The following is a 57401-nucleotide window of genomic DNA, read 5'->3' on the forward strand; positions in this document are numbered from 1 at the left end:
ACCTTAGACTTTTTCTGTGTTCTAGAAAAAAGAGCTTCTTAATCGAGGTATTCGACGAGGCTTATTTCTTTGGGTGCCTTAATTTTTTTACAAAGTCTGTATCTGCTAATCAGGATACTTCAGTTCGACCTACTCAAATTGCATCGAATACTTCCTGACACTTTGCTAAAAGTGCCCTACGAGCTACTCAATCGCATCAACCGACTGTACCTACTAAAAAAGAATCCAACGCACATACAGTCGATTACCTCAGACGATTATCAACTCGACACCTGTTCGGAAGGCACCTTAGACTTTTTCTGTGTTCTAGAAAAAAGAGCTTCTTAATCGAGGTATTCGACGAGGCTTATTTCTTTGGGTGCCTTAATTTTTTTACGAAGTCTGTATCTGCTAATAAAAATACTCTCTACAGAAATCCCTAATATATTAGCGATTTCTTGATTATCAAGGCCCAATTTCTCAAGGGCTACCAGGCGTTCTTCTGCCTTGGTAAGTTTATAACCTTTACTCTTAATATTTCCGAAAAAACTCGGATGCACTTTTACAAATTTATCCTTAAAAACATACCAATCATCTTTCGTCAATATCTTGGAGCTCAACAGCTCCTGAACGGTATCCACTATATTTTTTTCCGTAACCTGTTCTTTGAGTTCTTCTAACTGATTTTTTAACGACTGCTGTTCTTTACTTCGCTCTAGTAACTGCTGTGTATAGGTGGTCAGTTCTTTGGTATTGCGATCAAGTGCTCGCTTCAGTTCTTTCTTTTTCCTGCGTTCCCACCAAAAGATTCCAACAGCTACAAGGATTACTGAAAATAGTATGGCCACAAGTGTATTTCTCTTACTACTGGCCAGCTCTTTGTCCTTTTCAAGTTCGGTAATTGCGGCTTCCTTCTTAATTAGTTCCTTTTCTTTTTCGGCAGTTTCAAACCTGGTTTGATGAAAAGCAAAAGCGTTTAACAAGGTCTGCTTATTCACAGAATCTCTTAGTTGATTGTAGTTTTTTTGGTGTTCTAAGGCCTTATTGGGATTGTTTAGCTTTTCATAAATCTCTCCCAATAATTTTTCTACTTCTATGCCATAGAGATTTTCAACCCCTGAATTCGATGAAATCCCTTTGTAATCTCCGAGTAGTGATAAAGCCTCCCTATATCGTTTTTTTTCAAGCAAGTACTTTACCTTATCTGGTTTCACACTGCTTAACAAGTACTTGTTACGAATCTTTTTTTCTACTTCCAATAATTCTCGATAAACACTATCAGCAGCTTTCATATTCTTTTCTGCCAATAGCGACCGTAGTAATACCGCCTTATATTGCATTCCTCTACTACTCACCGTAGTGATGTCTTTGTTGTATTTATTATAGGCTTCTGAAGAATCGAGATATTGCTTAGCCACCTGTAATTGCTGATCTTTCAAGGCCTCTTCTGCCAGAGATAAATAACAAAATCCCACAAAAAAATTGGCCTTTAACGCCTTGGCCTTTTCCAATTCAACGCTTGTTTTTTCATTCGCTATATCGCGTAAACCAATTCTTCGATACAACAGTAAACTCTCACCAGCCACGCTAAACATATAATTGTAATCTTTTAAAATCTCATAGAGATCTTTGGCCTTTTCGTATTTTTCTATGGCCGTAATAAAGTCACCAGAATTGGAACTTGCCTGCCCAGAAAAGAAATAGGCATCGGCTGAAAATATTGAATCTTTGGCCTCTAAAAACAGGGCGGCAGCCTTATCAAAATCTCCAATAGCATTATGGTAATCTAGCTCTGACGACTTGAGTCCTGCCCTTTTGAGCAATAGGTGTGCTTCTGAATTTTTCTTTTTAAAATGTGGCTTAAAGGCGAGCATGGCTTCGCACAACTCCTTCCCTTTTTTGATTTCTCCTACTATGATGTACTGTTGAATAATAAACCTCGACTTCGATGCCATCAGGTCGTATTCCTTTAGTTCTTTTGCCAACGCTACATATTCCTGTAACCTCGGAATCAAGTTTTTGTGATTTCCTCGAATCATCGCTCTCGTAAGTTGATCAAGAACCTTTAATTTCGCTGGCTTCCCTGAAGTTGTCTCAACAACACGCTGTAAAGAGTCTATTTCTTTTTGAGCGACGCTGTGATGGACCCAAAATATACTCAGCAACATAAATGCAATACATCTCATAAATAACAACAATACTAATTATACGATTAATTTAATGCGAGGAGTTCGGTTAGTACCTCGATATCTGATTCGGGTAAAAATATAAAAAATAACGGCACCAAAAGGGCAATGAAAATTCTGTTTCTATCTCCTTTATACATATTTATCCGCTCTGTTAAACACAACAAAGTACAACGAAGTCGTATTCAATAACACCTTTATCTCCTCGCATTAAATTTGCGCATTGCTTAATTTGAGCTATCTTCGGTTCCCAAAATCGCTAACATCCTTATAAATGGCTATCCTTTATCAGCTTCAACATCGTTTACTACCAAGCAAAAGCACCGTGATCAACACTTACAGTTTTGCTGTTTTACTGTTTCTTTGTGTGCTATCGGTACATGCACAAACGACAGAAAAAGCCTTTACTAAAGACTTAGTCATTTCAATCCAAGGTGACTCCATCGCGGCGAATGCACTAATTGCCAAGGGAACGAATTTAAAAGAAACGGTAGTATTACTGCACGGACTTCCTGGGAATGAAAAAAATCTGGATTTAGCTGAGTTCTTGCGCCAACGAGGAAAAAACGTCATTTATTTTAACTACCGAGGATCATGGGGAAGTCAAGGTCAGTTTCGTTATACACACTGCTTGGAAGACATTGCCAACGTACTTGATTATCTGAACTCTCAAACAATAGCTGAGCAACTCAGAATTAAAAGAAATGCCTTTACACTTATCGGACACAGCTTAGGAGGAGGGATTGCTGTCCTGCACGGAATGAAAGATTCCCGTGTTCAACGCATCATTGCACTATCGGCATTTAATGTTGGAGCGGTATTAAAGAACAACAATTCTGTTGCAGAACTCCAGGAATTCCAAAACTATCTGCGTGCTCAATTCATGTTAAATATCAATCCTACTGACTTTCTGAAAGAACTACTGCAACACAAACAGCAATGGGATTTATCTCGCATGACAAGCACACAACATCGTCCGGCCTTATTGTTTATCGATGAAAACAGCCGCAATACCCAATGGATACAGAACATGCAACACAGTGAACACCATATTATACCCTCTGACCACTCATTTTCAGACAAACGCCTTGCCTTAAACAAGTTTATACTTCAATGGCTTCACAAACACTAAAAACAATATAATACCTGTTATGAAAACCTACAATCGCGCAAAAACCGCTGACTTTTATTTTGAAAAAGTAGCCTCTGGGAGTTTAGAATTTTCTAAACTGAGAAAAACCCTAGAAAACGAAGATATTGAAAAGGAAGAAATTGACTTTCTCGTTCCGTATATAGACAGAAAACTCCTTAGAGTTGCCCAAGTACAGGCAGCTCACAAAATTGGAAAAAATATATTTTACAGCGGTCTAGTTCTCAGTGGTATTGGACTCGTAATCACACTGGGATCCCTCTTTGGTCTTTTTGACTCAAAGGGTATCGGAATCATTGCTTACGGTCCTATTGTCGGTGGGTTAGCCACTACTTTCATAGGAAAATCAAAAATGGACCGCAATTAAGTCTTCTCGCAAGGCGTGAAATTTAATGCTTGTCACGTCTTGCGAATAATTGATGTTACTGGAAAAATAGGATGGTTAATTCATCCTATTTTTTATCCCCCAGAAGTTGTTCTCGTACAATCTCTTGCATCTAAGGTACCATTCGAGCAATAATTCCCATCCGGAATACACCCAGAACAAGCAGCACAAGCTTCTGTTGTACAAACAGTTTCACCGATGTACATTAAATTAAAATTTCCTATTTTATTCTTTTCTTTTTTAAATTTAGAAGAGTCATTTAATAAAGCTACAGTTGATATAGAATCATCTGTATTAGTAAATCTTATGTAATACTTTCCTTCTATTTCTAAAATATCAAAGGATTTACCTTTCTTATTAAGATCATATTTAGATGAATACGCAGTAAAAGAACTGATGAGCTCATCATTCGATATTGCTAATTTAACAGAGTTGTCACTTTTGTAAGCCACTTTTGTTCCTACAAAACCTTTCGAAGAAAAATCGACAGACTTTAATTCATTAGGAATTTGTTCATTTTTATCACAGCTGATAAACATAGTACCTATCAAAACTGACGTCAATAAGATAAAAATTAGTAATCTTGAATTTTTCATAATTTAAGATTTTAATACGTTGAGAAGTAATAAATAGTAGTACCAATTCTAAGTACAGGATTTGTAAGTAATTTTAATTTATTTGCTTTAATTGATCTTTGATATGCTTATAAAACAGCAACCCTAATCCTTCTATACAATGCCATTGTAATTTCTATTCCAAAATACCTGTGAGCTATCAATTGCTGACTCAGAATTTATAATATTGTTTTATTGATTGGATAAATCAATGGTCAGATCGTTTTGTAGACGCTTAAAAGTACTAACAATGAGATCAAAAACCAAACAGCGGATAAAAAAACCACTAATTATCAAACACATACACCTCGTACTTTTAACAAAAAACAAGAACCTTATAGTAGCCCAAACGCCCCATCCACTAGAAAATCCCACGACTTGTTTATCAATAAAAACAATAGCTAAAAACGTTTTTTTAACTACCTTTCATCCTTCAAAATCGGTTCTGGTACTCCTAGACCACTAAAACAAATCGCTGTGAAAATACTCGTAAAAATCCTCAAGTGGACAGGTAAAATAATCTCGGGAACTATACTTTTTATCATGATCGTAGGCCTGTGTTATCGTTTGGCCAGTACTCCACCCATTCCACCTGGAAAACTAGTTGATGTAAAAGGCACTAACCTCCATATTCGAGCAGAAGGTCCTCGCAATACATTACCAACACTGGTTTTAGAGAGTGGTGCTGGGGGAAACACTGATATGTTCCACTGGATTGCTGAGGGAATGAAACAGCAGATGAGAGTGGTTCGTTATGACCGAGAAGGTAAAGGTTTTAGCGAAGCCTGTACCGAAAGCATGACTCCAGAAGCCTACGCCCAGCAACTGCACGACCTCCTCAAGAAAAATGGTGAAGCGCCCCCTTATATTATGGTAGGACACTCCATGGGAGGCCCGTATATCAGTATTTTTAGAGAGTTGTTTCCCGATGAAGTCAAAGGTATGATTTACATTGATGCTAGTCATCCCGAACAATGGAAACGTCTCGCTCAAAAAGAATTGGTACCAAAAGCACAGGTACCCTTACTAAAATTTGCTGCATTGCTTGCTGATATGGGAATTTCAGGAGCCTACAGCGCCATCACCACCCCTGCACCTCGCAAGGATGGACTCCCTAAACTTTGTGGACTGCGCGAACAGCTGTTAAGAAAATATTCCGGTAAAATTTACCACCGATACTTACAAGAAAATACTTTCAATTCACAGCTACTCCAAAGAGCTGCCCAAGTTCGTGATTTAGACTCTTTACCGCTACTCGTTTTTACAGCTAAAGAACAATATCGGGAGGCACAAAAAGTAAAATACCGCAATCAGGGTATCCAACCAGAACAGGAGATCGCACTGTGGTTTCAAATGCAAAGGGAGCTAAAAGAACGTTCTACCCGAGGACAACAATTTATTATGGATGCCACCCACGGAACTATCCTAACTCAAAAACATAACGCTGATTTTATCAATGACAAGCTACGTACTATGGTCGGCATGGTGAAATAAGCCGAGAAATCTAATTACGACAAGTCTACAATTCTCTTACATGAAAGAATAGATACCACCATAAATAACTATTAAAATGAAGCTAGTACATCAACCAAAATATTCGTATTTTTCAATAACTACAAACCCTAGTCTTATGGATAAACTTATAATCATCTTTTTCTTATTACTCTTCGGCAGCGGATATGCTCAAACTTCAAAAAGCATCCTAAGCAAAGAAATCTTAGAATACATTGATGAACATTACTTTTACGGTAGCAAATACTCTCCTATGATTACCACGCACAGAGTTCATCCTCGAAAAAAGCTTTCAAAAAACCCTACGCTTGAAACGCTTTATATTTTAGAATTACGCGATATTGAAAAACATACCAGTCGTAAAGCGTTGGCATTAGTCGAAGAAAAAAACTGGGATAGTATTCAGAAGCGTACCAAATACAGGAGTAAAAAAGAATTTCACTACAACGACAAACAAGAGGTAGCAAAAATTAAAGCCGGGGTTACCAAGTACCTCTTTCGTCAAACAGGTACTAATACCTATGAATGTGATTATTACGAACGAGATAAGCTGTACTCAAAACAAACCTATGAATACTTTAAAGGAGACCTACTTAAAAAATTCACCTCTCACTATGAAGACGGAAAACTTCTCTTTTCCAAAACTTACATCTACGATGCTAATGACGTTCTAAGAGAAATTGTACAAATAGATCCTAAATGGGATACTCATACCTATGCGTTAAAATTCACCTATACGAAGAACGCTGTTCTAGTGACCAAGAAGAAAAAAAATGCGGCGACCTATAAAAACTACGTCCGTCTAACTATAGACAACAACTCCTATCACATCACTCGATACAGCCTCGACAAGGACCGCATCGAAAGTGATATTATTTTTACCCTCAACAAAAACAACCTCATTCAAGAACGCAAAGAAATCTCGCGTAATTACCTCGCTGTCAAAAGCGCAAGTAAAAAAGGCATCGTGGACTACGGTAAAACTATCGATTTGCAACAATTGGTTACACTCGATAATTACTACCAATTAATTACGCAAACCCAAAGTAGTATTGACAAGGAGCAGTACAAAGATGTAGTTGACATCTACCTAAATCGCTATGACGATTTGAATTTATGGATTGACTCTCCTAAAAACCGAGGAGCTACCGGAGGATTTATCTTTCTCTACAAATTCCGCAACTAACTCATTCCCAAATTACTTTGCTATGATGACAGCATTTAGAAAAATAAAAAGACCTGAATCAACGGAGTACCCCTCCTATTCTCAACCTTATTTCGATCTTATTGAAACAAATGATGACATACTTCGGGTACTCCACGACAACTTCATTGCCCTAAAAGAACTCATCTATTCTTTAAACGAGGAACAACTTCGCTATGTATATGCCAAAGATAAATGGACGATTAAGGAAATATTAGTGCACAATATTGACGATGAACGAATTTTCACTTACCGTGCTTTGTGTTATGCTCGTAATGATCAAACAGTACTTCCTGGCTTTGAAGAAAAACAGTATACTGCGTACGCAGCTGCCAACGAGCGAAGTTTAGACAGCATCTTTGACGAGTACTGGCAAGTAAGACTCGCTTCCCTAAAACTGTTTCAATACTTACCAGAAGCCGCTTTACTGCGTAAAGGGAAGCTGCTCGATGCCAACGGAAATCCTTCGAATGAACGAACAGTGCGCGCTATGGTTTATCATATTGCTGGCCATGAGCTGAACCATATAAAAGTTATAAAAGAACGCTACCTAAAAACGCATGTTGACAACATAAACAGCCTCGACATAAACTCCAAACACACTAAAACGTAAAAACAAGCTATGAACCTAAGAATCCTATTTTTTTCACTGTTCATATATTTCAATTGCTATTCACAAAATTTAGACAATAAAAACCCTATTCGAGTAGTATTGATGAACTGCTACGAAGGCAGTGATCGGGAAGAAACAAAAATTGATTTTTCTGACTATTTCGCTGTCTATGCAAAGGAAAAGCAGGGAATAACCAATTTCAAAATAAAAAAACACCATGCCAGTAATACTGTTACCCCGAAATTTCTAATCAAAGGATTGGATTTTATAAAGGATTCAACCAATGGTCGATGGATTGATCGTAAAATGTATCCTGGAGAAACCATAATCTTCAAAGTTCCCAATGTAGCGAATGAGGAGCATAGTACCTACTATTCGATATATATAAAAGGGAAGGTCATAGAAACTAAAAACAATGTATTTCCATACTTTAAAGGAATTAAAGATTATGAATTGAGAGTCGCTTCTGAAAAAAGGAATGAGAGTTTAGTTAAAATAAATATTGGCTCTTGGTCAGCGGGTGGATTTGAAGGTGGAATTTATCTTTATTGGATTGGAGATTTGAATGGAGATAACCGACTTGATATGTTAATTGGGACTTCTGTTCATTATGCTGGTATAGAATTGATCCTCTATTTGTCAGACAAAACAGAGAAAAAACTATTTGTTAAACACAGAGTTGGGAGTTGCTCTTCTTGCTAAAAAACAACAGCTAACAAACATAAACCAGGTAAATTCAATAACTTTGAAACAAAAAAATTGAATAATTTAAGAATACAAGTAAAAAAATATAACCTATGAATTCAGCAATACTTACAGCGCTCCTAATTATAGGAGTTGGTGGTTTCCTATATTGGGCCTATTTACCAGATTATAGAAGAAATCCAACAGAATTTATTCGAACTTTTATTGGGATGCCACTTGGAATGTTTCTTGGATTACTCGGTCACTACTCCTTAAACGAAAAATTAAAAAAATGGGCCATTCAAGAGAAAAAAGAAAGGAAAACTAAATAAGAAAAAACGATAGCGATAGAAACTAGTATGAATATAAGTTTTGATCTTGACAGTACGCTTATTCCAAATGGAAAAGAATTTGAAACGGAAAAAGTAAGTCGTTTTGCTAAATTTCTTGGGATTGAAGAAATACGAAAAGGAACTGTAGCATTGATGTCGGATTTACAACTCCAAGGACATCTAATTCATATATACACAACCTCGTTTCGGTCAAAAAGAAGTATCAAACGCACTTTTAGATACCATGGAATAACGATAAATCGAATCGTAAATGAGACAGAAAACCGACGTGTTTTAAAAAATCGTGCTATTCATTCCTCCAAATTCCCGCCTGCTTTTAATTTTGACATACATATCGATGATTTAGAAGGTGTTGAACTAGAAGCCAAAAACTATAACTTTAAAATGATACGCATCAAACCTACTGACAACGATTGGGCACAGAAGATAAAAATGATCGTAGCGCTAGACGGCAAAAACCACAACGAATGCAGCTAAATCTAACTGTTCTAAAGAACCAAAACTGTTCAGTAAGGCTACCCTTTAAAATACTCAAAACAACGATACCTACAACATTATACATGAACAGACATGTCTGAAGGTCGCTTCGTCAACTACCAAATGATTTAGACAATAAAAATTAAAAGCCCCGTAAATACCATTAAACTATTTCAATTTTTTTATTTCAACTGATTTTCCACTGCAAGCCATAAAAAATATTTACTATTTTTCCGAAAAAAAAAGAAGCATCAATGAACCACTATAGCTCTGAAAAAAAACAAGAATATTCAGCACAGGAAATTTTAAAACAGCTCGATCAATGCGCTGAAAATTTTACCTTTCCAATGTTAGACAATGGATATATTTATCCTATTCACTCCAAATTGAGTGCCTACAGAGATGAAAAACGATGGGTTTTACTCATCGAGGTAATCGGATTTAGTTATCGTGGAGGAGGACACAATGGAATTACTAACTGCCTACACATTTTTGGAAACAGTATCGCTACTATCCCCGGAACAGACAATGCTAACTTTTTGTACCTAACGGATAACAGTCCAGAGAGCCTGACTTTCGACGAAGAATATATGGAAAGCCTAAACCCACAGGCCAAAACCATGCTTTTGCGCGGAGAAGAATTTCGAATTAATCACAACAGAGAATTTTATCTGAAGAAAGGAATCGAACTCGAAGAAGAAAACGAAATTTATGTTTGGGAATTTATGAGAGGCCTAGTACCTGAATACAATAAGAAACTCGAAGCTACAGACCTGGAAATAAGAGAACGCATTCCATCAGATTTACCAAAAATCATGGAACTTACCGAATGGTATCATCCAGATTGTGCTAATTCGGAACTTCCGAGTAATAACGAAACCTTTCAACAACTCGCCAAAGTATTAGAAACTGGAGAAACAGTATTTTACAACCCTACACATAAGCCAAATTCTCATTGGAAAAATTGGCCAGATGGAGGGTCATTGTAAAGCAATAGGCCTGTAACAAGGATACGCAATTTACTTTGCAAGTCCAACCCTAGTAGCCTTCGATCGATCGTGTTAACAATAATCTCTATTATAAGTTTCGCTAGAGAAAAGAATATACGACTACAGCTTGGCGAGGATGATTAGGATGATGCAAACGAATAAACTGTCCTACTTTACAACCAACACCTCAATTCGAATGAATTTGCGATAACGGAAACCTGAACAATAAAACTAAAATCCTAAATACAATCGAAGCTAAGGAGACCACCTGCCAACTAAAAGTAGTAAGGCTAGTAACGAGTTGTTGAATACTACAAATCATTCGGTATCCATACTGCTCTTGCCTAGCAATTTCAAAAAAGTTTTGTCCTTCAGAAAAACCTATAAATCTCTAAAAGTTCCATCCTTTTAAGTAACTTTACAAAAAAAAGCTAATAAACTACACTGACGTGATACCTTTTGACAAAGCACTACTAAAAATAGTCTGTGGGACAATCATTGCCCTCCTTTTCCTAATTTATTACCGACAAAACAAAAAGCGATCCGAAATTACATCCACATCTGAAAAAATGAAACCTAATTTTTATTCATTGAATGATGGAAACCAAAATGACCGGATCATATCCATCCAAATTTCACAAAAATGGCTGGATTCGATAAAATCAAACTTTGACTGGAATGAGTTTGACGAATACGATAATAGATTGTGGGAATACATGTATAAACTCTTTGATGAATCCATAGAAAAAAGCGGAATAGCAGATGAAAAGGAGTTGTGGAATACCCTAAATCGCGAACAAAAGATATTTTGGGCTTTTTTAGCATTTAACGGAGATACTGACAATGGTGGGGTTTTTCAATTTATTTTCAACCGTCCTGAGTTTATCATTTCCGTTGCTGAGACTTTTGAAGAATTAGGTATGACAACACTCACTAAAGATTACCACAACGTTCTGGACGAATTAAGTGGAAAATCTTCGAAAATCGGTGACCTAAAAACGGTCTTTAATGACGATTCAAAAAATTGGAGTAAAAGATGGAAGGCATTCTCTGAAGGGTATAAAGAGTTAAAATCAGCTCAAAAAATCGAACTTTATTACTACGACAAAGCGTTTAAAAAGAAGCTATACCAAAAAATTACTGAGCGCATCGAACGCAACATGGATAAATTTGCAACCATAGTCGAATAAAAAAAATCAACAAACGTTTCTAAAGCGAATAAGAGTAAAGTTGAGCTGTTCGTTTGCTAGCAGCTACTAATAATAACTGAAAAAAAAACAGCAATCATGTTAGACAAAATATACACCAACCTAACTAAAAAAGAACTGAAACAAGCGCTAATTATCCATTACGCTTTATGCATCACCTCAGTTGGAGTTCCAATACTACTGGTACTGCTCGGGTATTTTTTAAATGGAAAAGTTTACATCAATTACTTCCTACTCATTTTTTTACTAGTGTTTATCTGGTCGGTATTCAATATAGATTTTCTAAAAAAGAAAAATGGTAGGAGCTCCAAATAAATGCTAGATTACAATGCCAACACACCATTGCTAGTATACTGTATGTATTTTAACCTCAAATAAACAAATTGTATGCGATTGATAAGAACGAAAAATAGATTAAAAATAGCAGTCGAAAAAGAAAACGAAAAAACCTTAATTAAATGTTTAAATTTCGAAAATTTTAAAAATTTTGATCCTAGTCAATATGAATTGATTGAAAAAGCTCTTTATGGAAAATGGCATACTCAACACGAAGACCTAATAAGTGCCATTTCTTTCGGAGGTTTAAAAGACGATCGATTCGTTGAACCAATTATGGACATTGCTCTGAAAGGAGAAATTTTCAGACCCTTTGATGATGAATTAGAAGCCACTTTAAGAAAATGTGTCCACGCTTTAAAAATGATTGACTCAGAAAAATCAATAAATGCAATTAGAAGACTTAAAGAACTCAATAACGATAATGTGAAAGTCGTTTTAGAGATGTACAAAGACTAACGGAATCCTCTAAGCGTTTTGTTTACAAAAGAGCTCCCTAAAACAACACTTCAAACGAACAAATTAACACACGTTATTTGTGAAGAGTTTTCTGGAATAAAAGCTGGTATTAAATCAAATAATGATATAAAAAACAACAAAGGTTTGAAAACGAAAGCTTATAAGGCTGAGTATTTAGTTGGCTTTAGAAGAGGTTATACATAAGGGTAAAAGTATTAAAGCGAGACTAAACATCAACAAGAACCTTTGTAAGACTTTTACAGATTATAATAAACCTTTTGAATTAGATTTCTATCAAACATATCTTAACCTAGCAACAACCGTTCAAAAAAGTAGGTTCCGATATACCTATATAGCTCAATTTGAAAATTTGGTAAATATCGATCAAGAACTTGAAGAATTTGATAATACGATAAGGGTAATTGAAATATACCAAACAGAATAAAAGAAATATATCACCGATGCTATGGATAAAAAAGGATTTGAAGTAATAATAGGAAACTATATTTACCAAAATTACAAACCGCCAATGAATAAGACAGAACAACTAACTAACTAACTAACTAACTAAAGATCCTACCAAACCGTTGTATATAATTTAGAAAACCTAATGAAATTAGAAATACCATTTGACGAAAACATCTATTCAGAACAAACTACACTGTACTTTAACCAATTCTGGAATAAAAATCTGAAGAAAAATAAGGAACGAATTTATTGGGCAATTCCTTTAACAATTGTCGGAATATTCTTAGTTAAGAAAGAAAATAATTTAGGCTTCTTTTCGCTAGGAATCGGAATACACTACCTAATAAACTTTTATACTTATTATCGCCATTATAAAACGATTAAAACTAAACATTTTGAACTAACCAATTCTGAAATTGATGGACAAAAATCTGCAGGACAAAATACAATTTTGGAGTTTAATGAAGAATACTTCCGCTACAAGAATTATAAATATGACACAAAAATTAAATGGAATGCCTTCAAAAATTATCAGGTAATTGATAAAAACCTTTTTCTTGATCTCGAACTTGGATACAAACCTTCGTATATTCTGGGGGAAAAAGAAGTTGGTAAAGAAAAGTTTAATGAAATAGTTGAATTTATAAAGAAGAAAAGTAAACAATTTGGTAAAAATTAAAGATGCACTGCAGCAATACTATGAAGCATTGCTCCTTCTTGCCCGACTCCGTAAATCGAGTCGGTTGTTCTACTCGGTTTGTCTTTGCTAAACTTACCACAAACCCTTGTTCGTATTAATAACTTAACCATTGTACACAAACCAAAAAAAAATGAAAAATCAGTTAAAAATACTGCTACTGTTCTTCACTTTGATTTCTTTTAAAGGACAAACCAAAATTAATTGTGAATCGAATATTGAAACGGCTAAAATGATCCAAGAGACTCCTCCAACGACATCGCAGCATACCGAATCAATTGCTGAACAGTGGAATTATATGGTTTTTGAAAAAGGAGGCTGTCTGGGTGGTACTCAGTACATCTCTGAAAAAAAGAGAGAAATTCCGACTATGGTTTTTAGTGAAAAGGAATGGAAACAATTTGCGAAAAATGAGAAAACAGCTTTGACTGAATTTCTAATCACTAAACTTTCTGATACCGCAAAGACTAAGGTACATACTTGTCCCTTTTTTAGTACTACTCATGAAGAAATGGCGATCTATGCTCTTCAACATATCCACGGTAAAAATTGGTATGATTTTTCTGAATTCAATGATTCCAAATACAAAGTATTTAAAAGTGCTACAGAGCAACCTCAAATATGGTTACAGCATGTACTCAATAACAAAAAAAAACGATCTGCATTAGCGCAACTATATCGTGACGAATTGCAAAGATAAAAACGCTACACAACACCCCATGCCCCCGATTTCGGCGTATTCGAAATTGCTAGCGTTGTAGCGCAACCTAAAAATTAACAACTATAAACCTATCACTAACAGTCATACCAAAACGTGGCTTACAAGTAAATAAAAATGAAAACGACAACTATGAATTCAACATTTATGACAGTCAAGGAAAGTACTTGTCAACTATAGATAAAAGCGCAAAACCATAATTGATACCCGCAATTAGTGACTTAAGTGCATAACTGTGAAATATAAGAAACCCTGACTATAAAAATGAAAAAATTCGAACGCCCATATAATTCAGAGGAAATTAAACTGTTGAAAAGCAGAAAAAATTCACTTTGGGAGCACTTTGAACATTTTGGAAAAAAATGGATCGTAATTACTCTGATTTTACTAGCGCCTTTGTTACTTTATGAAAAATTCGTTGGTAAAATTTCTTCTGATACTCAATTACTGACCTCAGTACCATTGTTAGTCATTTCAATTGGAATTGTAATGTATTGGATGAGAAAAAACGGAGAAATAGGTTGGAATAAAAAAGTCGATAACGAAATAAAAAACGGAAAAGCTCAGATTCTAAAAATACAGACTGACAAAGTTTACAAACGAAAAGAATCTTTTGATTTAGGCTCTGGATTTTACCTAAAAATATCTGAAAACGAAACATTGTTTTTACAAGGTCAGTATTTGGACGAACTCGAGTACTCTCGCAAATTTCCAAATTCAGAATTTGAGGTTGTTAGTACTGCATTAACGTTGAATGAATTGATTGGTATAACACCTCTAGGAGAATATTTGAACCCTGAAAAGGAATTAAAAGCGTTCACGAAAGAACAATTTGAGAATAACGATGTTCATTATAATGGCGATTTATTGAAAATCCCGATTGAACAACTAAGGTAAAACGTATGGTAACATCGTATCAAGCTCATTGCAATTAAATTTCGTAATCGGCATTCAATACTCTTTGCTAGATTTCAGTTACAGCAGAAAATCATAACTGAATTGACACAACAACCATATACAAGCCGATTGTTACCCCCTTTAACTTTGTAGATACTAATAGTTTGCAGAAACAGAAAATTCTTTTGACTGTATAAATAGTTAGCTTTTACACATATTGAATAACAACAATTTAACGTGTCGATTTCAATCTAAATCGCACACATAACAACCTATTTTACAAGCACATAAACAAGCTTGCTATAATTTAGAAATTATGATTGAACTCATTCAAAAATACGGGAAATACAAAATAGCAATAGAACTATCATAGCATATCTATTCGAAAAAAGACAAACTAATAAGACCGGAAACTAAAAAAAGAAAACTCTCTACAAAAGAGTATTCAATGTATCAATATCTATACTAGAAATGGACTTATAAAAAGCAGATAACACCACCTAAACTGCCTTAAAACTAAAACCAGTATTTTTTAGTTACATTTGAGAAAAAGTGCCCCAATAATCATAGACCAGATGAAAGCTCCTATTTTAGAAAACAATCAATACTCTGTGCTTTTAGCAGCGTTTGACACCGGAATAGTTCTTACCACCGACTTTAAAAGATATGATGGGAACGGAGAAGTTTTTCATGTTTTTAAGACCTATGCATTGGCGAAAGAATTTATAGCTAAAAAGTTAAATGAAAACGACAACTATGAATTCAACATTTATGACAGTCAAGGAAAGTACTTGTCAACTATAGATAAAAACGGAAACAGATAAAAAGCATAAAACCATAATTGATGACCGCAATTAGTGACTTAAGTGCATAAATTACGGTACTACGAAATCATAGTAAAACATAAAATGAATAGAACTTTAAGCATAGTATTGGTTTCAATCATTATTTTGAATTCTTCTTGTTTGAGCAAAAACAAGACTAAAACACTGAAAAACAACAAGCACGAAAATAAAGCAGGCACTGTTGCTGAAAAGAATACTTCATTCAATGACTTTGATAGAACTGAACAGATACTTTTTGAGAGAAAGTCTGACAATGAGATTTGGATTTACAATTGTTTGTATTCTGGATTTACTAGCGAAACGACTTTAATAAAAGTTAATAAAGATTTAGAGATAACATCAGCTTACTACGATTACTGGACGGATGTCATTGATACGAATCCAAGTGTATTTAACGTAGTGAAATCAAAAATTGAATTTAACGAAAATCCATTTACTACGAATAGACAAATCAAGATCAATTATGAATTAACAATAAATGAAATTTCTTTTCAGACACAGAAAATAGTCAATTCTAAAACAATAGCTTCAAAATTTATGAGTAAAGAAATGACTAAAAGTGAAGAGAAAAATTTTAAACGGAAATATGGATTTATAAATGCATTTGATGCATACAACATTAAATATCTTGACCAAAAGCCTAAACTACTGTCAAGTATAGAAACTTTAAAAAGAGAGTTAAATACTAACTTTAGCATAAATAGAGCTCGAATTTTATTTACAATAGACATCAAAGGAAAAATTCTAAAAGAATCAATCAAATTAAGTCTTGGAAAAAATTTGACACGAGAAGAAAAAGATAAAATAGAACAGCTAATAATCGAAAGATTAGATTACAAGCCAGGTTACATTAATGAAAAACCTGTAAACACAGAACTATATTTAAAGATTTAAAAAGCATGTAAATTCATTGCTAGTACACTTGAGAAATTCTTTCAAAATTGCGCCGTTCGCGATTAACTGAATAAACTACTCGCATGAAACAGACAACAACCATATACAAGCTGGTTGTTACCCCCTTTAACTTTATAGATACTAATAGTTTGCAGAAACTGAAAAATTCTTTTGATGAGTTTAATAGTTAACTTTTATATGTATTGAATAACAGCTACTAAATACGTCGATTTTAATCTAAATCGGGTGTATAATGGCGTATTGTTTGTGTATATAAACAAGTTGGCGTACATTTAAGAAAACTCGATAAAATATTTGAATAAGATGAAAATTGGAGATATTATTGAATATGATAATGAATTTGGAATTATAATCGAAATTCCAAAAATAGACGACAACGGAAAATATTTATCTGGAGATTTGCCTGTGAGATGGGATACCGAAAAAGAAAACGATATTGAGAGTTGTCTTGGAAATTTAGAAGGGTTTCTAAATATTGTGGATAAGCACGAATTCAAGTTTATAAAACAAAATAAGCAATTGAAAAAGTAAGAATATTATGAGTCGCTCAAAAAAGAAAACCAAAATACACGGAATTACAACAGCGAAATCTGAAAAGGAAAATAAGTGAGACGCAAATCGAAAATTACGCAGGATTGTAAAACAAAAAGTTAACTCTGGAAAAACTGAATTACCTGAATTACGTGAAGTTTCCAATGTTTGGAGCTTTGATAAAGATGGGAAAAGATATAATCCTGAAATGACTGAAAAAGAATTACGAAAATAAAAACAACACGCCAACAATGGCTATAATTCATTGTGGTTTTGTGCCACACCCAAAAAAAAGTATAAATCAAACAGCTGGATTTCGGCGGAATAATACTGCGGATGATTCCACAACGAAATCATAGCCTAAAACGTTGTACATAATTAAAACCAACTATTCCCTTGTTGAAAAGAATTATTTACTCAATTAAACTTTGAGACATCAAATTGTACATCTAATTTTGTAGAAACAACCGAATTATGAATAAAGTATTTCTTGTCTTATTTCTCTCTTTTTCAACTTTTACAGTTGCTCAAAATATAACTGAAATAAATTCTGATTTGAAGCTATCTGATTCGCTGGCGTACAAAACGGAAATCCGAATTTATCAAGGCGGGGGAACAACAAATTACTCTTCACTTTTTAGAATGTTTAAGGACGAATCAGAGAAATGGACAGCTGAATTTTACGAGCATTACACAAAGGTTGACGCACAAGTAGAATTACGGACTGAAAAACGAACTCTAAAATCAGAAAATGATATGGAATTTATTTTTCAAAACTTAATTCGAAGTCATATCTTCAACTTGCCTAGTTTGAGTGAAATAAAATGGAAATTAGTAATTCGTGGAAACGTTGAAAAAGTAAAAAGGAAATATGGAGGAAAAGAAATTGAGGAATATGAATTGATTAACAGACAAACTGCAATTTTAGACGGAGAAGGATTTAAAGTTCAGGTTAAAGGTTGGGATAGAACGAATGCATTTGAATTTTCTAATCCAGACGAATATTTAAAACATTATCCCGAAATTGATGAACTGATTTATATGTGCGAAATTCTGAGTTTAATAAGAACGGAATTTGACATTTGGAAAAAATAACTATGCACAATAAGGTGTATTATTAATTGCTGGTAAAGGCTTACTTACAAACATTCTCGCGGATTTTCTATACAGTTTTCATTTACTAATTCACGCACTAATCACCGCAATAAACCGTATAAAAATTCGTAGTATCTAATAAAAAAATGAGCTTCAACCCTGAACTATTTGCCAAAAGTATTCAATCAAAATACATTGATAACGACACGCAATTTGGCGAGGTTTTTTGTCACGTTTTTGATAAAGACAAAAACAAAACCGACTATGAAAATTTTGCATTTGAAACTAAGAATTTTGATTTTTTTGACTCAAACAAGATAAATCAAGAAGCTCTCATTGCATTAAGAACTGACTATGCCAATTTAGCGATAATTTCATCGATCATTAAAGAAACGAAATACAATATGCATTTTATAGATTGGGAACAAGGGGAACAATATGCAACTGAATTCTTATCTCAGTTTAAAAAAGTTGAAAAAATATATACTAACGCAGGTTTTGATTATGATTACCATTCTAATCATAAGATTAATGAGAATGAGTTAACAATGAATGGCTGGTCTGGATTTAGTAACTATTACTGGTATGATTATGGCTTTATCGTAATTTCTGAAAATAAAATTGGTATCTTATGGTTTGGAGATGAGAGTTAAAAACCGCAAACAACGCGGTGTATCAGTAATTGCTTGCTCTCGCCTGCTTCTAAAAATAATTTAACGGATTTTTAGTATGGTGTGTACTAGCAATATCTGTAACTTTAAAACGCAACAACTCATAACCTCACCGTTATTTAATGTCAAAACAAAATGGAACTAGTTACCTGGAATAAGAAAAAAGAACTTAGGGAAAAGTGGTGGAATGACAGAAGGGAAAAATATAATATTGGGCTTATTCTAAGTGGAATAATTGCTTTCATTATTTATGCACTTGTAGTTGAATTTATTGTTCCTTCAAGTGAAGGTATTGAAATAACAATATTTACGATTATTTTTCAAGGAATTGGATATTTATTTATGATTGGAATTGCCAATATTTTTTACAATTTAGGAGCTATTTTTGAAAATGTAATTGAACCAAAAAATATGGAACAGTTTCGGAAATTGACTTTTAATATTGGATTTTGGTTCTCTTGCGGACTTCCGTTTCTAATTCCGTTAATTTTATTGATTACCTATATTTAAAAAGCTGAACTATAAACTGAATGAATTGAATGTATTCAAATAATAAAACAATAGCTATACTTCATTGTGGTATTGTGCCTCACTAAAATAAAAGTTTAAATCAACGGCTGATTTCGTTGTACAACATATGAAAAAGACACTCATAACATTCTTAATTTTATCCTTTTCATTTACTATAACTGCGCAAGAAAATAAACTCTTGGCTGAATTTAGAAATATTGATGCAGATCATCAGGTTTCCCACATAATCCATAACCCTATTTCGAATTTAAAAGACAATGATTTAATAGTACGTTAAAGAAGAAACTTAATTCTGAATTAAACACCATCTTTTCATGCATGAATTTGTATGCTAACAGTAAAGAATTAAACCTTAATAAAAAAGAAACATCAGAATTGGAAAAACGCATCAGCCTCATAGCATCTAAATTCTATGAATCAAAAAAATATACTTTGGTAAAAATATCTGGTGGAATTGATCCAATTTATGGAGTTGGAATAGATACCATTTTTAATAAAAAAGTTACTATTGCCTATTTGGGAGGAGATTGTAGAACGACAGAAGTTGATATTAGATGGAATGAAATTACATCTATTTTTAATGAGAAAATGAAATCCTTATTAAGTAAATAAAACATTATACAACAAAATGTATCGCTACTTGTAGATATATGCATTGGACAAACCTCATTAAGCCAAAAGTTCCTTTCTTTTAATTAACTTTATAATAAAAATCGCAAAAAACAAAATAATGTCTATATCCCCAAAACTGTTTGAAATAACCTTAATAGATGTTCAAAATGAATTATGTAAAGAATGGAAGAGCTCCTTTGATGAGTTTTCTGAAGTCAGTATAGTGAATGGAAAATTTGAGCTAGAAAGAGAATTTGACTGTCTAGTCAGCCCAGCAAATTCATTTGATCTAATGGATGGAGGAATTGACTTAGCAATCCGAAACTACTTCGGTATGAAGGTTCAATACAATGTTCAAAAAAGAATTCAAAAAGAGTTTTATGGAGAGCAACCTGTTGGAACTTCAATTATTGTATTTACGGAAAATGAGCATCATCCATTTTTAGCTCATACTCCAACTATGCGTGTTCCAACGGATATTTCAAAAACAGATAATGTTTATAATGCTTTTTTTGCTATGCTAACTGCTATCGCTAATCATAACAAGGCTGGAAAGGCTAGAATAGAAAAGGTTCTTTGTCCTGGGATGGGAACAGCAACGGGTAGAATGCCCCCAAAAGAGGCGGCTAGACAGATGTCTCTTGCTTACAGAAACTTTAAGTATCCAACGACTAATATGAATTGGAAAAACTTAAATAACAGACATCAACAAATAATAGGATAAAACTCCCTGTAATACCATCAAAAAATGTATTAAAACACAGCTTCGCTAAAACACTGACAAAAAATCAAATAAACGACATTCATAAATTTTAAAAGGAGGAGCATTAAACATACGTTCATTACTTTGGGACAACGAACCCAAACGAATTAAATGGAGAAAAATTCACCTTGAATCTTCCGAAAATATGATTCCAATCAAAGCGTGTGTTCGCTACGGAAATGAATCAATCTCTCACAAAAATACGCATACAATGATCTTATCAAATCATCCGAAAACAGAATTTGGAAGTGCTTACATTCTGAGATTTAAGGAAGTTCTCAAAAATGCTAAAAACATAGAAAATCAAGCATTTGCCATGGCATCAGCCGAGGGCCTTTGGAAAAAAAAGCCCCTCTTTGAATAAAAACTGGGGAACTGTTGGACTTTTAATAAACCCAAATCTTGCGGAGACCAAAAATCTTGAAATAATAAAAAAACGTTGGACTAAGATATATTCAGCGTACAATTTAAATCTATATGATTACTCTATTGAAGAGGAGCCTGAAATAATTGATGAAAACGGGTTTTTAAAAAGGAATTGGTTTGATGAGATGGATGCCTTTGATTTTCTGACAGCAACATTGACTGTCCCTAATCCAAAATCGTTGCTCAACGCTCAAATTATAGCTGAAAGAATTAATGAAACAGGATATGATGAGTATTTTTTAAACAATTACAAAAACGGAATTCGAACATTCCAAGACGAAGAAATAATCAACAAGCTGAATATAAAGCCGGTTGCCGACAATATCAAAAAATAATTGCTACATTAGTGCCTAACAAAATTGCAACTATTCTTATACAAAACCCTTGTAGAACATTTGAAAAAACTCACGAATTGAAAAGAAAAACAGGTATCCTACTATTAGTAATAATCGGAATTTTAACTGTCTTGAAATTCTGGATAGGAATTTATACTCACGATGAATTTGGTGGAAAAAGTATCTTTGTCAAACATAGACCAATTTGGAAAACCTTTTTTTATTCACCAAGAGGGATGAGCGATTTAAAGTTATCTGAAATGACAAATGAAAAGCAAAATGAACAAATGCTGTTCGATGAATTTGTTTTACAAAATCAAAAAATCGAATAATATGTTAATAATAGCATTAATAGATTATTTTGAGTCAGATGGAACTAAAGCGGAGTTTTGTGAAAGGAATAATTTTGACGCAGAATCGGAAGCTAAATATAAAAACTTTCGATCTTGAGAATGAATAAGACTTTTTTAAGTTGAGAAAACGGAAGGGAATCTAAAATATGAATACTCAAATTGCGAATATTAAAATCTTATTGAATTCAATTGCTTTTTTTGTTTTTTTTGAAGAAAGTAAGATTGGAAAAAACGAAAAATTGACGAAGAAAAAGCTTACTACAACATCTAAAATGAATTGCAAAAACAAACTCGAAGTTGCAAAAATCATTAACGAATCGGAATTCATTACTCACAGTTTTCATCTGACACCAAACTATAACGAATCTGATAATCGAATACTTGGAGGAAAATTAACTAAAAGAATAAGGTTCTGGCAAGTTGACCTTAGAAATATTACAACTGTGAATATTCATAAGGATTTTTCATTTAATAGTAATCAACCTATTACAGATTTAGAATTAACACAAAGAACAGCTTAAAATGAGTTCAAAATCAATTGAGCAACTAGAAAACGACTATTGGAAAAAACCTTCAGAATTCCCAACCGCCTTGGTTAAAAAATGTTTTGAATACAGAAAAATTAAAGTTTCAGAATTGACAATAGCACAAATCCGTCTTCTGATTTCACAAAAAATTGGACTTGCATATTTGATTCCTATAGCATTGGATAAACTTGAACAGAATGTACTTATCGAAGGAGAATTATATGAAGGCGATGTATTAGAATCCGTTTCAAAAATACCAATAAAATTTTGGAACAAAAATTCAACCGAATTTCTAAGATTTATAAGCCTTTTAGAGTCTAACAAAGAAAAAATTTTATCGGAACTCGGAGAAAAAAAATTTGACCAAATTTCAGAAAGACTAAAAATGTGACTCAGAGCAGGCTTGAAAGCTTATCCTTTCCTACTGCCCTACTTGCCATACAGTTAAACTTAGACAACATTAAACAAAACACATATGTCAATGACACAAGTAGCTTTTTTGAAGAAAGCTGATTTACCAAACAAAATTGAAATAGAAAAAACCATTCGTGAACTCGGATATGAATTCGAAATTCTTGATGATTTTGAAAACTTTTATGACGTTGACGGACTTGAATGCAAAATAAATAAACAGAAAACCTTTTTTGATATCTATTTTGAAGAACCGAAAGAAATAACATCTGATTTTGATTTTATCAAAAAGGATTTGACTGACCAAGATACTGTAGTTTCTTTTAATTGGGGTGCGGACTTTGCGGCCGGAGCGTCTTTCGGGCTTATTTCTGTTGTGTTAATTGAAAAATGTAATGCGCTAATTTATTACTTGGATGACGAGGTAGCTTACTCTAAAGAAATGTTATTAGCAGACACCCCTGATTTTATAAAAGAACTGGAAAAACAAAAAAAGTACGCGAAACAGAATCAGAATACAGAAACAACAGTTCTCACTGAGAACAAAGGATTTTGGATAAGAGTTAAAAATCTATTTAAATGAAAAACGTTACCTAACAAAATGTATCGCTACTTGTAGATATATGCATTGGACAAACCTCATTAAGCCAAAAGTTCCTTTCTTTTAATTAACTTTATAACAAAAATCGCAAAAAACAAAATAATGTCTATATCCCCAAAACTGTTTGAAATAACCTTAATAGATGTTCAAAATGAATTATGTAAAGAATGGAAGAGCTCCTTTGATGAGTTTTCTGAAGTCAGTATAGTGAATGGAAAATTTGAGCTAGAAAGAGAATTTGACTGTCTAGTCAGCCCAGCAAATTCATTTGGTCTAATGGATGGAGGAATTGACTTAGCAATCCGAAACTACTTCGGTATGAAGGTTCAATACAATGTTCAAAAAAGAATTCAAAAAGAGTTTTATGGAGAGTAACCTGTTGGAACTTCAATTATTGTTTTTACGGAAAATGAGCATCATCTATTTTTAGCTCATACTCCAACTATGCGTGTTCCAACGGATATTTCAAAAACAGATAATGTTTATAATGCTTTTTTTGCTATGCTAACTGCTATCGCTAATCATAACAAGGCTGGAAAGGCTAGAATAGAAAAGGTTCTTTGTCCTGGGATGGGAACAGCAACGGGTAGAATGCCCCCAAAAGAGGCGGCTAGACAGATGTCTCTTGCTTACAGAAACTTTAAGTATCCAACGACTAACATGAATTGGAAAAACTTAAATAACAGACATCTACAAATAATAGGATAAACTCCCTGTAACACCATCGAAAAATGTATTAAAACACAGCTTCGCTAAAACACTGACAAAAAACCAAATAAACGACATTCATAAATTTTAAAATAATACGCATCAAACCTACTGACAACGATTGGGCACAGAAGATAAAAATGATCGTAGCGCTAGACGGCAAAAACCACAACGAATGCAGCTAAATCAATGCTAGATTACAATGCCAACAAACCATTGCTAGTATACTGTATGTATTTTAACCTCAAATAAACAAATTGTATGCGATTGATAAGGATTAATAATAGATAAAAAGGATGTAATGGAATTCCAATCGGGTTTAGCTAAAATGGAATTGAACTCATGGACAGAATGAAAAACTGAATTCGAAAAAATTGCAACAAAAATCCTCAGATTTGAAGTTATTAAATTATAGTAAGTTGAACTTAAACATGAAATTGAAATGCCAAAAATTGAATCGAGATATAAAGTAGCAAAATATAAAAATGGACTACCTCATTATGGTGAAGTGGTATTAAATTTTGAATGGACACAAACAAATAGACTTGAATTAATTGAAAATTACCAAGGAAGTGGATGGATTTGTCAAGGATATGAAGAAATTGTTCCTGATAAAGGCTATGATCAATGGAAAAAAGGAATTGAGAATGGAATTAGTTACGCTTACAATAAACTAAAAAATAATTGTGGACTGAAAGTAACAGTTATTCAAGCAACTGGCTTGATTACAGACACGAACCCGACCATTTTAGCTTTTGCCGCGTCGAGAGCTATTTTGGACAAACTAGAAAATACCGAGAGTATTGACGATTTAAGAGAATTAGAAGAGCTGATGTTTACTAGTTGGAATTATGATTTAGACGCCATTCCTAATTTTGAAGACAAATTAATAATCGGAAAAAAACGACCTACAACTAAGTATAAAAGCAATGGCGAAAATGAGACCAAAGTAAAAGATAATGATACTAATGGACTTTGGTCAACACTAAAAAAAATGTGAAATTAAAAAAGCTGGTAAAAAAGAATAAAATAATACGTGAGTGCAATACCAAGTATCCACTATTTTTATACGAAACCGTTACCGATAATTAGAATAAATGTTAAGAAAAAACGATTTTAAAGAAATTTTACAAGAAAAATTGAATATAGCATTGTTCGACAATAGTGATTTTAATGAACGAAAAGCTTTATCTTCAGTTGAGAATTTTTATACGGAATTTGGATTTAACATACCTCCAAAACACTTTATTTATGAAAATGCTAATGAAGTTATTCAAAAGTTCAACCATTGGTCTTCTAAAGAGTTTACAGCTGTTAACTCTTGGGATTGGCAATTCCCTATGACAAGTCCAGGATTTTGGATGCTTTACATGATAGAAAGTAGATTTCACTTAGCACATAAAAGATCTTTAGGACCAAACAAATCAAACCTTCAAATACTCTTTGAAGGAACAAATGATGTATCTAAAGAACTTTTAAAAGAAATGTGGACTGAGTATAAAAAACTATTGGAACTACAGCCTTTATTTAATCTTTTGGATTCCGAAATCGATGAACTTTATGATGCTTGCCATATTGAAGATTATTTTGATTCTTTATTAGAGGAAACTAGTCAAGAGTCTTCATCAGAAGTTTTTTTTATTGGAACAGACTTTAAACTAGTATACGAAATCGCAGTATTTGAGTATTTAGTAAAATTTCATGACATTAAACGAAACTCTAATTATATTAATTGTCTCAACAGCATACTAAAACACTGTGGTCTAGTCATTTCTTTTAAAGAATGTTATATTATTTGCAAGAAAAGAAACTATCACCAACAACGTGTATAATGAATCACTTTGGTCGTTGTTAATTTGGGAAATTTCTTTGGGATTTTCTCTGACTCCTGAATGATTACTAAATTAGTTGCAAAACACTTAACTGACCATACACAAACAGATGCACGAGAAATTAACTTATAGCGGACATGAATGCAAGAACTACTTGTATTTCTCTTTTGATGCCGACTATTTTGACACCAAAAAAATAACGGATGAAATGAATATGGAGCCAACTTCTGTGATGATAAAAAATGAACCTATTCCAAAATCAACTGCTTGGAAGTATCAACTTGACGCAGGAAACGAAATTGATTTGGAAAAATATCTTCAAGAATTGATTGATATGTTAGAACCTAAAACGGAAATCATAAATAGGCTGAAAAATCAATTTGATTTAACAACAAGAATTCAGTTTGTAATCGACATTGATGTCAATCCAGAATCTTCAACTCCATATTTCGGACTGAACAATAAAGTGATTGACTTTTTGGCCAAAACTGGAACTGAAGTTGACTTTGACCTGTACAAAACGAACACAATCGGAACTTTACAATAAGTAAATGCATAGAAATTTTGACTGTCATAAAACAACTAAATGAATCTACCAAAAGAAAAAAAAGAATTAAAAAAGGAATACTTCTCGTGGTTGAATAAAAACCAAGAAAACCATAAACCTATTATTTCTAATGCGATAGACGCAATTTACAATATCTATTACAATCAATTTGACTCTACCGATCTAAAGAATTTAAAAAAAGGATTAGAGCTTAATCATACAATTTGTTGGGCATTGGGTGAACATGTTAATAGGTTTGCTGAAAGTAATGAAAAACTTATGAACCTTATTAAAGAATTATCTAAACATTCTTCTTCAAAAGTAAGATTAAATATCATAACAAATTGTCTTTATGATAAACCCAAAAAATTGATAGATAATTTATTGTTAGAAGCATTGAATGATAAGAGTAAAAAAGTAAGATTAAAAGCTTGTGATGTATTACTCAGATTAAACAAAGAGAAACTAGCCTACAAATTACTTGAACGAACAAAAATAGAAACAGATAAAGAGACTAAAAAAACATTAATTTGGACATATGAGCTACTAAGTAAAAAATGGAGTTATGATTCTGATTGGATTTTTGTAAACGTTAACATGGAAAATGGTAAAATTCATGGGTTTATCCCTGAAAACAAGAATGATATTGAATGGATTGAGAAAAAAGTAAAAGAAATACGAAATGAAAATTAATAACGCTGTGTAACAATGTATAACCGCAATTACGGCAGAATCGACTAGGTCCGAATCCACACAGAATTACCAACGTTAGTCAACAAAAGAAAATAACAACTAATTTAACCCGCAACTGACCTTATACTTTACCGTTAGTAGCAATACCAAAAAAAACAATTAAAATGAAAAAGCGACTTCTTTTATCAATACTTACATTTGGCTTATTAGCATGTAAAAATGATACACCTCAAATGATAGACTTAACAAATCTAAAATCAGTTGACGGATTTGTTGATGTACCTCTCTCCATTATTAATAGCAAAGAATCTGATGGATATATTGAATATAACACAAGTGCAACTGTAAATAATGATACTATTGGAGTGATTGTGAAATTAAAGAAAGGGATTCCTCCAGGTTTTGTTAATGGAGAACCTAAAAACATATTTCTTAAAGAAGGTATTATATTTATTTCTAAGGGAAAGGAAAGTGATAATTTGCTACGTTTTTTATCAGAAAAATATGATCTTAAAAATGATAACCTTTCTCTCAAGGATTCTCAAATATTTACTTGTGCCAATCTAAATCAAGAAAAACCTAATTATAAAAGTGGAGAAAGTAGCTTTAAAATTTTCTTAGAAGGAGAAGAAGATTATGCTGAGTTATTTGTTAATTTCAATTTTACAAAAGAAATAATTTATCTGAATGAAAAAGATGAAGAATATCGTGAACCTCTAATAAAACTATTGAAAAAGTAAAGCTACCAACATTGGCTATAATTAATACGGTGTTTTAGTATTTAATTCAGAAGTTAATGTATTTTTATGAGGTCGTTAAATCATTTTGATTTGACTTATGAACAAGAAAAAATTAACAGTAAACAAAATGCTTCGCCTCAGTGCTTTATCGGAAAGCTTCTGCTTCCCTATGCTACACGAATCATAACCGAAGCCGTTGCCTTAATACACAACTCATAACTATTAATGAATATTATTTTAAAAATATGGATTTGGATTACATTCGTTAGAAATAAGGAAACCTTACCAACGGAGTCTAGAATTGACAACCCAAAAATGGAATACGAAACAATGTCAGGAGCCTTTATTTGGGAAGATGAAGGATTATGGGATTGTCGGAATCATCATTTACAGGACGCCTTTAAGTACGTTCTTAACCATAGGATGAATTTAATTGTCGGACCTAATAATAATGTCGGAGTTATGCGTTCTAAAAAATTTGATGAATCGATTTTTAAAATGGCGAAAAAGTTCTTTCCAAACTGGATTGGATTTAATAATTCAAGATGTTCATATAATTCTGAGATTGCTGACAGGATACTTAGAATTAAAAAGGTTGAGAAATGGAGATTTGACAAATTGCTTAACGAATGAAAATAAAAGTACTAAAGCTAAACCATGTATAACCGCAATTAGGAAGTATTCCACTAGGTCCGAATCCACCCGGAATTACTAACGCTAATGATCCAAAGAAAAAAACCACTAATTTAACACGCAACTGACGGTTATACGAGACCGTTACCTACAAAACAAGAAAATGAAAAACATATTAAAATTACTAACCCTACTATTGTTAATTTCATGTAATAAAATTGAATTGGATGAGAATAGAATCCTAGAGATTGGAAAAAAACTTACTCAAACCGATTTTTCTCAATTTAACTCTGATTTCCCTGATGTCGTGATACTTGGTTATGGATTAAAAGCCAAAATGATTGAATTGCAAAAAAACGCTTCAGAGTTTAATTTTGGGGTTAAAACTTCTTATTTCAACATCCCCTCAGACAACACTGAAAATTGTGTTCTAACGGTAATGACTGATTATAAAAATATAGAAATCAAATTGAGATATGATAATAAGATTGACAAATTTCATATAATCGGTTATAGGACACTACAATAAAGTAAAGTAGCCGACATTGTGACTAATCAATTTTTGAGAAAAAGCAAAGTAGCATGTAACAGATGAGGTTCCATCGGAGACACAAATTGACCCTAGCAAGTCTTTAAAACGAATGTTCAGGAATTAAATAAAATGATGTGGTCAAATGAGCCTACAACGAGATTTGTTTATGAACAATTTAAGATTAAAGGAACAACTTGGGAAGACAAAGCTTCTAAGCATATCGATTTCACCGTAAAAGATGGAAGTGAGATTTTAGAGAATTGAAGGACTGGTCACAATCCTACAATCAATTTCAAAATTGGACGATTTTGAATGGATTGATGGCGGTAACTTCAACTTTTGATACTTATATAACTTCTGTGCTCTCAATAGCTTTAGAATCTGAACCCTGTTTAATCTATAAGTCTTTCAAGTCTGTTGATGAAATAGTTCTGATAAAAAGTGAAGCGCATAAATTTCCTTTTGAAAAGGAAATCACAATTACAGTAACCAAAGGAAATTGGAATTCATGAATTGGTGCTTGGAATGAATATTTACGTTGTTCAAAGTTCAATATCATCCAATATCGGAAGATTCGAGAAAATTTGAACTCTGAGAAACAAAGTGAAACAGGCTTTCGGTAGAGATCTTAAAAATTCTCGAATAACGAGGTGAAAGAGACTTTAGCCAAAGAGAAACTAACAACATCGAAATTTATCAAAATCAGAAAACCGATATAGCTATTTTTCAATGAATTAGACAGATATTTATTGGACAACCACATTGGCTAAGTTCAAATCATAAAATATTTTTATTCGATTGAACCTGAATTACGGGGAACTCAAGACAATAAAGCTATGATATTTAAAAAAAAATCGAGAAATTTGGAGATATATCTGAAAAAAAATATTGCAGGGGATTAGTTAATTAGTACTATTCCTCATACAGAAAAACAGTGTACAACATTTAACTCACCATCGAAAATTGAAGTCAGGAAAAGAAAAATATGAATATGTCTATGTTGAAAACGACGGAACTGTACGTGAATTAGATAATGATGAAATAGCCTATTTAGAAATGGAATTTGAGCCAAGTAATGGAGCAAGACCATACATTAAGAGTAATTACGACCAGCTAACACCAGACAAAAAAATTGTAGGTTTTCTTCATCGAAGTAAAGTCCCAAAAGACATAGAAATTATAAATACGGATTTGAGATATACAGAAATGAGATTTCCAATCGGAATCTACGATACAAATATAGCAATTGAATTACCAGTCGGAATTTATAGTATTAAAGTTCTTGGCGGTTGGAGTGTTTCTGTTGGAAATTTTTCAATTGAATTAAAAAACAGAGAAAATGGAAAAGTAATTACGTCAAAAGTTACAAATCGCAGAATTCAATCCTACGAATTTGGAGAAAGAGCGAAAAAAAGTCATGAATTTACATATCCCAAAACGTGGAACTTATTTAATCGAATTTAAAAATCAAAAGGATTTAAAAGTAAGACGTTCGAATTTGTTTTTTACTCGATTATTTGAAAAGGAATTCCCTAATGAAAAGTTAGTAATATGGATTGGATAAAAAATAAAATATGTTGATTACTTTACTTAATTGGTAGTATATCGACGTATTTTATTCGTTTATAAACACGTTAGCTGCAAGCAAAATGACGACAGAACAAGAACATAAAAAACACGACAAACTAGCCGAAAAGAGAATAACCGAAGATGTTGAAAAATTCGGTTGGCATGTTGGATTGTTTGAGCCAACTGAAAACGAGCCTTCATTTGCTTACACAATCGGACTTTGGAAAACATACGGACATCCAGAAATAATTTCATTCGGACTGACCACTAAAACGCTTCATGAAATTCTCAATAACGTAGGAGAAATAGTAAAAGAAGGAAATATCTTGACGACCGAACTAGACAACTTCGACATTTTCGAGACCGTTCCAGCTCAATTCATAACCGTTGATAAAAACCGAATTTCTGATTATTTCGGCTACTGCATGTGGTTTAATGATTACAAAGATTTTCCCGCTCTTCAATTGGTATGGACTGACAGACAAGGAAAATTTCCATGGCAACCAGAATTTGAAAGAGAATTTGACGACAGGCAAATAATTCTAAACTCAGGATACGAAGAAGAAATTAAAAAAAACCAGCTACTCATAGCCAGAACGTTGTAGCTAATTAAAATCAGAACTTGAAAATGAAAAGCAGTAAACTGAAAAAAGCATTGATTTATATAGTTATTCTTATTTCTGTATTTATACTTTTTGACTTATACATTTTGAGAGGTTTAAACTCTTCTCATTTCATATTTGCTAAAGATATTAACTCTAAAAAAACTGAATTTAGAATTACAAAAAAAGAGAATGGAATTTTCAATTTCAGCATTAAAAATAAATCTATAATACCTGACTATTTTTTGTTTTATAGAGAAGGAAAAATATTTTTAGATAATGTTGAAGATATAGTCTTTATGGGATATGGATCACGAGTTTTAAATCCAAAAAATAGTGTTAGAAAAATAAGTTTATCATTTTTTTGTGATAATGGTTTAGGATTATGTTCGATTAATCCTTACGAAAAATTTGAAAAAGATTATAACTACAAAGAAGTTCTGAATGAAATAAATTACCCGGATAACATAATTGACAGTGATGGTAATGACTTACTGTACGGAGAAAAATTATTTATAGACAAGGATAATTTAATTTTAAATAAAGAAAGTAAAATAACGAAAAACGATTCGCTGGAAGTTGAGTTTTATTTTGGATTATATTCTATGGAACTAAAAGAAAAATACCCAATTAAATCGAATTCTGTGAAAATTGGATATTTAGATTTAATTGAAAGTTATATTGAAAAAGAATTAAAATGGAAAAAAGAAAATAACTAGCTACAACAACGTGTATAGCTCATTGCGGCTGAATTCGACTACGTCCGAATCCACTCGGAATTGCGAACGTCGGTACTTAACCGAAAAACAGTAACTTTAAACCCGTAACTGACGGTTATACGAGACCGTTACCTGCAAACTGAAAAATGAGAACCCAAAACTACATACTGTTAATAATGATATTGTTTTTTTGCTCTTGCAAGGAAAAATCGGAAAATCAAAAAACGGAACAAAAGTCTGAATCTAGTACCGAATCCAAAACTGAAATAAAAACGGAATCGGAATTAGATACTGATTATTCAATATCCGCTGAACTTTTTGCAAAAGACGTTTTAAAAGAGAAATTGAGAAAACATACTTTTAACGCCACAGATTTGAATAAACCAAAACACATAGAAATTTTTGATAACATTGGACTTAAAAATATAATAGCATATTCTAACAAAAATTACCCGAAAAATAGTGAGCCTAATTATTACGAGCATTTTACTCTTTTTGTTGCTAACTATTATAGTGAATTGCATGCACTTAAAACGTTTGCTCTAATAGTAATGACCTCTAAAGAAAATCCTGCTGAATATCTATTAGATCAGAAGAAATTTTCTGAACGCATTAAAGCACGCAATATTGGAACAAAACCTGGTGGAATGATTGTTCAATCTGGAAAACAAATTTTTAGTTTGGTCAAAACTTGTAGAGAAACACCAATTGGTGGAACTTGGAATGATTATGAAAAGAAGTTCATTAAATATTTGACAAAACGTGTCGATGAAGAATTTAAGGTTTTGAATTCTAATTGCGGAATGAATAAATTTGAATTAAAAACAATAAAAGTCAGCAGGTAACAATACCTATACGTAATACCCTTCGGGATACTGCGCATAGCCAAACCGTTAGCGGTAATTTGAACCAAAATTAATGAGAAAACAAATAACAGTTGATAAAGCTATAAAAAGAGGACATTTAGTGATTAATGTTCCAGTGTTCTTTTTAATGATGGGAACACCTTGTCTCGCAATGTATCTTTTTAGTGAAAAATTAATTCCCGACTGGGGAATAGCTATTAGTTTTCTAATTGGATTTTTATTTACTTGGTTATACTGGAGTTATGGAATTACTAAATGGCGGATTTGGGCGTTTGAAAATGTTAGAAATGTCCACGAATTGAAAAAGAAAGCAATTCAGCAAGGCCTAATTTGGAAAGATAAAAGTTGGTTTAATAAAACAGAAATAAAAACAAATTCTGACAAACAAAAATGGGCTGAATTGGAGAAAAAATTTGATAAAAAAGACATTTTCAAAGAAGACCGTTCTGTTTCAAGTCAATCTGTGATTTACTATTCAAAAATAAAAAACACGTATGAGTTTATTATTATGCTTTTATGTTTAGTAGGTGGAATTTATTTATTAATGAACTCTGACAGCTATATTATGGGAACATTACTAGCTTTAATTGGAGGTTATTTCGGATTTAAAGAATTAAAACAAGTTTTAGACACAAATCCACAAATAACCTTAGATAGTAATGGAATTAAAACCATTAATACTGAATTCAAAAGTTGGAATGAAATAAAGAATGAAGAAGTTGTAATGGAGGGTTCTGGAAAAAACAAAGAATTTTATCTTATCTATGACTATAAAAACGGATTTGAAAAATTGAAAATTGACGACTATAATATAAGCCCTAAAAAACTAGAAAATTTGCTCAGGACATACAGAATTAGAAATAATAAAAACTACCGCTAACAATGTATAAACGCAATTACAACGGATTCGACTACGTTCGAATCCACTCGGAATTGCTAACACTAGTGATCAAAAGAAAGAAACAACTAATTTAACCCGCAACTGACGGTTATACGAGACCGTTACCTACAAAACAAGAAAATGAAAAACATATTAAAATTACTAACCCTACTATTATTAATTTCATGTAATAAAATTGAATTGGATGAGAATAGAATCCTAGAGATTGGAAAAAAACTTACTCAAACCGATTTTTCTCAATTTAACTCTGATTTCCCTGATGTCGTGATACTTGGTTATGGATTAAAAGCCAAAATGATTGAATTGCAAAAAAACGCTTCAGAGTTTAATTTTGGGGTTAAAACTTCTTATTTCAACATCCCCTTAGACAACACTGAAAATTGTGTTCTAACGGTAATGACTGATTATAAAAATATAGAAATCAAATTGAGATATGATAATAAGATTGACAAATTTCATATAATCGGTTATAGGACACTACAATAAAGTAAAGTAGCCGACATTGTGACTAATTAATTTTTGAGAAAAAGCAAAGTAGCATGTAACACGACCAGCTAACACCAGACAAAAAAATTGTAGGTTTTCTATTCCTTGGTATAGGAATCCACTATTTCGTAAATTTTTATGATTACTGGTCATATTACTCAAAGAGCAAAAAAAGATATTTCGGACAAATTAGTGCTGAAATTGACGGATATGTAAATAGCGGACGGAATTGTATTTGGGAATTTAAAGATGACCATTTTGGATATACTGACCATAGATTTGAAACGAAAATAAAATGGCCAACTTTCAAAAGTTTTAGAATAATAGAAGATACATTATTTCTTGATTTTGATTCCAAAAGTGGACTTTCATATATACTGGAAAAATCTGAGGTAAAAGAATCTGAATGGAATCAAATTATTCAAATTGTAAATGAAAAAATAAAACCTGTACACAACAATGTATAAACGCAATTACAACGGATTAAACTAGGTTCGAATCCACTCGGAATTGCTGACCTCTATGCTAAAACGAAAAACAAAAACTTTAAACCCGTAACTGACGGTTATACGAGACCGTTAGGGCACATTTGAATTATGAAAAAGCTAATTACATTTCTTTTATTAATTTCTATTTCTAAAATTTACTCTCAATCAATTGGAAGTTATTTGTCAAACTTTTACAAATATGACAAGAACTCTAATTTTATCGAAATAAAAGAGGAAACTAAATTTTATAATAAAAATGGTGTAAAAAGAGAAATTGAATATAAAACATTCAATAAATATATGGATCTCATTAGTTTAAAAAGGTTTAATAGTGAGAACAAACTGATCTGGCTGAATATCTATAAATATGATAGTTTACGAAGAAGAATCAGATTAGACAATAAACATTGGATTAATGTAATTGGCTATCAAAAAAAACATACAACATATGAATATGATTCCATTGGAAATTGTCTAGAAATTCAATTTAACTCAAATAATAAAATATTGAACATTACAAAATATGAGTTTGACACCAATCGTAATTTAGTACAATTAGCAAACTATAATGGAAGTGGGAATTTAATTGGTTACGAAAAAGCAAAGTATTATGTAGATGAAAATACAGTAGAAATATCGCAATTCAATAACAAAGGAAAATTAATAGTAACACAATCTCACTCTATTGATTATTCAAAAGATTTTAAACATAAGACTCAATATGAATACAATGAATATGGAGATTTAATCTTTTGGGAGAGAAGGCTGAATGAAAACGATAATGTTTGTTATACAATTGAATATAAGTATGACAAAAGAAAAAATTGGATTTCAAAAAAAAGATTTAGTCAAATTAAAACCAAGAATGGAAAATTAAAAAAGAAAAAGATAAAAATGATTAAAACAAGAGAAATAAAATATGGAATATAAACGTATCCTAACACCGTATATAATTAATTGCGGCTGAATTTCCTCATCGGAAATTCAATCTTATTAATTATCTTTCCGCAACATCGGAAAATTACTCACGTCCTTTTCACGCAAAAAATCATACACAAAACCGTTGTAACACATTAGACGAAACATTGTTTAAAGAAGAGAAAATAGCAAAAACACTTCTGGGAGAGGTTAAGCAATATTTTGGTGATTCCGAGATTAAGCCAGTGATAGATCTGGAAGGAGCTGGTGTCCATTGGTATTGCAATTTAAAACTGGAAAACCACAAGGTTTCAATTTATAGTTGTGACATCTCATATCATCCGGATGAGAAAGGAAGAACTGAAGAATTTATAGTTACCTATTTTGCTAATGACCAAGAAATTTCCTGCGGCAGAACCAGCAATAGAAAAGAATTAATTGAGTCGACAAAAGAATGGCTAGGCAATAAATCCAAGGAACATTTATATAAGTTTGATTTTGTTGATCTTAATCTTAGAAAATTTCAAAAATTAGAGAGAGAATGGATAAATGAGTTTCCAGATTTAGCTAATACTAGCAAAGTCTTGGAAAACCAGGGAAGTGGGATAGTCAGATACGAAATATCAACCGATAGTAGATCCTGTTGGTCTACTGGTGTTGGCAACCATGGTGAAGTATATTTTGGATTCACTTGGGATGGGTGTACCTTGTTTGAAACAGAAACCAAAAGAAACGAGACAGCGGAAGTTCTTAAGAGATATTTAATTGACCAAGAGGCTCCATCCTCTTTAAACAAAGAGTTTTCATGGGTTCCGGTAAATGATTTAACTAAAAGCTACGAGAAAGGAGAAAGTATAAAAGGAGAGTTTATAGAGAGTTGGAAATCTATCAAACGATTCTATTCTGGCTTTCCAGAGCATAGTCTTCCTAACAAGAATAAAATAATTGAGCTGATTAATGCTCTAGTAAATCAAGGATTTGACAAAACTATTCGTGCCGGTCAATCTTTAACCACATTAATGCTTTCGAAATCAAGAAGACATGGATTATCTGAGCATCAGCCATTTTTAGCTTTTGAGTTCAGAAGAGAGAGAGTCCATATACATACTGAAAAAGGAGAAATAGACCAGTTAGACAATATTAAAATCAACGAAAAGATATTGAACCTGATAAAAGAACTGGAAAAAAAACCTATAAATTAAAACGTGTTACAACAACACCTAAACTGCATTAAAACGCAGCTTAGCCAAAACGTTGCCATTAATTATGAAAAACAAACTTCTGATAATACTATTTGGACTTTTATTCTGTATTCCAAATCTCAATGCTCAAAATGACAATCTAGAACCAGTTGAAAGTATATTTGATAATTATGATTTTCAATTTGAATACTATTCTCTCGTGAGAAAAGTGTTAATGAATGGAATGTCTGATTATCCTGAAGTTCGATTTTTGATAATCCCTTCCTTTTCTGTAGAAGAAGTCGTAGCAATAGAAAAGGAAAAACAAAAGTATTTTATAGTGCATCATAAAATGACAAAAAGTATATGGTACACAGAAAAAAATAAGGAAAATATAAAAGTTAATAAGAAGAAAGTTGAAATATCAGAATCTGATATGAAACTATATAAGGAGCTTTTTAAAAAAGCAATAGCTCATCGAAAGTATCCAGACAAAGAATTAATGGGATCTGACGGAGTTAATTACTATTTTTCAGTAGCGGATAGACCATTAAAAACAGGAACGGTATGGTCACCAAAATCTGGAAGCAAAATGGACAGACTTAAAAAATTTGGATATTCACTTATTAGTTTAGCAAATGATACTAACGAAGGAGAAACAGTAGAATTAAAAACTGAATTAATTGAACGAATTAAAAAGCTAACAACAGATATAAAATAACTAATGGCAACAAAGTGTATAATTAATTGCGGCGGAATTTCCTCAACGGAAATTCACTCGAATTAATTACTTTAGTGCTACGGCGGAAAAATCTTGCTGATTTTCCCGCAACTAATCATACACAAGAACGTTGTGTGCAATTAAAAATGAACGTTAAAGACTTAATTCCGAAAGATAAGCTTGATATTAAAACAGCAGAAAGGCTGAAACAATATTCGTACGAAGAAATAAAGTCAATAATTCCAGACTTATTAGAATGGATTCAGGATATGAATTGGCCTGTAGCAAGAACAGTTGCAGAATATTTGACTTCTATTTCTGAAAATCTAACCACTGAAATTCTCGAAATCCTAGATAGAAAAGATGAAATGTGGAAATACTGGACTATCGGAGTATTTGGAATTCATTCTGAAAAGCCAATGCATCCAAAAGTTTTGGAAATTGTAAATAGAATTACACACTATCCAAATCCTGCGGAAAAAGAATGTGAGGTTGATAAACAAGCAATTAGAGCATTAGGAATTTAAAGATGGAAAATTATAAACCAGAAATATTATTAAAACTGTTGTGGATAGGATTAACTCTATTAACAATCTATTTTTTTGGTTGGCTGACTTTCATGTTTCTGACTTTCGGGAATATTGGAAATGCCAAATACAACACTTGGAACTTACTTATTCCAAATATCCTGGCAATAGGACTGCTCTTAATCTATACAAAAGAGATTCTTGTAGGCTACAAACCAAAATCAAAAGGTAGCAACTGGAAATCTTTACTGATATTTTCAGTCGTAATAGTTGTTTTGACATTACTTCAAATCCCACAATTTGAATTATTATTTGATGACCCTAAATCAGGACCTTGGCAAATAGTTTTACCTCTTGTTATGATTTTGACCGCATACATTGGAATTATGACTAATAGAATATTGAGAATTAAAGAATTGAAAAACAATAGAGAGAAAAAATAACTGCACACAACAATGTATAACCGCAATTACGGCGGATTCGACTACGTCCGAATCCAATCGGAATTGCGAGCGTCAGTGCTTAATCGAAAAACAGTAATTTAAACCCGTAACTGACGGTTATACGAGACCGTTACAAAACAGTTGAAAACCGATGAAACAAATTTTGATTTTAATATTAACCATTTCAATTCTATCAAGTTGCGACCGAAAAAAGTCGGACAAAACCCAACCAGAATTTATGCCCAAAACGGAATTAAAAGCAGAAACAAAATCTGAACCAATAAAAGAAGCAGAAAATATCTGGTCAAAAAAGAAAAAGGATACAATTAATAATTATTGGGCTTTAATTCTTGACACTATTTCTAGTAAAAAAGAATTTAAAATATCTGACTTAAAACACACTCTTGAATTAAAAACTTATAGTTTAAACGATAGTTCTATTGTTAGAAATTTATCTCAAAACGGAGAAAAACTCTATTTAGACCATTCTCACAAAATGGTAACTGATTTTAAACTTTTGACCGACTCAATTGTGGATAAAAAACAAATCGACAGAACTGACTTTGAAAAATCACTGATTCCTGAATTTTATACAGAATGCAATCTTTTCTCAACCGAAATTGACAGCATTATAGGAAATAATATTTATCTGACTTCCGACTTGGCTGTTCCTGATACGGACAATCAATGGAGAGTTTGGTATTTGATTAAAATAAATAATAACCGACTTGGAAAATTGAAAATAAAAGAAACTGATTATGTCGGATTATAAAAACCGTAACTGACGGTCATACGAGACCGTTAGCAAACATTAGATGAAAATCGTACTAAAAACATTAATCCTTCTTTTAATTTTGAGTTGTTCTAATAAACAATCATCGAAAAAAAAGGAAAGTGCGATAAAAATTGATACTATTTCTTACTTATATCACGGATTTAATCATCATCGGAAATTAGATTTATTAAGCAATAATGAGTTTGTCAGATTTGAAATTGTAGCAAGTTGTTTTGGCGATGCAAGAATTGAAAAACATTTCGGAAAATACGCAATGACCGATTCTACTCTTCAACTAAATCCTAATAAGGTTGAGCTAATTGTTTATTCAAGTTTCCCAGAAGAAATAGACAGAAAGGAAATATTAGAATATGGAGCTGATTCTTTAAAAATAAAAACTGATTATCAAATATTTGAGTGGAAAAACAAAGAATACTTATTGTCGAAAGAGTATGATTCATTAAGAACTTTTGACTTCAGAAACGACTACCAACAATTCGCATATTATTATAATATCGGAGAAGAGCCAAATAATAGCGGAAATTATCTCACGAGAACAAAAAATGATACCACAATTAATATCATTTGGAACATTAACAAAATTCCAGAAGAATATCGAAATGACTTTTTAAAAAAACCGATTTCAGTTAAAATAGTTGACAGAAAGAAAATAGTTGAGAAAGATGATTATGACCCAGAAAGTGAACTTGTAAGTTGGTATATAAAAATTGATAAAGGAGAAGAAAATGGAATTAAAAAAGGATTTCATTTTACAACAGAGGATGACGAATATTTTATTGACATAGATTCCGTTCAAGGCAAAGTGAGTTTCGGAAAATGTTACATCTATAATATGGACGAACAATATTTCCGAATAGGAACGGAAATGAGAACTAAATGGAAACAATAACGTTTGCTAACAATGTATAACCGCAATTACGGCGGATTCGACGACGTCCGAATCCACTCGGAATTGCGAGCGTCAGTTATTAATCGAAAAATAGTAATTTAAAACCCGTAACTGACGGTTATACGAGACCGTAAGCAATTTGATCCAACAAAATCGAACCAAATCAAATAATGAGCGAAAATAGATTTATTGAAAAGTTCCAACATAAAACTGACTCGGAATTAGAATATATTTTAGAGAACAAAAAAAGTTACAATGAACAAGCTGTCGCAGCTTCTATTCATATTCTGAAAGAAAGAAACGGAAATACACCTGAATTGGAATCTGTTGAAAGCGAAATCAAAATAGAAAAAGAGAAAAAAGAAATTACTCGTGAAAAAACTATCGAGGAACACAAAAAGAAAAACAATATAACTGACGTCCCAAATGCACCTGAACTTCATTCAAAAAAAGTAATTATGGTGTTTTCTGGGTTATTTTCGACGATTTTCGGAGCTGTATTACTAATGTATAATATGAAGCAAACCGAAAATCAAACTGGAAGAATCCAAGTTTTGATTTTTGGAATTTTATATACGATTATTACCCTTGTCGTTGTGAACTCATTAAAAATTGGAGGCAACATTGCTTTGATTTTTAATATTGCAGGTGGTGGGATTTTGACAGAATATTTCTGGAATAAATTTATCGGAAAAGAACTTCAGCACAGAAAAAGAAGTTGGATAAAACCAGCTATTATTTCCGTTTTAATAACCATTCCTTTGATTTTAGCAGCGATATATGGACAATAAAAAACTGCTTACAACAATGTATAACCACAATTACGGCGGATTCGACTACGTCCGAATCCACTCGGAATTGCTAACGCTAGTGATCAAAAAAAAGAAACAACTAATTTAACCCGTAACTGACGGTTATACGAGACCGTTAGTATTCATAAAAAACCCCATCAAATAATAAATGAATCTAGAGAAAATACTTTTACAAATCGAAAATTTCAAAGTCGATGAGGAAATGGAAGATTATGAAATTAGTGAATTCTTCGATAAAATTAGAGGAAATATATCTGATGTAAGCTCTCTAACTAAAATACAAAAAGAAAAACTAGTAAAGAAACTGTTTGATTTTTTGAAAAATCAAGATTCTGAAATGAATGAGAATTTTTCATTTATACATTTTATTGAAAATATTGACAATCCAGCATACGAAATATACAATTCGGAATTATTGAAATTTAATACTGAAAATGGAACAATAACTTCAATTCTTTTATTAAATAGACATATCAACTCGTTAAAAGGGGATGAATGGAAAGACTCTGTTAAATTAATGAAGTCCATATCCGAAAATGAAAATTACACTGAATATGTAAGAGAATTTGCTTTAAATTTTTATAAACACCAGACTGAATAATAACGAAATGCCAACACCGTGTATAATTAATTTCGTCTGAATTTCATCAACGAAAATCCAATCATATTAATTATCTTTCAGCAATATCAGAAAATGACTCGCGTCCTTTTCCTATAAAAATCATACACAAATACCTTGGCATTCATTTAAGATGACGAACAGAACAACAACCATAAGAGACAATGCATTGAATAAGAAAAAGCTTCATCAGAAAGTAATTGCCAGTTTATGTTCTAAATTGGGAATTCCAGATTTAAGAGCTGGAAATATTACAATCCGAGACGAACGAAATTGCAGAACTAATGAAATGTATATCGATTATAGTTGGTTAGTTAACATCTCCCAGTCGTTTAAAGGATGGTGTTGGTTGTTTTCTATTAAGTTCAAAAAAACTGAATTTAGAGGATCAAAAAATCCCGAAAAATTAATTCAAGGGCTTTTCACAATAGAAAACCAAGGAGAAGTTAATAAATTTCATATGATTAGTAAAACTAACGATTTCGAGGATAAGATCAGAAACTTGACATCTTACGATTTGTTTGATACTAACCTTGGAATGACATTAGATGGAATTGGATATGAATATTTAATATTTTCACCAAAAACTGAAATAAGAATGACTCTGGATAATCCCAATTCGGAAAGTTGGAAAATATGGGAAAATGAAATTTGGACGATTAGCAGGAAATTAGCTCAAGACTCTGGAATTGAAGAATTGAATGAAATATTTGAATAATAAAAACTATTGCCAACAATGGCTATAATAATTGCGTGGTCTCGCCTATTTTGGAAGTTCCTATATTTCCCAACCTGGTTTGTACTTAGATAGTTCGTTCTTATCTAACGTAACAACTCATATCTGAGACCGTTGTGTTCATATCCAAACAAAAAAAAATGAAATTTCTAGAAAAACTTTTTAAAAAGTCTAAAAAAAATGAAGGCATTTCACTCAATGAAAAATTAGAGTTTGACAATTTAATTCTTCCTAATAAATGGCATAAAAAACCATATTTAAGTTTGGAAAACGTATATATAGGAGGTTTAGCAGAAAGTGAACTTTCTCAAATTAGAAAAAATGAAAAATGGGGATTAATCGATTATAATGGTAACTTCAAGATAGAACTCAGTGCTGATAAGCCTATAATTTGGGATAGTTTAATCCCTTTTAAAAATGACAACAATAAAATAGGCTTAAAAAACAAAAAGGGGAATGTTGTAGTCCCTGCAAAAGCAGATGATATTAAATATATCGAACCCAATTTTTTTGCATTAAACATAGATTCTAAAATTATTTTAGTTGATGAGAAAGGACAGATTCTAAAAACACAATATGAAATTAGATCAGTTAATGACCATAAATTTAGTGAAGGTGCTTTGAGTGTTGAAGTTTGGTTGGAAAACAATGAAACAGGTGGAGGTTATATTGATAAACAAGGTAATAGTATTACCGAATTTAAATATAGGTATCCCAGACCATTTTCAAATGGCTTGGCTTTTGTAAATGAAAATGATTATCTAACAAGATATTTTATTGACAAACAAGACAAAATTGTTTACAGATGCCCCGAAAACTGGTTTAGAGTCGGTCCTTTTGACGGTAACGTATCAAGAGTCGACACAACGGATAAAGGATTTGGTTTTATTGATAAGGATTTTAATATAGTTATTGAACCTAAGTTTAGGACTGGTGGTTATAAAAACGGACTTATACATACAAGTAAAAATGGAAAGAATGGAATCTTAAATTTAAAAGAGGAAATTGTTGTCCCTTTCAGGTTTGATGGTTTTATAACACAAATAGATGAACATCTATTTATTGTTCAAAATGAATTTTTTAATAAAAAAAAGTATGATAAATTCTCTTTGTATAACTCAAAAACAAAACAATTAGAACTAGATTTTATTTATGATGATTTAAAAAAAGCTAACAACAATCTTTTAATTGCTAAAAAAAATAATTCATATGGTTTTATAGACTTTTATGGAAACGAAATAACTAAATTCATTTTTCAAAGTATAAATCCCATATACAAGAACATGGCTTGGGTTAAAATCAAAAATAAATGGGGAGTAATTGAAATTAAACAAACTAAGCAAAGAAAAAAAACAGAAAAGGCTAAGGAACTTTTAAGTATTGTTAGTTCTAAATTAGAAGATTACGAAAACTTTTTAAACGAAGGAGCCACTGAAGCACAATTAAAAAAACTAGAAGAGTTTTCAGGTTTCGATATTCCATTAGAGCTAAAAAATCTATTAAGGCATACCAACGGAGAAGGAAAAAATAAATTAGCTATTCTTGGCTTTTTTCTTTCAAGTACTGAAAGAATTATGAACGATATTAACTCATTTAAGGAAAACAGCAGTTGTTATCCTGAAAGCATTTATCAGGATAATATGGTAAAACCCGATTTATATAATCACAAAAGAATTCCTTTTGCAACAGATGAGTCAGGCCAGTATTTATGTATTGATTACGACCCCGATTCAAAAGGTCAATACGGTCAAATAATTTATTTACCGTGTGCTGAACCTGAACCTATATCTGTAATAGCTAGAAACTTTGATGAATATCTAGATTTTACAATTTCTTCTTTAAAGAATAATCAATTAAGTCTGTATGATGAAAGAGACGATTGGGATGAAGATGATTGGGAAGAATGGAGGGTGAATGAAGAATCTGATTTGAGTAAAGTTTATGTATACTTTCAAAAAAAATGGAAAGACGACTGGACTGATGTAGCTGATTTATACAACGAAAAAAGAAAATAATACTACCACCAACAATGGCTATAAGTAATTTCTTGGTCTCGCAGATTTTCTATTCGATTCGTATTTGCTAACTTTAGTGCTTGAACACGTAACGAAGTCATACATAAGACCATTACCATTGTACGCAATTTGAGAAAAGCAATCTACATACTAATCGGACTATTAATTTTCGTGTCTTGTCAAGAAAAATCAAAAGCGGAAAAAGAAAAGCTTTCATCAGAATTTAACTTGATTGCGGATTTGAGCAACTTCCGACAAAAAATGACTGAATTGGACACTTTGACCATTTTGTTTAACCATTCTGTTTGTACTTATAGAGGATATGAACGAATTGAAATAACAAAACATGCTGACTCAATCAGTATTGTTAGTAATTTTAAAGAACTGACTTTTCACGAAAATCCAAAATGGGAAAGAATTTATACTAAAAAAATATCCGAGAAGGATACAGTTTGGAAATTTGAACAGTTTCTAAAACGAAACGAAAAGAGGAAAAATTCTGACCAAAACAAACGAAGAGTTTTAATGTTAACAGATAGAAAAGACACGATAGGATATTCGACGGATGGACTTGGGGATTTAAATAGATTTCTGGCCGATTATTACGATACAATGAGAAGAATTTATCCAGAAAATAAAAATGGAATTTATGGGGTTGATATTGTGGAGGAATAAAAAACTGCCTACAACAATGTATAACCGCAACCACTAGGTTCGAATCCACTCGGAATTGCTGACCTCTATGCTAAAACGAAAAACAAAAACTTTAAACCCGTAACTGCTGACTTCATAAAAAAATGGAAACTGAACTTTATATAAAATCTGAATTATTCCCTTCATATCCTGGAGAAGAAAATCATATTAATCCTGGTAGATTTGGTAAAAGACTTGCTGAGTTTACGAAAAACACATTATTAGCGAACAAAATTGAAGTGGCTGACCTTTACGCTACCGATTACAGCTATGAACTGAGGTTAGACCAATTTAAATTTAGTGTCTACATCTCGACAGGAAATATTGATGGAGAAAAAAATGAATTTTTAATATCAATAAGTCCCAAGGAAGAATTCAAAAAAAAATTATTCAAAAAAATATCTACAAAAGAAACGGTAAGTAAAATTTACGGTATTATTAAACAAGAACTTTTAGACAACCCCGAAATAGAAATTTTACCGTATTAAAACAATGAAGTTTGATATAGAATACTGGATTGAACAATTAAATGAGAATATTCCTATCAGGTATTTTAAAAGAAATGTTCCCCAATATAGGTTTGTAACCTATATTAATCACTCCATTATACTTTTTAAAGGCAATCATTATGATGCTACTTTTATGTTTATTAAACGGACATATGATTTTCTAGAAGAAAATAAAAAGGAGTCAATAAGTTCTGAATATTTAAAATCCGTACATGGATATTTAAAAGAGCTATATGAGCATCTGACTAAAAATAATTTGATTAAGGAGGAATTGATTTCAAAATACGACGAAAAACTGAAGCTAACAATGGCTATACATAATGGGGGCTAATGGGAAAATCCGCAAGATCATTACAAGCTCCCTCAATCAACTTATTTAATAATAAGCAGAAATTCACCCCCTAAACAAAAGGCTCACTAAGGGTCGTGCGAAGTCCGAGACTTCACTACTTTGAACTTCAGAACTCCGCATAGCCGAAACTCTTGACTGCAACAACTCTGAATATTTTTATGTAGAAAGAAGTTTTTAGGCATAAAAAAAGACACGTTATTTCTAACGTGCCTTGCTCAGTAGCGGGAGCAGGACTCGAACCTGCGACCTTCGGGTTATGAGCCCGACGAGCTGCCTACTGCTCTATCCCGCGATTTGCGATTGCAAATATAAGACTTTTTTTAGGTTATACAAGGGTTTTATTGGATTTTCACACAGAAAAATCATTAAAAAAAACTAACACACTTAGGTTCAAACACATGAATACTATTTTTTTTTACTTTTTTCAAACCTTTTCCCTCCCTAAGCTGCTTTTCCCTTTGTAAGCTGTTTTGTATTTTTACAACAAAGTATATATCTAGCATCAACTACTTATGAATACTATAAAAAAAGCCTATATCGCCGGAGGTTGTTTTTGGGGAATGGAAGACCTCTTTAGAACGAGAAACGGAATCCTAGATACCGAAGTTGGATACCTAGGAGGAGAAAATGAGTTCCCCACCTATCAAAACCACCCAGGGCATGCCGAAGGAATCGAGCTAACCTATGACAGTAGTCTAACGAATTTTGAAGAAATCTTGGACTATTTTTACCGAGTGCACGATCCGACAACTGTTGATCGCCAGGGAAACGATCGCGGTGCTAGCTACCGATCAGCTATCTTTTTTCAGAACGAAGAAGAACGAGCTACCGCCATTGCTTTTATTGAAACAGTAGATGCCTCGGAACGATGGCCATCAAAAGTAGTTACAACCCTGGAGCCCTTTACTAAGTTTTGGCCAGCCGAAGCGTATCATCAAGATTATTTGGTTAAGAACCCCAATGGATATACCTGTCATTTTGAACGTTTTGGTCCTTATTAGACCGCTAAAAAAGCACAGTACCAACTGTGCTTTTCTTATATTAGGGGCAAAAATTAACCGAACCATGAAAAAAATAGTCCTAGGACTCTTGCTCTCTACACTGTGCTTGAGCTGTACTACCACCAAAAAAGAAACCGCTACTACCTCTGCTACCCTTGCTGCCTTTAACACGAATATTCCTCATTTCTGGGCTGCCTATGATGCCATTCAGCAAACCCAAGACAGCCTGCTCCAACGCAAATACCTGGATAGTCTGTTCCTCAAACCATCATCGAATTCTTTACATACCTTAAGAGCGCTGAGAAATTATCAACCCGAAGATTACCTGCATTCCATGACCACCCAAACGGCCTATTGGAACTCGGTAAGAAAAAATACCCTAGCTACCGAAGCGCAGTACGAAACCATTCAAAAAGATATCGCCAAATTAAAATCGCTGTATCCGGCACTGAAACCGTCGAGCATACATTTCGATATCGGACTATTTCGTACCAACGGAACCATCAGAAACGATTCCATTTTTATTGCTGCAAATATGGCCTTAGCAGATAAAACGATCAACGTTAGTGAACTTTCAGAAGCCGATCGCGAATATTTTGAAGAGTATACACCCATCGAAGATTTACCGTTTTTGTGTGTACATGAATACGTGCACACGCAACAGCAAGCACTGGCCAACAGCCTACTCGTATATACCCTCTACGAAGGAATTGCCGAATATGTTAGCTATCTCGCTACAGGTAAGGAACCCTATGTTACATCGTATAAATACGTTAAAGAGCACGGAGATAGCCTAAAAAAAGAGTACCTCAACGATGTCTTTTATCCGAGTAAACGCTTTCATTGGATTTGGAGCGCGCACAAAATTCACGGTCATAAAGACATGGCCTATGCTATCGGATTTTTTATCGCCAAAGCCTATTATGACAAGGCAACTGACAAAGACCGAGCATTAAAAAACCTGATTGAGTTAGATTTTTCAGATACCTCAGCAGTATTTAATTTGGTCGATGCTTCTGGATATTTTGACACGCCCATGGCCACCCTCAAGGAACACTTCGATGCCAAACGCCCCAGCATTGCCCGTATTACCGGAATCACGAATAAAGCTACAGATGTTGCTCCCGGGAGAACCAAAGTAACGCTTCATTTCTCTGAGCCGCTAAACGGACAAACCACTGGAGTGGATTTTGGCCCCCGTGGCCGCTCGGCATTTCCTAAGATGTCGCGTGAACGAACATGGGATGACAAGGGACTAAGTTGGAGCTTTACCCTCGATTTAAAACCTAAAAAGCAGTATCAAATTCTGATCTCTGAAAATTTCAGAACTACTGATGAACGCCCTTTACAACCGCTGCTAATAGAATTTACTACCAAATAAAAACATTGATCATCATAGAAAAGCACCGTAACCTCATCATTACGGTGCTTTTGCGTATCAAGGGGAGAGACATTTCTTAAAAATCGTTGATCAAGATGAGTTTTCCACGAACCTTTCCAGCTTCAAGTTTTTGGTGCGCCTCCTGTGCTTTCGATAACGGCAGTGTTTCGTAGACCGGAGTTATCGCTCCTGATGCTAACCAGAGGTACAATTGCTTTAAAGCTGCTGCTATGAGTTCGTAATCATTAAAATAGGTGGCGTAAATTTCTGAGAAGGAAAGTGTCGGTGCTTTACTAAAATACTGCATTCCCAAGTCCATAATATCTACAGATCCTTTTCCTCCCAAGAAACCAAAGACGACGATATGTCCCAAAGGTGCTAGCAATTGCAAATCCTGTTGTAGACTATCGCCTGCTACTGGGTTAAATACGTAATCTACCGCATTTTCTCCTATCGCGTTCTCCACTTGCGACACCCAATTTTCGTCGGTGGTATTAAAAGCGTAGTCCGCTCCTAAGGCCAAGGCATTCGACACTTTTTCAGCTCTGCGCTCCAATGCTACAATTTTTAACCCGAAGAGCTTTGCTAATTGAATCAAGGCAGTACCAACACCTCCTGAAGCTGCGTATACCAAAGCTGTTTTCCCTTTGGTTACTCCTACTACGTTTTTCATCATGTGATATGCCGTTACGTAGTTTACTGGGATTACGGCTGCAGCGTGTAGATCGACCTTCGAGTCTAACAAAACGACCTTGTCCGCAGGTACCACAGCATACTCCGCATAAACAGCACTTCCTATTACTCCCAAAAAACCTACTTTGTCTCCTTTGTGAAACCCTGCAGCATTGGCAGTTTCAACAACACCCGTCCCCTCAACTCCAGGAATAAAAGGAACTTCAGGCATCATACCAGGGGGCATATCCCCTCTTCTAATAATCGTATCGATGTAATTAACAGGAGCAGCTGCTATTTTTATAAGTAATTCACCCGGCTTGGGTTGCGGAACTGCTACCTCTTGTATTTCCAAAACTGCTACCTCACCAGTAGCATTCATTTGTATTGCTTTCATCACTTCTGAATTAGATTAATACTCCGTGCATACACTGTTGTAATTGTCTACAAAATTAGCTCAGTCTCGGCACGCTTGGCCAATCCAAATCGGGGTTATCCTGATACGAATTATCGATTTTCACGATAGTACTTCGGTGAACACCCTTCTTGTTGCTTAAAAAACTTTCCGAAATTCGTCGGTTCCGAAAACCCCAAGAAATAGGCGATTTCTGCAATATCTGAAGAGGAAGCCCTCAATAAATTCTTGGCCTCCAAACACAACCTGTTTTGCAAATGCTTTTTTGCGGAAATCCCAGTGGTCTTTTTTACCAGTTCATTGAGGTAATTAGCGGTCACGCCCAACAGAATAGCATAGGCAGCGACCTGTCTTTTTTCTATGTAATACACATTCACCAATCGATGAAACTGCTGTACAAGCCGATCAGGCTTTGACAAATTAGCAGCGGCCTGTAGGTTTCGCTGTTGAATCCCTCTCACCTTTTCGAGCAAGCCCAACAGTACATACCTCGCAACAGCGAGATTGTCTCGTTCTTGATACAAAAGCGTTAACAGCTTTAAAATCCCTGATTTTTCATCGGGTGATAACTGAAACAGGTTCGTGTTTAGCAAAGCAAAAAAGGAATACTCCGTACGTAGATCCTTAACCATAGGAAGTAAAAACTCAGCACTAAAGAAAACGAGGTAGCCTTCCAAAGCATCGCCTCTTACAAAACTAAAAACATGGTCAGGCGACTGACAAAACAATACATCCCTGCGCTGCTGGTACTGTGTGTTATTAATGGTCATGCTCCCGGCTTGCTGGTCTTCCAAAAATATCAATGAATAAAAGTTCCTTCTATGAGGTGGAAGTACAGCTTTCATGAAAGGATAGGTTTCTTGATGCTTGAGCACATCAAACTGCGGAGTTACAGGAGTTCTGTCAAGCCCTCCCCACTCGTACAATGCACCGATATCTTCTATTCGTTTTATCATTATCTTACACAGATTGAAACACCTGCTTGTTTTTTTCAAAAAAGGAGCTCGCAGTGGTGTATTCTCTCCCTGTTACATTTTTAAAATCGTCACTATAGGCAGCTGTCCATCCTTGTTTCATAATACTGTACAATTCCATCATCGCCGAAACGAGCCACTCTGGCATTCCATTACTCAACATACTTTCTTTCGCCTTGGCTTCAGGAACATCAATATAGCTAATTTTCTCTGCCAACACCTCACTCAATGCTGCAGCATACTCAGCATTGGTCAACGCCAAGCCACTTAAGTCATACGCTTTGTTCATATGTGCATCACTCGTCAAGGCATGCACAGCAACTTCAGCAATATCTGCTACCGATACCATACCGACCTTAGCAGTGCCATTGGGTACGTAAAACCCTTTGTATTCTCGAATCGTTTGAGCGTGAAAATTAATAAAATTCTCTAAAAAGTTATTCGGACGAATAAAAGTATAGGGAATTCCTGCTGCTTTAATTCGCTCTTCACTCCTTCCTGCCCAACGCGACATCTCTATCGCTCCATCAACATCCGCTCCTAATGCAGTACTGCGAACAATGTGCTTGATATTATTTTTCTTTACAGCCTCAAGTACCAGTTGCGTTACCCACTCAGGTTGTTGCATGAGCGGTGTAACCAAAAATACGCGATCCATTCCTTGCAATCCCCTATCCAAGTCTTCCGCTTTCGTAAAATCAAGTTGAATTGGAACAGCTCCCGACAGTGTACTCGCTGATACATTTTCAGGATTTCGGACTCCTGCATAAACTTCTGTTTGGGTGGGTTGTAGCGCTGCCAATACCGCTTTTCCTATGGTTCCTGTAGCGCCCAGGACAATAATTTTCTCCATGTGATTCTATGTTATGATTATCTGCAACAAAATTAGACATGCTAACACTGCAGAAATAACCCATTACCCCTCAATACTGACCAAAATCAAGTGTACTTTTTTCGATACGCACTCGGCGTAACTCCCTCATACTTTTTAAAAAAACGAGAAAAATGAGTAGGCTCTTCAAAACCGATACAATAGCCGACTTCGGCAATAGTTCGAGAACTGTACTTCAAGGCGCTCTTGGCTAATTTTAAGCGATACTGCGCAATGTACTCCTTGGCAGTTATCATTGCTATGGCTTTGGTAATGCTGTTTAGGTAGCTTTCTGAAATTCCCAAATAACTGGCATAAATAGTTACCTGTGTATCTGCTTGAATTCTGTGCTGGAGCAGGGATTTAAATTTAGCAAACAACTCTTGTTTTCTGGATAGCACTGGAAGTTTTTGCTGCGCTAATTCGTCTAAACTTTTTATTTTAAACAAAAAAGCTAGCAGTGACGATTGTAGTATTTGATAGCGATACAGTGATGGACTGTGATACTCTCGATGTAATTTTTGAAAATCGAGTGTCAATTGCGCTACCTCTGTGTCCGACAAGGAGAGTATTCCTTGATTCGTAATATCGAAAAAAGGAAAATCTGTTTGCAAGGCTCCCTGATAAAAATCTAGAAACTCTCTTTTAAAATACACAATATACCCCTTAGTAGCTCCACTGCGCCTCCAAGCATAAACATGTGTGGGCGACAAAAAAAACAGACTGTTTTCCAAACGATCAACACGTTCGGTATCAATTTCTATACTCGTATCCGAAACGCCTGAAATCAATAGCGTAATTTGATAAAAATCCTTCTGGTAAGGAGGCATAAATTCCACTGAACTGTCAGTAATTTCATCAAAACTCAACACAAAGAAATCTGCTAGCTCCGAAGGTTGTTCAAACCCCGTTGCCAGCAAATACTCGTTTATTTCTCTATAATGAATAATCATAAAAACGCCTCACTATTCAAGTTTCAGCTTGTAAATACTGAAATCCAATCCGCTTACATCCGCTCCTGCTTCGTGAATTCTGGAATTGGTATAGTACAGATATCCCTGATCGATACTGAAGGTATCTGCCCAACGGACATGAGCTCCAGAAGTAAAAGGCCTTATTTCCTTTGTCGTCAGATTTAGCTGATCTATGCGATGCTGTTCAAGATCGGCGTAGAACAAGTTTCCTTTATACCAAATCATTCCATCAGGAGCCGCTGTTTTTGCCACCTTAACAACGGCTTTCTCCACAGCTTCCGCTGTGCCGTTTTCAAGGATTTCCGTAGGTATTGCATAGAGTTGATACCCTGTTAATGCGTGATAGTACAAGGTATTGCTTACAGTATCAAGAGCAATACCATCACTGTGTACCGAATTTTTCCAAGCTTTACCGTCGATCATTAATTGATTTTGTTCACTGCTGGTAGATGAATGCTCGTCCAAAACGCGCTTAGCAGTTCCAGTTTCCAAATTCAGCACGATTAATCCGGCGTGCCCTGAATCTGTAATATACGCACGGGTACCACTGTTATTCACACGGATATCGTTGATATAACTGTCTTTATGATACGCCTCCGTAGGCAGTTTATACATCGCTGTTAGCTTGTCGGTGGCCAAATCGAACACCAATACTCTCGGGGCATCTAACACTCCTTGAAATAATGGATTTCGAGTATCTAGTACAAACATTTTACCTTTAAAAGCCACTACTGACTGCACTGCAACAAAAGCGGTATCACTCAAATCGCTTTCTAAGGTCCATTGATTCCATGCAGCGTCGGGATAGGGTGTAAAACTACCATCGGGTTGTAGGGCTGCGACAGACATGGCTACATTCGAGCGCCAACGCGGGAAATTTACAAAAACCCGACCATCGCTAACGGTAATCCCCGTAAGCTGTTGTCCGCTCACTTCTGCAACTTTCACGGGTGTTTCCGTTGCTTTTTTTGCGATTCCTTTTTTCTTAGTATCCTTAGTATTACAGGCACTTACCAATAGCACTACCAACGCGGTCAAAATGCTATACAATTTCGTTATTCTCATATATTTTCTGGTCTAAATTGATGTTTTTCTCCTTAAAGTTACTCATTATAGGTATCATAATCAATATACCCTTGCGCACCTCCTCCATAAAAACTACTAGAAGCCGTCTCCGATACCTCTCGCAATGGATACCCATTTTTCATTCTGAGTACCAAATCTGGATTAACGATAAACGGCCTTCCAAAAGCTACCATATCGGCCCAGTTCTTCTCTAATATACGCGTGGCTTTTTCTTGTGTATAATTTCCGCACACGATAATTGGATGCTGGTAACGCGCTCGTAGTTTATCGCGATAGCTATCAGGAATCTCCCTAAAATTTGCTACGTTTTCTGATAAATGTACATAGGCTAACTGTAATGGATTTAATTGCTCCATCAAATACAAGGCTGTCTCTGGCATCGTCGGGTCGGCACTGTCGCCTTCCGACAAAAAGGGGGAAATACGCAAGCCCACCCTATGAGCGCCAATGGCTGCCACGACCTTTTGAACAGTTTCGAGGGTAAATCGAGTTCTATTGGCTATGTTACCACCGTAATCATCGCTGCGGTGGTTAGCATCACTACGCATAAATTGATCAAATAAATACCCGTGAGCTCCGTGTATTTCAACACCGTCAAAACCGGCTTCGAGTGCTAATTCAGCTGCTCGTACAAAATCTTCTTGGGTACTGGTAATCGCTTCCAAGCTCATCGCTATTGGCATATCTGTTTCTACCATTCCCAAACTTCCATCTGCCAAGGTACCGTATACCTTATCCGGTATTTTTGTAGCTGATGGTGCCAACGGTGTGCTACCTCCCGTAGTTTCTGTAGTAGCTCGGCGTCCTACATGCCAGAGTTGGGCAAAGATCTTACCGCCTTTCGCATGTACCGCTGCTGTCACCGGCTTCCACCCTGCAACCTGAGCTTCTGTATAGAGTCCAGGAGTTTTCACATATCCTCTGGCCGCTTCCGAAACCGGAACTCCTTCCGATATAATCAATCCTGCTGTAGCTCTCTGACCGTAATAGGTTGCTGCCAAAGGCGTAATTACATCACCTGCTTCAGAGCGAGCTCTCGTCATCGGTGCCATGACAATTCTGTTACTTACTTCAAAACCATTTGCACTAAATGGTGTGAATAATGTCGCTGTATTTTTCATAAATTTTACTTTTTTAAGCTTACTAAATAGCGGTCAATCACTGGGCGATCACTTAACTCATCCCAATGTAAGGTCCACGATTCTGCTACTGTCAAATCCACCATAGCTCCCGTTGTCATGGTTCCTTTTAAAGCAACTTCCATATCGAGTTCAAAATGATGGCGTGCTACCTCTCGCACTTTTAAGTTTTGTACATCGTGTGTTGTCGTTCCTTCAAAACCAGATTTTGTTTCGTTATACCACGAGTGAAATCCATCGTGTCCGGTAAACGCATCGCTATCCGGAAACTTCATCTGTACTTCTGGAGCTAGGTATTGAACAAAATAGCCATTCCCATCCAAGGTATCAAAATGACGAAACCATTCTGACACAAACTCTTTTACAGCCGCTTTTTTACTCGATGTTATCGCTCTAATACGTTCTTTGAGTACCGTGGCGTGCTTCATTGCTTGAGCGCTAACCTGACTTTCAGAATTCCAAACACCTTCCTTCTGAAAGTTTCGAAATGTGTACACAGGCTCTTGGTACTTCATTTGTGCCAAATAAGCTGTTTGCTCAATAGGTCGTAAAAATTCTTCCACTTTAAAATGGTTGTACCCGTTGGGGTGGTACGACTCTTTTGCCCCTCCTACGGTGAGTGACTGTAATAGGTATTTTCCTTTTAGCTGATCACCTCCAGTACCGTAGGCAAATCCATACGACAATACCTTATCCATCCATAATTTCAGCATTCCCGGAACGCTATACCAATAAAAAGGATATTGCAACACTATAATATCTGCAGCTATCAGCGCCTCCTGCTCTGCCGCTATATCTATCTGATAATCTGGATACAATTTATCTAAGTTCCGAATTTCTATATCCGCAAAATCGGTTTCCAACTGCGCTACTATCGTTTTGTTTGCTATCGATTTTTCAAAGTTGGGGTGTGTGGTTATTAGTAGTATTTTCATTTTTATTGCTTGTACATACAATTATTAAAGATTAAATTTTTTTACTCCAATTTTTCATTTGCTTGGCAGAGAGCAGCATTGAGTTCCGTAGCTTCTTTTGTCCCTATAATTTCATTATAGGCGTGGTATAGCTTGTTCCAACAGGCAGTTATTTGTAGCATCTCTTCCTCCAGCTTATCGGTTTTATGGAGCCATACATTTCTCCCTTCTTGGCTTCGTTGTATCAAACCTTTCCCTACGAGCTTATCTACCAAACGCGTTACAGTAGACGGTTTGAGCCCTACCCTATTGGCTACTGCAGAGGTGGCAATCGGACTTTCATTATCTACGACCATGAGAATATAGGCATACGAAGGACTGAGACCTATCTCTTGAAAGCTCTCTTCTGCCAACGCATTGATTTCCCTAAAAAATCTTCCTGCCGTAAAATACAGGCAGCATTCAAATGGATTTTTCGCACTCATACTGCAAAGCTACAAAAATACTTGTATATACAACTATCTTGCATTCTTTTTTTCCTTACCTTAGAAACTTACGAAAAATAAATCCCCTGATAAAAACAACGGCATGCCCATTCCTACCAACAAAGACGAACTGCTAACTGCTATTACTACCAGCTATTCGAAACTTCTCTCCGATCTCGAATCAATTACCCCTGAAGATGCGGACTTACTAGAACTTCCAGGACACCGAAAAGACAGTGTTATGAGTATTCGCGATCTGGTAGCCTATTTAATAGGCTGGGGAAAACTCGTACTTAAATGGCATCGGAAAAAGGAAAACAACGAACCTGTAGATTTTCCTGAAAGTGGTTTTCAATGGAATGAATTGGGACTGCTCGCTCAAAAATTTTACGCTGACCACCAAACTGGCTCTTACTCCGAACAATTAATCGAATTTCAGCAAACGGTTACAGCTTTAATAGCTCTTATTAACAACAGCGATCCTGAATTACTGTATCAACCGGGCTGGTATAAACAATGGTCACAAGGGAGGATGATTCAACTTAACACGGCCTCTCCCTACAAAAATGCGCGCACTCGTGTACGAAAATGGAAAAAAAACAGACCTATTCACTAAAACATCTATATGCGAAAAAAAATCGGACTTAAAGAAGCCATGTCTATCGGTATTGGAGGTATGGTTGGTGGTGGTATCTTCGCGGTATTAGGTTTGGCAGTTTCACTCGCTCAAGGAGGAACTCCAATTGCCTTTTTAATTGCCGGACTACTAGCCTTGCTCACCTCTTACAGTTATGTAAAACTCTCCCAACGGTACCCTGACCAAGGCGGTACCGTTCGATTTGTAAATCAAGGATTTGGACGGAGTACCTTTAGCGGAGGAATTAACAACCTCCTGTGGGTCAGCTATATCATCATGTTAGCACTGTATGCCTCTGCCTTTGGCTCCTATGCTCCCAACCTGTTTACCCTGTTCAACCCTACAATAGATTTTCACATTTATACCAGTCTTATCATAGTCATTGCTACCGCAATCAACTACTACAGCATCAAGGTTGTCAGCGCTATAGAAGCTTATGCCGTAGTGATCAAATTGATTATTTTACTCGCTTTTATCGGTATTGGAGCTTATGGATTGTTGGGCAACCCAAATGTAGCACAATTAGCGGTAAGCCATTGGGAATCCCCCCTTAAACTCTTGACTGGAGGAATGGTGATATTTGTTGCCTACGAAGGCTTTGAGCTTATCGCAAATGCAGCTCCTGACATTGAAAACCCTGAAAAAAACATCCCTCGAGCCTATTACTACTCGGTAATTTTTGTGATACTCTTATACCTAATCATCGCCGTTGTTACTGTAGGGTCATTGCCTTTTAGCAGCATTGCTACCGCACAAGATTACGTATTGGCTGAAGCCGCA

75 protein-coding genes and 1 tRNA gene (1 of these 76 running past the window's edge) are annotated in these 57401 nt (G+C 34.1%); 65 read left to right on the forward strand and 11 right to left on the reverse strand.

What is annotated here, in order from left to right; all coding sequences use genetic code 11:
- The first annotated feature begins 138 nt into the window (after positions 1-138).
- Positions 139-327, forward strand: coding sequence for a hypothetical protein (locus tag ACXAG7_RS13365; RefSeq protein ID WP_476667095.1), 189 nt, complete (start codon positions 139-141; stop codon positions 325-327).
- Here ACXAG7_RS13365 and ACXAG7_RS13370 read toward each other — a convergent pair.
- Complete coding sequence (locus ACXAG7_RS13370) at positions 324-2165, reverse strand: tetratricopeptide repeat protein (RefSeq protein ID WP_476667096.1); 1842 nt, start codon at positions 2163-2165, stop codon at positions 324-326. The genes ACXAG7_RS13365 and ACXAG7_RS13370 overlap by 4 nt on opposite strands.
- A gap of 274 nt (positions 2166-2439) precedes the next feature.
- Here ACXAG7_RS13370 and ACXAG7_RS13375 point away from each other — a divergent pair, with 274 nt between their 5' ends.
- Together ACXAG7_RS13375 and ACXAG7_RS13380 are read left to right on the forward strand one after the other, a co-directional pair.
- Entirely contained in the window at positions 2440-3297 is an 858-nt protein-coding gene (locus tag ACXAG7_RS13375) for an alpha/beta hydrolase family protein (RefSeq protein WP_476667097.1), read from the forward strand.
- A gap of 19 nt (positions 3298-3316) precedes the next feature.
- Complete coding sequence (locus tag ACXAG7_RS13380; RefSeq protein WP_476667098.1) at positions 3317-3682, forward strand: hypothetical protein; 366 nt, start codon at positions 3317-3319, stop codon at positions 3680-3682.
- Positions 3683-3774: 92 nt separating this feature from the next.
- On the opposite strand, the gene ACXAG7_RS13385 is transcribed toward ACXAG7_RS13380, so the two are convergent.
- Positions 3775-4296 (reverse strand): hypothetical protein, encoded by a 522-nt coding sequence (locus tag ACXAG7_RS13385; protein WP_476667099.1) that lies wholly within the window; start codon positions 4294-4296, stop codon positions 3775-3777.
- Between the two features lie 495 nt (positions 4297-4791).
- Between ACXAG7_RS13385 and ACXAG7_RS13390 the strand changes: the two genes are divergently transcribed.
- The 58 genes from ACXAG7_RS13390 (at position 4792) to ACXAG7_RS13675 (ending at position 46051) form a co-directional block, all read left to right on the forward strand.
- On the forward strand, positions 4792-5808 hold the full coding sequence (locus tag ACXAG7_RS13390) for an alpha/beta fold hydrolase (protein WP_476667100.1): 1017 nt from the start codon (positions 4792-4794) through the stop codon (positions 5806-5808).
- A 136-nt stretch (positions 5809-5944) separates the two neighbouring features.
- Positions 5945-7012: a hypothetical protein gene (locus tag ACXAG7_RS13395; protein ID WP_476667101.1), complete on the forward strand. Its 1068-nt coding sequence runs from the start codon at positions 5945-5947 to the stop codon at positions 7010-7012.
- A 22-nt stretch (positions 7013-7034) separates the two neighbouring features.
- Positions 7035-7643, forward strand: coding sequence for a DinB family protein (locus tag ACXAG7_RS13400; protein ID WP_476667102.1), 609 nt, complete (start codon positions 7035-7037; stop codon positions 7641-7643).
- A 9-nt stretch (positions 7644-7652) separates the two neighbouring features.
- Complete coding sequence (locus ACXAG7_RS13405) at positions 7653-8345, forward strand: hypothetical protein (RefSeq protein ID WP_408042562.1); 693 nt, start codon at positions 7653-7655, stop codon at positions 8343-8345.
- Positions 8346-8440: 95 nt separating this feature from the next.
- Positions 8441-8659, forward strand: coding sequence for a hypothetical protein (locus ACXAG7_RS13410; protein WP_476667103.1), 219 nt, complete (start codon positions 8441-8443; stop codon positions 8657-8659).
- A gap of 27 nt (positions 8660-8686) precedes the next feature.
- Complete coding sequence (locus ACXAG7_RS13415) at positions 8687-9157, forward strand: HAD family hydrolase (protein WP_476667104.1); 471 nt, start codon at positions 8687-8689, stop codon at positions 9155-9157.
- A 254-nt stretch (positions 9158-9411) separates the two neighbouring features.
- A complete protein-coding gene (locus ACXAG7_RS13420; protein ID WP_476667105.1) occupies positions 9412-10146 on the forward strand; it encodes a DUF7003 family protein in 735 nt (244 codons plus the stop codon).
- A gap of 569 nt (positions 10147-10715) precedes the next feature.
- Entirely contained in the window at positions 10716-11336 is a 621-nt protein-coding gene (locus ACXAG7_RS13425) for a DMP19 family protein (protein ID WP_476667106.1), read from the forward strand.
- A gap of 96 nt (positions 11337-11432) precedes the next feature.
- Positions 11433-11669 carry a hypothetical protein gene (locus ACXAG7_RS13430; protein ID WP_476667107.1) on the forward strand — a complete coding sequence of 79 codons (237 nt, stop codon included), beginning with the start codon at positions 11433-11435 and terminating at the stop codon, positions 11667-11669.
- 78 nt (positions 11670-11747) lie between these two features.
- On the forward strand, positions 11748-12149 hold the full coding sequence (locus tag ACXAG7_RS13435; RefSeq protein ID WP_476667108.1) for a hypothetical protein: 402 nt from the start codon (positions 11748-11750) through the stop codon (positions 12147-12149).
- An 18-nt stretch (positions 12150-12167) separates the two neighbouring features.
- Positions 12168-12353, forward strand: a complete 186-nt coding sequence (locus ACXAG7_RS13440; protein ID WP_408042557.1) for a hypothetical protein — start codon at positions 12168-12170, stop codon at positions 12351-12353.
- Positions 12354-12759: 406 nt separating this feature from the next.
- On the forward strand, positions 12760-13296 hold the full coding sequence (locus tag ACXAG7_RS13445; protein ID WP_476667109.1) for a hypothetical protein: 537 nt from the start codon (positions 12760-12762) through the stop codon (positions 13294-13296).
- 151 nt (positions 13297-13447) lie between these two features.
- Positions 13448-14014, forward strand: a complete 567-nt coding sequence (locus tag ACXAG7_RS13450; RefSeq protein WP_476667110.1) for a hypothetical protein — start codon at positions 13448-13450, stop codon at positions 14012-14014.
- Between the two features lie 282 nt (positions 14015-14296).
- Positions 14297-14929 carry a hypothetical protein gene (locus tag ACXAG7_RS13455; protein ID WP_476667111.1) on the forward strand — a complete coding sequence of 211 codons (633 nt, stop codon included), beginning with the start codon at positions 14297-14299 and terminating at the stop codon, positions 14927-14929.
- 575 nt (positions 14930-15504) lie between these two features.
- Positions 15505-15753, forward strand: a complete 249-nt coding sequence (locus ACXAG7_RS13460) for a hypothetical protein (RefSeq protein WP_476667112.1) — start codon at positions 15505-15507, stop codon at positions 15751-15753.
- Between the two features lie 84 nt (positions 15754-15837).
- Positions 15838-16668 carry a hypothetical protein gene (locus ACXAG7_RS13465; protein WP_476667113.1) on the forward strand — a complete coding sequence of 277 codons (831 nt, stop codon included), beginning with the start codon at positions 15838-15840 and terminating at the stop codon, positions 16666-16668.
- Positions 16669-16992: 324 nt separating this feature from the next.
- Entirely contained in the window at positions 16993-17220 is a 228-nt protein-coding gene (locus ACXAG7_RS13470) for a hypothetical protein (protein WP_476667114.1), read from the forward strand.
- Positions 17221-17694: 474 nt separating this feature from the next.
- Positions 17695-18315: a hypothetical protein gene (locus ACXAG7_RS13475; RefSeq protein ID WP_476667115.1), complete on the forward strand. Its 621-nt coding sequence runs from the start codon at positions 17695-17697 to the stop codon at positions 18313-18315.
- 146 nt (positions 18316-18461) lie between these two features.
- Entirely contained in the window at positions 18462-18968 is a 507-nt protein-coding gene (locus tag ACXAG7_RS13480) for a hypothetical protein (protein WP_476667116.1), read from the forward strand.
- A gap of 153 nt (positions 18969-19121) precedes the next feature.
- Positions 19122-19496: a hypothetical protein gene (locus ACXAG7_RS13485; RefSeq protein ID WP_476667117.1), complete on the forward strand. Its 375-nt coding sequence runs from the start codon at positions 19122-19124 to the stop codon at positions 19494-19496.
- Positions 19497-19835: 339 nt separating this feature from the next.
- The gene (locus ACXAG7_RS13490) at positions 19836-20129 is read left to right on the forward strand and encodes a hypothetical protein (RefSeq protein WP_476667118.1); all 294 of its coding nucleotides are present in this window, start codon (positions 19836-19838) and stop codon (positions 20127-20129) included.
- A gap of 118 nt (positions 20130-20247) precedes the next feature.
- A complete protein-coding gene (locus tag ACXAG7_RS13495; RefSeq protein WP_476667119.1) occupies positions 20248-20853 on the forward strand; it encodes a macro domain-containing protein in 606 nt (201 codons plus the stop codon).
- A 184-nt stretch (positions 20854-21037) separates the two neighbouring features.
- Complete coding sequence (locus ACXAG7_RS13500) at positions 21038-21256, forward strand: hypothetical protein (RefSeq protein ID WP_476667120.1); 219 nt, start codon at positions 21038-21040, stop codon at positions 21254-21256.
- A complete protein-coding gene (locus tag ACXAG7_RS13505) occupies positions 21249-21653 on the forward strand; it encodes a hypothetical protein (protein WP_476667121.1) in 405 nt (134 codons plus the stop codon). Before ACXAG7_RS13500 ends, ACXAG7_RS13505 begins: the two co-directional genes overlap by 8 nt.
- 77 nt (positions 21654-21730) lie before the next feature.
- Positions 21731-21985 (forward strand): hypothetical protein, encoded by a 255-nt coding sequence (locus ACXAG7_RS13510; protein WP_476667122.1) that lies wholly within the window; start codon positions 21731-21733, stop codon positions 21983-21985.
- A gap of 167 nt (positions 21986-22152) precedes the next feature.
- Positions 22153-22527 carry a hypothetical protein gene (locus ACXAG7_RS13515; protein WP_476667123.1) on the forward strand — a complete coding sequence of 125 codons (375 nt, stop codon included), beginning with the start codon at positions 22153-22155 and terminating at the stop codon, positions 22525-22527.
- Position 22528: 1 nt separating this feature from the next.
- A complete protein-coding gene (locus ACXAG7_RS13520) occupies positions 22529-22924 on the forward strand; it encodes a contact-dependent growth inhibition system immunity protein (RefSeq protein ID WP_476667124.1) in 396 nt (131 codons plus the stop codon).
- An 84-nt stretch (positions 22925-23008) separates the two neighbouring features.
- A complete protein-coding gene (locus ACXAG7_RS13525) occupies positions 23009-23527 on the forward strand; it encodes a hypothetical protein (protein WP_476667125.1) in 519 nt (172 codons plus the stop codon).
- A gap of 120 nt (positions 23528-23647) precedes the next feature.
- Complete coding sequence (locus tag ACXAG7_RS13530; protein ID WP_476667126.1) at positions 23648-23920, forward strand: macro domain-containing protein; 273 nt, start codon at positions 23648-23650, stop codon at positions 23918-23920.
- A gap of 69 nt (positions 23921-23989) precedes the next feature.
- Entirely contained in the window at positions 23990-24253 is a 264-nt protein-coding gene (locus ACXAG7_RS13535) for a hypothetical protein (protein ID WP_476667127.1), read from the forward strand.
- 442 nt (positions 24254-24695) lie between these two features.
- Complete coding sequence (locus ACXAG7_RS13540) at positions 24696-25253, forward strand: hypothetical protein (RefSeq protein WP_476667128.1); 558 nt, start codon at positions 24696-24698, stop codon at positions 25251-25253.
- A gap of 97 nt (positions 25254-25350) precedes the next feature.
- Entirely contained in the window at positions 25351-26085 is a 735-nt protein-coding gene (locus tag ACXAG7_RS13545; RefSeq protein WP_476667129.1) for a hypothetical protein, read from the forward strand.
- Between the two features lie 109 nt (positions 26086-26194).
- On the forward strand, positions 26195-26632 hold the full coding sequence (locus ACXAG7_RS13550) for a DUF4279 domain-containing protein (protein WP_476667130.1): 438 nt from the start codon (positions 26195-26197) through the stop codon (positions 26630-26632).
- Between the two features lie 39 nt (positions 26633-26671).
- Positions 26672-27325: a HEAT repeat domain-containing protein gene (locus ACXAG7_RS13555; RefSeq protein WP_476667131.1), complete on the forward strand. Its 654-nt coding sequence runs from the start codon at positions 26672-26674 to the stop codon at positions 27323-27325.
- A 164-nt stretch (positions 27326-27489) separates the two neighbouring features.
- Complete coding sequence (locus ACXAG7_RS13560) at positions 27490-28065, forward strand: hypothetical protein (RefSeq protein ID WP_476667132.1); 576 nt, start codon at positions 27490-27492, stop codon at positions 28063-28065.
- 225 nt (positions 28066-28290) lie between these two features.
- Positions 28291-28698: a hypothetical protein gene (locus tag ACXAG7_RS13565; RefSeq protein ID WP_476667133.1), complete on the forward strand. Its 408-nt coding sequence runs from the start codon at positions 28291-28293 to the stop codon at positions 28696-28698.
- Positions 28699-28861: 163 nt separating this feature from the next.
- Entirely contained in the window at positions 28862-29227 is a 366-nt protein-coding gene (locus ACXAG7_RS13570; RefSeq protein WP_476667134.1) for a hypothetical protein, read from the forward strand.
- A 132-nt stretch (positions 29228-29359) separates the two neighbouring features.
- Positions 29360-29494: a hypothetical protein gene (locus ACXAG7_RS13575; protein WP_476667135.1), complete on the forward strand. Its 135-nt coding sequence runs from the start codon at positions 29360-29362 to the stop codon at positions 29492-29494.
- A gap of 699 nt (positions 29495-30193) precedes the next feature.
- Positions 30194-30694: a hypothetical protein gene (locus ACXAG7_RS13580; RefSeq protein ID WP_476667136.1), complete on the forward strand. Its 501-nt coding sequence runs from the start codon at positions 30194-30196 to the stop codon at positions 30692-30694.
- Positions 30695-30879: 185 nt separating this feature from the next.
- Positions 30880-31404, forward strand: coding sequence for a DUF4262 domain-containing protein (locus ACXAG7_RS13585; RefSeq protein ID WP_476667137.1), 525 nt, complete (start codon positions 30880-30882; stop codon positions 31402-31404).
- 23 nt (positions 31405-31427) lie between these two features.
- Complete coding sequence (locus tag ACXAG7_RS13590) at positions 31428-32120, forward strand: hypothetical protein (protein ID WP_476667138.1); 693 nt, start codon at positions 31428-31430, stop codon at positions 32118-32120.
- 176 nt (positions 32121-32296) lie between these two features.
- Positions 32297-32965 carry a hypothetical protein gene (locus tag ACXAG7_RS13595; RefSeq protein WP_476667139.1) on the forward strand — a complete coding sequence of 223 codons (669 nt, stop codon included), beginning with the start codon at positions 32297-32299 and terminating at the stop codon, positions 32963-32965.
- Between the two features lie 73 nt (positions 32966-33038).
- Positions 33039-33866, forward strand: a complete 828-nt coding sequence (locus ACXAG7_RS13600; RefSeq protein WP_476667140.1) for a hypothetical protein — start codon at positions 33039-33041, stop codon at positions 33864-33866.
- 141 nt (positions 33867-34007) lie between these two features.
- Positions 34008-34373, forward strand: coding sequence for a hypothetical protein (locus ACXAG7_RS13605; RefSeq protein WP_476667141.1), 366 nt, complete (start codon positions 34008-34010; stop codon positions 34371-34373).
- Between the two features lie 596 nt (positions 34374-34969).
- Positions 34970-35791, forward strand: a complete 822-nt coding sequence (locus ACXAG7_RS13610) for a hypothetical protein (protein WP_476667142.1) — start codon at positions 34970-34972, stop codon at positions 35789-35791.
- 155 nt (positions 35792-35946) lie between these two features.
- The gene (locus tag ACXAG7_RS13615; protein WP_476667143.1) at positions 35947-36981 is read left to right on the forward strand and encodes a hypothetical protein; all 1035 of its coding nucleotides are present in this window, start codon (positions 35947-35949) and stop codon (positions 36979-36981) included.
- A 64-nt stretch (positions 36982-37045) separates the two neighbouring features.
- A complete protein-coding gene (locus tag ACXAG7_RS13620; protein ID WP_476667144.1) occupies positions 37046-37681 on the forward strand; it encodes a hypothetical protein in 636 nt (211 codons plus the stop codon).
- A gap of 146 nt (positions 37682-37827) precedes the next feature.
- Positions 37828-38208 (forward strand): DUF5071 domain-containing protein, encoded by a 381-nt coding sequence (locus ACXAG7_RS13625; RefSeq protein WP_476667145.1) that lies wholly within the window; start codon positions 37828-37830, stop codon positions 38206-38208.
- A 2-nt stretch (positions 38209-38210) separates the two neighbouring features.
- Positions 38211-38651 carry a hypothetical protein gene (locus ACXAG7_RS13630; protein WP_476667146.1) on the forward strand — a complete coding sequence of 147 codons (441 nt, stop codon included), beginning with the start codon at positions 38211-38213 and terminating at the stop codon, positions 38649-38651.
- Between the two features lie 151 nt (positions 38652-38802).
- Positions 38803-39423: a hypothetical protein gene (locus ACXAG7_RS13635; RefSeq protein WP_476667147.1), complete on the forward strand. Its 621-nt coding sequence runs from the start codon at positions 38803-38805 to the stop codon at positions 39421-39423.
- Between the two features lie 43 nt (positions 39424-39466).
- Complete coding sequence (locus ACXAG7_RS13640; RefSeq protein ID WP_476667148.1) at positions 39467-40336, forward strand: hypothetical protein; 870 nt, start codon at positions 39467-39469, stop codon at positions 40334-40336.
- A 170-nt stretch (positions 40337-40506) separates the two neighbouring features.
- Positions 40507-41127 (forward strand): hypothetical protein, encoded by a 621-nt coding sequence (locus ACXAG7_RS13645; protein ID WP_408042536.1) that lies wholly within the window; start codon positions 40507-40509, stop codon positions 41125-41127.
- Positions 41128-41296: 169 nt separating this feature from the next.
- Positions 41297-41749, forward strand: a complete 453-nt coding sequence (locus tag ACXAG7_RS13650; RefSeq protein WP_476667149.1) for a hypothetical protein — start codon at positions 41297-41299, stop codon at positions 41747-41749.
- 187 nt (positions 41750-41936) lie between these two features.
- Positions 41937-42485: a hypothetical protein gene (locus ACXAG7_RS13655; protein ID WP_476667150.1), complete on the forward strand. Its 549-nt coding sequence runs from the start codon at positions 41937-41939 to the stop codon at positions 42483-42485.
- A 158-nt stretch (positions 42486-42643) separates the two neighbouring features.
- A complete protein-coding gene (locus tag ACXAG7_RS13660; RefSeq protein ID WP_476667151.1) occupies positions 42644-44518 on the forward strand; it encodes a WG repeat-containing protein in 1875 nt (624 codons plus the stop codon).
- A gap of 171 nt (positions 44519-44689) precedes the next feature.
- Entirely contained in the window at positions 44690-45193 is a 504-nt protein-coding gene (locus ACXAG7_RS13665; protein ID WP_476667152.1) for a hypothetical protein, read from the forward strand.
- A 122-nt stretch (positions 45194-45315) separates the two neighbouring features.
- A complete protein-coding gene (locus ACXAG7_RS13670; protein WP_476667153.1) occupies positions 45316-45699 on the forward strand; it encodes a hypothetical protein in 384 nt (127 codons plus the stop codon).
- 4 nt (positions 45700-45703) lie between these two features.
- Positions 45704-46051: a hypothetical protein gene (locus ACXAG7_RS13675; RefSeq protein ID WP_408042531.1), complete on the forward strand. Its 348-nt coding sequence runs from the start codon at positions 45704-45706 to the stop codon at positions 46049-46051.
- 240 nt (positions 46052-46291) lie between these two features.
- Here the strand turns inward: ACXAG7_RS13675 and ACXAG7_RS13680 are convergent.
- Positions 46292-46364, reverse strand: a tRNA-Met gene (locus tag ACXAG7_RS13680).
- Between the two features lie 220 nt (positions 46365-46584).
- Between ACXAG7_RS13680 and msrA the strand changes: the two genes are divergently transcribed.
- The gene (gene msrA / locus ACXAG7_RS13685; RefSeq protein WP_408042530.1) at positions 46585-47073 is read left to right on the forward strand and encodes a peptide-methionine (S)-S-oxide reductase MsrA; all 489 of its coding nucleotides are present in this window, start codon (positions 46585-46587) and stop codon (positions 47071-47073) included.
- Between the two features lie 64 nt (positions 47074-47137).
- Complete coding sequence (locus tag ACXAG7_RS13690) at positions 47138-48454, forward strand: DUF2268 domain-containing putative Zn-dependent protease (RefSeq protein WP_476667154.1); 1317 nt, start codon at positions 47138-47140, stop codon at positions 48452-48454.
- Between the two features lie 76 nt (positions 48455-48530).
- Here ACXAG7_RS13690 and ACXAG7_RS13695 read toward each other — a convergent pair whose 3' ends face one another.
- The 8 genes from ACXAG7_RS13695 to ACXAG7_RS13730 form a co-directional block, all read right to left on the reverse strand.
- The gene (locus ACXAG7_RS13695) at positions 48531-49523 is read right to left on the reverse strand and encodes a quinone oxidoreductase family protein (protein ID WP_476667155.1); all 993 of its coding nucleotides are present in this window, start codon (positions 49521-49523) and stop codon (positions 48531-48533) included.
- A 110-nt stretch (positions 49524-49633) separates the two neighbouring features.
- Entirely contained in the window at positions 49634-50497 is an 864-nt protein-coding gene (locus ACXAG7_RS13700) for a helix-turn-helix domain-containing protein (RefSeq protein WP_476667156.1), read from the reverse strand.
- Positions 50498-50501: 4 nt separating this feature from the next.
- The gene (locus ACXAG7_RS13705) at positions 50502-51368 is read right to left on the reverse strand and encodes an SDR family oxidoreductase (RefSeq protein ID WP_476667157.1); all 867 of its coding nucleotides are present in this window, start codon (positions 51366-51368) and stop codon (positions 50502-50504) included.
- A gap of 86 nt (positions 51369-51454) precedes the next feature.
- Positions 51455-52339 (reverse strand): helix-turn-helix domain-containing protein, encoded by an 885-nt coding sequence (locus ACXAG7_RS13710; protein ID WP_408042525.1) that lies wholly within the window; start codon positions 52337-52339, stop codon positions 51455-51457.
- Positions 52340-52351: 12 nt separating this feature from the next.
- The gene (locus ACXAG7_RS13715) at positions 52352-53425 is read right to left on the reverse strand and encodes an L-dopachrome tautomerase-related protein (RefSeq protein ID WP_476667158.1); all 1074 of its coding nucleotides are present in this window, start codon (positions 53423-53425) and stop codon (positions 52352-52354) included.
- 38 nt (positions 53426-53463) lie between these two features.
- Positions 53464-54567, reverse strand: a complete 1104-nt coding sequence (locus tag ACXAG7_RS13720) for an alkene reductase (RefSeq protein ID WP_476667159.1) — start codon at positions 54565-54567, stop codon at positions 53464-53466.
- Positions 54568-54572: 5 nt separating this feature from the next.
- The gene (locus tag ACXAG7_RS13725) at positions 54573-55520 is read right to left on the reverse strand and encodes an NAD(P)H-dependent oxidoreductase (protein ID WP_476667160.1); all 948 of its coding nucleotides are present in this window, start codon (positions 55518-55520) and stop codon (positions 54573-54575) included.
- Positions 55521-55561: 41 nt separating this feature from the next.
- Positions 55562-55984, reverse strand: coding sequence for a MarR family winged helix-turn-helix transcriptional regulator (locus ACXAG7_RS13730; RefSeq protein WP_408042521.1), 423 nt, complete (start codon positions 55982-55984; stop codon positions 55562-55564).
- Positions 55985-56087: 103 nt separating this feature from the next.
- Between ACXAG7_RS13730 and ACXAG7_RS13735 the strand changes: the two genes are divergently transcribed.
- Complete coding sequence (locus ACXAG7_RS13735) at positions 56088-56600, forward strand: ClbS/DfsB family four-helix bundle protein (RefSeq protein WP_476667161.1); 513 nt, start codon at positions 56088-56090, stop codon at positions 56598-56600.
- 9 nt (positions 56601-56609) lie between these two features.
- Positions 56610-57401, forward strand: the 5' portion of a protein-coding gene (locus ACXAG7_RS13740; protein ID WP_408042519.1) for an APC family permease. Its footprint extends 480 nt past the window's final position; 792 of the gene's 1272 nt are visible here — the first part of the coding sequence; it begins with the start codon at positions 56610-56612; the stop codon falls past the right edge of the window.

This window comes from Tenacibaculum sp. AWR4_210, from assembly GCF_056160945.1.

Coding starts and splice junctions, on each gene's coding strand:
- ACXAG7_RS13370 (WP_476667096.1), bottom strand. CDS start 2,165: ATGAGATGTATTGCATTTATGTTGCTGAGTATATTTTGGGTCCATCAC.
- ACXAG7_RS13375 (WP_476667097.1), top strand. CDS start 2,440: ATGGCTATCCTTTATCAGCTTCAACATCGTTTACTACCAAGCAAAAGC.
- ACXAG7_RS13380 (WP_476667098.1), top strand. CDS start 3,317: ATGAAAACCTACAATCGCGCAAAAACCGCTGACTTTTATTTTGAAAAA.
- ACXAG7_RS13385 (WP_476667099.1), bottom strand. CDS start 4,296: ATGAAAAATTCAAGATTACTAATTTTTATCTTATTGACGTCAGTTTTG.
- ACXAG7_RS13395 (WP_476667101.1), top strand. CDS start 5,945: ATGGATAAACTTATAATCATCTTTTTCTTATTACTCTTCGGCAGCGGA.
- ACXAG7_RS13400 (WP_476667102.1), top strand. CDS start 7,035: ATGATGACAGCATTTAGAAAAATAAAAAGACCTGAATCAACGGAGTAC.
- ACXAG7_RS13405 (WP_408042562.1), top strand. CDS start 7,653: ATGAACCTAAGAATCCTATTTTTTTCACTGTTCATATATTTCAATTGC.
- ACXAG7_RS13410 (WP_476667103.1), top strand. CDS start 8,441: ATGAATTCAGCAATACTTACAGCGCTCCTAATTATAGGAGTTGGTGGT.
- ACXAG7_RS13415 (WP_476667104.1), top strand. CDS start 8,687: ATGAATATAAGTTTTGATCTTGACAGTACGCTTATTCCAAATGGAAAA.
- ACXAG7_RS13420 (WP_476667105.1), top strand. CDS start 9,412: ATGAACCACTATAGCTCTGAAAAAAAACAAGAATATTCAGCACAGGAA.
- ACXAG7_RS13425 (WP_476667106.1), top strand. CDS start 10,716: ATGAAACCTAATTTTTATTCATTGAATGATGGAAACCAAAATGACCGG.
- ACXAG7_RS13430 (WP_476667107.1), top strand. CDS start 11,433: ATGTTAGACAAAATATACACCAACCTAACTAAAAAAGAACTGAAACAA.
- ACXAG7_RS13445 (WP_476667109.1), top strand. CDS start 12,760: ATGAAATTAGAAATACCATTTGACGAAAACATCTATTCAGAACAAACT.
- ACXAG7_RS13450 (WP_476667110.1), top strand. CDS start 13,448: ATGAAAAATCAGTTAAAAATACTGCTACTGTTCTTCACTTTGATTTCT.
- ACXAG7_RS13455 (WP_476667111.1), top strand. CDS start 14,297: ATGAAAAAATTCGAACGCCCATATAATTCAGAGGAAATTAAACTGTTG.
- ACXAG7_RS13460 (WP_476667112.1), top strand. CDS start 15,505: ATGAAAGCTCCTATTTTAGAAAACAATCAATACTCTGTGCTTTTAGCA.
- ACXAG7_RS13465 (WP_476667113.1), top strand. CDS start 15,838: ATGAATAGAACTTTAAGCATAGTATTGGTTTCAATCATTATTTTGAAT.
- ACXAG7_RS13470 (WP_476667114.1), top strand. CDS start 16,993: ATGAAAATTGGAGATATTATTGAATATGATAATGAATTTGGAATTATA.
- ACXAG7_RS13475 (WP_476667115.1), top strand. CDS start 17,695: ATGAATAAAGTATTTCTTGTCTTATTTCTCTCTTTTTCAACTTTTACA.
- ACXAG7_RS13480 (WP_476667116.1), top strand. CDS start 18,462: ATGAGCTTCAACCCTGAACTATTTGCCAAAAGTATTCAATCAAAATAC.
- ACXAG7_RS13485 (WP_476667117.1), top strand. CDS start 19,122: ATGGAACTAGTTACCTGGAATAAGAAAAAAGAACTTAGGGAAAAGTGG.
- ACXAG7_RS13490 (WP_476667118.1), top strand. CDS start 19,836: ATGAATTTGTATGCTAACAGTAAAGAATTAAACCTTAATAAAAAAGAA.
- ACXAG7_RS13495 (WP_476667119.1), top strand. CDS start 20,248: ATGTCTATATCCCCAAAACTGTTTGAAATAACCTTAATAGATGTTCAA.
- ACXAG7_RS13500 (WP_476667120.1), top strand. CDS start 21,038: ATGATTCCAATCAAAGCGTGTGTTCGCTACGGAAATGAATCAATCTCT.
- ACXAG7_RS13515 (WP_476667123.1), top strand. CDS start 22,153: ATGAATACTCAAATTGCGAATATTAAAATCTTATTGAATTCAATTGCT.
- ACXAG7_RS13520 (WP_476667124.1), top strand. CDS start 22,529: ATGAGTTCAAAATCAATTGAGCAACTAGAAAACGACTATTGGAAAAAA.
- ACXAG7_RS13525 (WP_476667125.1), top strand. CDS start 23,009: ATGTCAATGACACAAGTAGCTTTTTTGAAGAAAGCTGATTTACCAAAC.
- ACXAG7_RS13530 (WP_476667126.1), top strand. CDS start 23,648: ATGTCTATATCCCCAAAACTGTTTGAAATAACCTTAATAGATGTTCAA.
- ACXAG7_RS13535 (WP_476667127.1), top strand. CDS start 23,990: ATGCGTGTTCCAACGGATATTTCAAAAACAGATAATGTTTATAATGCT.
- ACXAG7_RS13540 (WP_476667128.1), top strand. CDS start 24,696: ATGCCAAAAATTGAATCGAGATATAAAGTAGCAAAATATAAAAATGGA.
- ACXAG7_RS13545 (WP_476667129.1), top strand. CDS start 25,351: ATGTTAAGAAAAAACGATTTTAAAGAAATTTTACAAGAAAAATTGAAT.
- ACXAG7_RS13550 (WP_476667130.1), top strand. CDS start 26,195: ATGCACGAGAAATTAACTTATAGCGGACATGAATGCAAGAACTACTTG.
- ACXAG7_RS13555 (WP_476667131.1), top strand. CDS start 26,672: ATGAATCTACCAAAAGAAAAAAAAGAATTAAAAAAGGAATACTTCTCG.
- ACXAG7_RS13560 (WP_476667132.1), top strand. CDS start 27,490: ATGAAAAAGCGACTTCTTTTATCAATACTTACATTTGGCTTATTAGCA.
- ACXAG7_RS13565 (WP_476667133.1), top strand. CDS start 28,291: ATGAATATTATTTTAAAAATATGGATTTGGATTACATTCGTTAGAAAT.
- ACXAG7_RS13570 (WP_476667134.1), top strand. CDS start 28,862: ATGAAAAACATATTAAAATTACTAACCCTACTATTGTTAATTTCATGT.
- ACXAG7_RS13575 (WP_476667135.1), top strand. CDS start 29,360: ATGATGTGGTCAAATGAGCCTACAACGAGATTTGTTTATGAACAATTT.
- ACXAG7_RS13585 (WP_476667137.1), top strand. CDS start 30,880: ATGACGACAGAACAAGAACATAAAAAACACGACAAACTAGCCGAAAAG.
- ACXAG7_RS13590 (WP_476667138.1), top strand. CDS start 31,428: ATGAAAAGCAGTAAACTGAAAAAAGCATTGATTTATATAGTTATTCTT.
- ACXAG7_RS13595 (WP_476667139.1), top strand. CDS start 32,297: ATGATATTGTTTTTTTGCTCTTGCAAGGAAAAATCGGAAAATCAAAAA.
- ACXAG7_RS13600 (WP_476667140.1), top strand. CDS start 33,039: ATGAGAAAACAAATAACAGTTGATAAAGCTATAAAAAGAGGACATTTA.
- ACXAG7_RS13605 (WP_476667141.1), top strand. CDS start 34,008: ATGAAAAACATATTAAAATTACTAACCCTACTATTATTAATTTCATGT.
- ACXAG7_RS13610 (WP_476667142.1), top strand. CDS start 34,970: ATGAAAAAGCTAATTACATTTCTTTTATTAATTTCTATTTCTAAAATT.
- ACXAG7_RS13620 (WP_476667144.1), top strand. CDS start 37,046: ATGAAAAACAAACTTCTGATAATACTATTTGGACTTTTATTCTGTATT.
- ACXAG7_RS13625 (WP_476667145.1), top strand. CDS start 37,828: ATGAACGTTAAAGACTTAATTCCGAAAGATAAGCTTGATATTAAAACA.
- ACXAG7_RS13630 (WP_476667146.1), top strand. CDS start 38,211: ATGGAAAATTATAAACCAGAAATATTATTAAAACTGTTGTGGATAGGA.
- ACXAG7_RS13635 (WP_476667147.1), top strand. CDS start 38,803: ATGAAACAAATTTTGATTTTAATATTAACCATTTCAATTCTATCAAGT.
- ACXAG7_RS13640 (WP_476667148.1), top strand. CDS start 39,467: ATGAAAATCGTACTAAAAACATTAATCCTTCTTTTAATTTTGAGTTGT.
- ACXAG7_RS13645 (WP_408042536.1), top strand. CDS start 40,507: ATGAGCGAAAATAGATTTATTGAAAAGTTCCAACATAAAACTGACTCG.
- ACXAG7_RS13650 (WP_476667149.1), top strand. CDS start 41,297: ATGAATCTAGAGAAAATACTTTTACAAATCGAAAATTTCAAAGTCGAT.
- ACXAG7_RS13660 (WP_476667151.1), top strand. CDS start 42,644: ATGAAATTTCTAGAAAAACTTTTTAAAAAGTCTAAAAAAAATGAAGGC.
- ACXAG7_RS13670 (WP_476667153.1), top strand. CDS start 45,316: ATGGAAACTGAACTTTATATAAAATCTGAATTATTCCCTTCATATCCT.
- ACXAG7_RS13675 (WP_408042531.1), top strand. CDS start 45,704: ATGAAGTTTGATATAGAATACTGGATTGAACAATTAAATGAGAATATT.
- msrA (WP_408042530.1), top strand. CDS start 46,585: ATGAATACTATAAAAAAAGCCTATATCGCCGGAGGTTGTTTTTGGGGA.
- ACXAG7_RS13690 (WP_476667154.1), top strand. CDS start 47,138: ATGAAAAAAATAGTCCTAGGACTCTTGCTCTCTACACTGTGCTTGAGC.
- ACXAG7_RS13695 (WP_476667155.1), bottom strand. CDS start 49,523: ATGAAAGCAATACAAATGAATGCTACTGGTGAGGTAGCAGTTTTGGAA.
- ACXAG7_RS13700 (WP_476667156.1), bottom strand. CDS start 50,497: ATGATAAAACGAATAGAAGATATCGGTGCATTGTACGAGTGGGGAGGG.
- ACXAG7_RS13705 (WP_476667157.1), bottom strand. CDS start 51,368: ATGGAGAAAATTATTGTCCTGGGCGCTACAGGAACCATAGGAAAAGCG.
- ACXAG7_RS13710 (WP_408042525.1), bottom strand. CDS start 52,339: ATGATTATTCATTATAGAGAAATAAACGAGTATTTGCTGGCAACGGGG.
- ACXAG7_RS13715 (WP_476667158.1), bottom strand. CDS start 53,425: ATGAGAATAACGAAATTGTATAGCATTTTGACCGCGTTGGTAGTGCTA.
- ACXAG7_RS13720 (WP_476667159.1), bottom strand. CDS start 54,567: ATGAAAAATACAGCGACATTATTCACACCATTTAGTGCAAATGGTTTT.
- ACXAG7_RS13725 (WP_476667160.1), bottom strand. CDS start 55,520: ATGAAAATACTACTAATAACCACACACCCCAACTTTGAAAAATCGATA.
- ACXAG7_RS13730 (WP_408042521.1), bottom strand. CDS start 55,984: ATGAGTGCGAAAAATCCATTTGAATGCTGCCTGTATTTTACGGCAGGA.
- ACXAG7_RS13735 (WP_476667161.1), top strand. CDS start 56,088: ATGCCCATTCCTACCAACAAAGACGAACTGCTAACTGCTATTACTACC.